The organism is Brachyspira sp. (assembly GCF_029258575.1).
In the GTDB taxonomy this organism is placed as follows: domain Bacteria; phylum Spirochaetota; class Brachyspiria; order Brachyspirales; family Brachyspiraceae; genus Brachyspira.
Map to the genome: position 1 here is coordinate 1 of NZ_JARHYI010000026.1, position 41,471 is coordinate 41,471.

32 protein-coding genes and 3 tRNA genes are annotated in these 41,471 nt (G+C 27.4%); 13 read left to right on the forward strand and 22 right to left on the reverse strand.

The features are described from left to right. On the forward strand, positions 1 to 674 hold a 674-nt coding region (locus Q1J76_RS01985; protein ID WP_300366028.1), incomplete at its 5' end, for a Gfo/Idh/MocA family protein. 95 nt (positions 675 to 769) lie between these two features. Here the strand turns inward: Q1J76_RS01985 and Q1J76_RS01990 are convergent. The 5 genes from Q1J76_RS01990 to Q1J76_RS02010 form a co-directional block, all read right to left on the reverse strand. Continuing rightward, positions 770 to 1,402: a hypothetical protein gene (locus tag Q1J76_RS01990; protein WP_300366031.1), complete on the reverse strand. Its 633-nt coding sequence runs from the start codon at positions 1,400 to 1,402 to the stop codon at positions 770 to 772. A gap of 69 nt (positions 1,403 to 1,471) precedes the next feature. After that, positions 1,472 to 1,879 (reverse strand): YbaN family protein, encoded by a 408-nt coding sequence (locus Q1J76_RS01995; protein ID WP_300366035.1) that lies wholly within the window; start codon positions 1,877 to 1,879, stop codon positions 1,472 to 1,474. After that, the gene (locus Q1J76_RS02000) at positions 1,876 to 2,292 is read right to left on the reverse strand and encodes a nitrous oxide-stimulated promoter family protein (RefSeq protein WP_300377834.1); all 417 of its coding nucleotides are present in this window, start codon (positions 2,290 to 2,292) and stop codon (positions 1,876 to 1,878) included. The genes Q1J76_RS01995 and Q1J76_RS02000 overlap by 4 nt, the downstream gene beginning before the upstream one ends. 93 nt (positions 2,293 to 2,385) lie before the next feature. Next, positions 2,386 to 3,684 (reverse strand): variable surface protein VspJ, encoded by a 1,299-nt coding sequence (locus Q1J76_RS02005; protein ID WP_300366041.1) that lies wholly within the window; start codon positions 3,682 to 3,684, stop codon positions 2,386 to 2,388. A 110-nt stretch (positions 3,685 to 3,794) separates the two neighbouring features. After that, positions 3,795 to 4,463, reverse strand: coding sequence for a hypothetical protein (locus Q1J76_RS02010; protein WP_300366044.1), 669 nt, complete (start codon positions 4,461 to 4,463; stop codon positions 3,795 to 3,797). Positions 4,464 to 4,708: 245 nt separating this feature from the next. Between Q1J76_RS02010 and glyA the strand changes: the two genes are divergently transcribed. Continuing rightward, positions 4,709 to 6,118: a serine hydroxymethyltransferase gene (gene glyA / locus Q1J76_RS02015; protein WP_300366047.1), complete on the forward strand. Its 1,410-nt coding sequence runs from the start codon at positions 4,709 to 4,711 to the stop codon at positions 6,116 to 6,118. Positions 6,119 to 6,173: 55 nt separating this feature from the next. Here glyA and Q1J76_RS02020 read toward each other — a convergent pair whose 3' ends face one another. Both Q1J76_RS02020 and Q1J76_RS02025 read right to left on the reverse strand, forming a co-directional pair. Then, on the reverse strand, positions 6,174 to 6,608 hold the full coding sequence (locus tag Q1J76_RS02020; RefSeq protein WP_300366050.1) for a PTS sugar transporter subunit IIA: 435 nt from the start codon (positions 6,606 to 6,608) through the stop codon (positions 6,174 to 6,176). Positions 6,609 to 6,620: 12 nt separating this feature from the next. Continuing rightward, a complete protein-coding gene (locus Q1J76_RS02025) occupies positions 6,621 to 7,277 on the reverse strand; it encodes an HAD family hydrolase (protein ID WP_300366053.1) in 657 nt (218 codons plus the stop codon). A gap of 235 nt (positions 7,278 to 7,512) precedes the next feature. On the opposite strand from Q1J76_RS02025, the gene Q1J76_RS02030 reads away from it, so the two are divergent. The 3 genes from Q1J76_RS02030 to adhE all read left to right on the forward strand — a co-directional run bounded on the left by Q1J76_RS02030 (position 7,513) and on the right by adhE (position 12,494). Then, positions 7,513 to 8,271 (forward strand): glucosamine-6-phosphate deaminase, encoded by a 759-nt coding sequence (locus tag Q1J76_RS02030; RefSeq protein ID WP_300366056.1) that lies wholly within the window; start codon positions 7,513 to 7,515, stop codon positions 8,269 to 8,271. Positions 8,272 to 8,489: 218 nt separating this feature from the next. Further along, a complete protein-coding gene (locus tag Q1J76_RS02035) occupies positions 8,490 to 9,650 on the forward strand; it encodes a phosphopentomutase (RefSeq protein WP_300366059.1) in 1,161 nt (386 codons plus the stop codon). Between the two features lie 240 nt (positions 9,651 to 9,890). Further along, a complete protein-coding gene (gene adhE / locus Q1J76_RS02040; RefSeq protein WP_300366062.1) occupies positions 9,891 to 12,494 on the forward strand; it encodes a bifunctional acetaldehyde-CoA/alcohol dehydrogenase in 2,604 nt (867 codons plus the stop codon). A 70-nt stretch (positions 12,495 to 12,564) separates the two neighbouring features. Here the strand turns inward: adhE and Q1J76_RS02045 are convergent, their stop codons facing one another. The 5 genes from Q1J76_RS02045 to Q1J76_RS02065 all read right to left on the reverse strand — a co-directional run bounded on the left by Q1J76_RS02045 (position 12,565) and on the right by Q1J76_RS02065 (position 17,015). After that, positions 12,565 to 13,095: a Gx transporter family protein gene (locus tag Q1J76_RS02045; RefSeq protein WP_300366065.1), complete on the reverse strand. Its 531-nt coding sequence runs from the start codon at positions 13,093 to 13,095 to the stop codon at positions 12,565 to 12,567. A 9-nt stretch (positions 13,096 to 13,104) separates the two neighbouring features. Then, entirely contained in the window at positions 13,105 to 13,467 is a 363-nt protein-coding gene (locus tag Q1J76_RS02050; RefSeq protein WP_300366067.1) for a NusG domain II-containing protein, read from the reverse strand. A gap of 23 nt (positions 13,468 to 13,490) precedes the next feature. Continuing rightward, positions 13,491 to 14,474, reverse strand: coding sequence for a CdaR family protein (locus Q1J76_RS02055; protein ID WP_300366070.1), 984 nt, complete (start codon positions 14,472 to 14,474; stop codon positions 13,491 to 13,493). Then, positions 14,471 to 15,205 (reverse strand): diadenylate cyclase CdaA, encoded by a 735-nt coding sequence (gene cdaA / locus Q1J76_RS02060; protein WP_300366073.1) that lies wholly within the window; start codon positions 15,203 to 15,205, stop codon positions 14,471 to 14,473. The genes Q1J76_RS02055 and cdaA overlap by 4 nt, the downstream gene beginning before the upstream one ends. A gap of 115 nt (positions 15,206 to 15,320) precedes the next feature. Next, positions 15,321 to 17,015: an amidohydrolase gene (locus Q1J76_RS02065; RefSeq protein ID WP_300366076.1), complete on the reverse strand. Its 1,695-nt coding sequence runs from the start codon at positions 17,013 to 17,015 to the stop codon at positions 15,321 to 15,323. 627 nt (positions 17,016 to 17,642) lie between these two features. On the opposite strand from Q1J76_RS02065, the gene Q1J76_RS02070 reads away from it, so the two are divergent. Then, complete coding sequence (locus Q1J76_RS02070; protein WP_300366079.1) at positions 17,643 to 21,389, forward strand: phosphoribosylformylglycinamidine synthase; 3,747 nt, start codon at positions 17,643 to 17,645, stop codon at positions 21,387 to 21,389. A gap of 172 nt (positions 21,390 to 21,561) precedes the next feature. Here the strand turns inward: Q1J76_RS02070 and Q1J76_RS02075 are convergent, their stop codons facing one another. Then, positions 21,562 to 22,416 (reverse strand): D-glycero-alpha-D-manno-heptose-1,7-bisphosphate 7-phosphatase, encoded by an 855-nt coding sequence (locus Q1J76_RS02075; protein WP_300366082.1) that lies wholly within the window; start codon positions 22,414 to 22,416, stop codon positions 21,562 to 21,564. A gap of 484 nt (positions 22,417 to 22,900) precedes the next feature. On the opposite strand from Q1J76_RS02075, the gene Q1J76_RS02080 reads away from it, so the two are divergent. Further along, positions 22,901 to 23,713: a hypothetical protein gene (locus tag Q1J76_RS02080; RefSeq protein ID WP_300377837.1), complete on the forward strand. Its 813-nt coding sequence runs from the start codon at positions 22,901 to 22,903 to the stop codon at positions 23,711 to 23,713. On the opposite strand, the gene Q1J76_RS02085 is transcribed toward Q1J76_RS02080, so the two are convergent. The 7 genes from Q1J76_RS02085 to Q1J76_RS02115 form a co-directional block, all read right to left on the reverse strand. Then, on the reverse strand, positions 23,653 to 24,108 hold the full coding sequence (locus Q1J76_RS02085) for a hypothetical protein (protein ID WP_300366088.1): 456 nt from the start codon (positions 24,106 to 24,108) through the stop codon (positions 23,653 to 23,655). The two genes, Q1J76_RS02080 and Q1J76_RS02085, sit on opposite strands and share 61 nt — an antisense overlap. A gap of 308 nt (positions 24,109 to 24,416) precedes the next feature. Continuing rightward, the gene (locus tag Q1J76_RS02090) at positions 24,417 to 26,021 is read right to left on the reverse strand and encodes a peptide ABC transporter substrate-binding protein (RefSeq protein ID WP_300366091.1); all 1,605 of its coding nucleotides are present in this window, start codon (positions 26,019 to 26,021) and stop codon (positions 24,417 to 24,419) included. Between the two features lie 354 nt (positions 26,022 to 26,375). Further along, the gene (locus Q1J76_RS02095; RefSeq protein WP_367182053.1) at positions 26,376 to 29,471 is read right to left on the reverse strand and encodes a DEAD/DEAH box helicase; all 3,096 of its coding nucleotides are present in this window, start codon (positions 29,469 to 29,471) and stop codon (positions 26,376 to 26,378) included. 276 nt (positions 29,472 to 29,747) lie between these two features. Next, a tRNA-Glu gene (locus tag Q1J76_RS02100) sits at positions 29,748 to 29,821 on the reverse strand. Between the two features lie 26 nt (positions 29,822 to 29,847). Beyond that, positions 29,848 to 29,920, reverse strand: a tRNA-Lys gene (locus Q1J76_RS02105). Positions 29,921 to 30,007: 87 nt separating this feature from the next. Then, positions 30,008 to 30,721, reverse strand: coding sequence for an RluA family pseudouridine synthase (locus Q1J76_RS02110; protein WP_300366097.1), 714 nt, complete (start codon positions 30,719 to 30,721; stop codon positions 30,008 to 30,010). 35 nt (positions 30,722 to 30,756) lie between these two features. Continuing rightward, positions 30,757 to 30,829: transfer RNA gene (locus Q1J76_RS02115), tRNA-Phe, on the reverse strand. 155 nt (positions 30,830 to 30,984) lie between these two features. On the opposite strand from Q1J76_RS02115, the gene Q1J76_RS02120 reads away from it, so the two are divergent. From Q1J76_RS02120 to Q1J76_RS02135, 4 genes are all read left to right on the forward strand, one after another. After that, on the forward strand, positions 30,985 to 33,024 hold the full coding sequence (locus tag Q1J76_RS02120) for a GldG family protein (RefSeq protein WP_300366100.1): 2,040 nt from the start codon (positions 30,985 to 30,987) through the stop codon (positions 33,022 to 33,024). 172 nt (positions 33,025 to 33,196) lie between these two features. Continuing rightward, positions 33,197 to 34,594: a DNA repair protein RadA gene (gene radA, locus Q1J76_RS02125; protein ID WP_300366103.1), complete on the forward strand. Its 1,398-nt coding sequence runs from the start codon at positions 33,197 to 33,199 to the stop codon at positions 34,592 to 34,594. Between the two features lie 71 nt (positions 34,595 to 34,665). Beyond that, a complete protein-coding gene (locus Q1J76_RS02130) occupies positions 34,666 to 35,502 on the forward strand; it encodes a hypothetical protein (protein ID WP_300366106.1) in 837 nt (278 codons plus the stop codon). Between the two features lie 18 nt (positions 35,503 to 35,520). Continuing rightward, a complete protein-coding gene (locus tag Q1J76_RS02135; protein WP_300366108.1) occupies positions 35,521 to 35,805 on the forward strand; it encodes a hypothetical protein in 285 nt (94 codons plus the stop codon). A gap of 3 nt (positions 35,806 to 35,808) precedes the next feature. On the opposite strand, the gene dxs is transcribed toward Q1J76_RS02135, so the two are convergent. Further along, positions 35,809 to 37,662, reverse strand: coding sequence for a 1-deoxy-D-xylulose-5-phosphate synthase (gene dxs, locus Q1J76_RS02140; protein WP_300366111.1), 1,854 nt, complete (start codon positions 37,660 to 37,662; stop codon positions 35,809 to 35,811). Between the two features lie 337 nt (positions 37,663 to 37,999). Between dxs and pyrB the strand changes: the two genes are divergently transcribed. Together pyrB and Q1J76_RS02150 are read left to right on the forward strand one after the other, a co-directional pair. Next, on the forward strand, positions 38,000 to 39,079 hold the full coding sequence (gene pyrB / locus Q1J76_RS02145) for an aspartate carbamoyltransferase (protein WP_300366114.1): 1,080 nt from the start codon (positions 38,000 to 38,002) through the stop codon (positions 39,077 to 39,079). 3 nt (positions 39,080 to 39,082) lie between these two features. Continuing rightward, positions 39,083 to 40,312, forward strand: a complete 1,230-nt coding sequence (locus Q1J76_RS02150; protein WP_300366117.1) for a dihydroorotase — start codon at positions 39,083 to 39,085, stop codon at positions 40,310 to 40,312. A gap of 5 nt (positions 40,313 to 40,317) precedes the next feature. Here Q1J76_RS02150 and Q1J76_RS02155 read toward each other — a convergent pair. Next, positions 40,318 to 41,471, reverse strand: a 1,154-nt coding sequence (locus Q1J76_RS02155) for a TaqI-like C-terminal specificity domain-containing protein (protein WP_300366120.1), incomplete at its 5' end; no start/stop codon positions are given.

Below are 41,471 nucleotides of genomic sequence, written 5' to 3' on the forward strand. Positions count from 1 at the left end.
AAACTTATGCCCAAGCCGTTGAATTGGAAGAAATAGTTAATGAGAAAAATGTTATACTTCAAGTAGGACATGTTGAAAGATTTAATGGTGCCGTTCAAGAACTTCATCATATAATAGAAAAAGCATATTTAATAGAAGCCAGAAGATTAGCTCCTTTTACTCCTCGTATTACAGATGTAGGAGTGGTATTTGATATAATGATTCATGATTTAGATATAGTAACATCTTTCGTAAAGAAACCTATTGTAAGATTTTCAGCAAGTGGAAAAAGAATAAGAACTAATAATGAAGATATTGCAAGTGCATTACTTGAATTTGAAGATTCAACGATAGCTACGATAAGTGCAAGCAGAGTAACTCAGGAAAAAATAAGAACATTAGCTATAAGTACAGAAGAGGCATATTTTATATTAGATTATGCCACTCAGGATATAACTATACATAGACAGGCAGCAAGTCAAAGTAATATAAAAACTTCTGTAGGAATTAATTATAAACAAGAATCTATAATAGAAAGAGTATTTATACATAGAGATAATCCTCTCAAATTGGAAGATGAACATTTTGCAAAATGTATATTAGGTAAGGATAAAAGGTTTGTTTCAATAGAAGATGATGTTAATACTATCAAATTAACCGAATCCATTTTAAAAGAAATAAAAAAAACTTGGTAATATTTTAATAAAGTAAATAAAAAACAATTGCTTAGTAATATTATGTTTACTAAGCAATTATTAACTATTAGGAGAAAGCAACAAACATAATAAATTTACAAATAATACCTTCCTCCAACGCTTATTCTCCCAAAACCAGCTTTATTTATCTTATCAGAATACCCAAGTTCTTTTCCATTAGGAACTAAATGCAGACCGCCTCCAAACTCTAATACTATTGCTACATGCTTACTTACATTTATATTGAAACCAGCTCCTCCTCCTACTTCCCAATAATATGGAGAACTAAATAAAAATTTTCCGCTTTTATCAGGATCAAAAGATAAAAAACCAAAACTAAAAAAAGTAAAACCATATCTAGATATAGTTATCTTTCCTGTATATTCATCTCTATTTCCAAAAGTAAATTTCTGCATAAAACCTAGTGTATACATTTGAGGGCTTTCATCGTAAATTTTTGAACCGATAATAGAAGTAAAACTTTTCATCTCAAAATTATTAAATTTAAATAATTTAAATCCAAATTCTACATTGACACTTGTTTTTATAGAGTCAGAACTGCTGTATAATCCTATGGAAAAAAATCTATTATCCAATCCTGAAGATAAACCTTTTTTTTCTATATTTTCTTTTTTATCTGAATTCTGATTTTCTTCAGAATAAATTTTATTATTAAATAAAGCTAGAAATATAATACAAAATATAAAAACATATTTCAATATTTTCATAAAAATGTTCTCCCATAATTATTATAAAATAATAGTTTATTAATATTATTAAATTGATAATAATTAAATTTATTCTCTATCTTTGATTTTATTAAAAGTTTCTTTATTGCTTTCATCTTCTTTTATAGTCTTTATTTGAGTAAAGAAATATAAATATTTTCCAATAAATAAAATAACAAGAACAATCCTAGCATGCAAATTATTAACAAAAATAAAAGTAATAATTAACATAGCACTAACAGGCAAAAGTATAGTAAGTTTAGATTTTAAAGTCATAGATCTTGACTGAACAAAACTCTCTAAATGCTTCTTATACAATTTTGTAGACATAAACCAATCATGGAATCTTTTAGAACCCTTAGCAAAAAAGAATGATGCAAGCAAAAGAAAAGGCGTTGTAGGAAGAATAGGTACAACTATACCAACTGCTCCGATACCTACAAAAAGAAAACCTAAACATATAAACAATATTCTCATAATACACCATTAAAATTACTTTTTTTATTTTGCTTATTATTTTTTATATTATGTTTTATCATAACAGCCACATGCTTTAATGCCAAAATAGGCTTATGAAAAAGCATTCTTTTTCCTGAGAAAGTCATTATTTTTTTTATTTTTTCTTTCATATCCTTTTTGTAGCAATGAGAACTGCAAGCACTGCAAAATGTTTTTGTAGAAATAAATCTGCATTTAGAAGTTCTTTCACATGCATAATTATAAATATCTTCACATTCCTTACAAATACTTTTATTTCCAAATGTTTTAGTACGATTTTTATGATATTCACTATGTTCATATTTGCAATACAATTCAATCATATAAAACACCATTTTTTTTTCATAATCTATTTTTTTATTTATCTTATTATCAGTATTTACAATATCCATATTAAAAGCCATATTTGTTTTTCATATTGGGTATTTTGATTTATAATACAAAATACCCAATAATATATTTCCCAATATCAATAATTTAGCTAATTAAAATTTCCAAGTAACACCTGTACTTCCATTGAATGCAAGTCCGTTATCAGCACTGTTTCCAATTGCATCAATAGTAGTAGCACCTCCAATCTGAGCTTCAAAGTACCATTCCAAATTTGGAAGAGGGCTTATTGTTAATTCCCCGTAAACTAAATAGCCAACAGAATAGAATACAGGAGGCATTCTAACAGGCTTTGAAGTTGTAACATATTTATTTATACCACCTGTAAGCATCGAAAAAGAAATTGCAGGCTCTAAATAAAGAGATATAAAGTCATTTTCAGCAGTAAAACCTACAGGAACAGATACACCAATAAATTGCGGTTTTGTTATATAATATTCTGTTCCGCCTATTTTTACAGAAGCTCCTTCCATTGTAGAAATGATATTATGTGCAGTAAAATCATACCAAGGGGGCAATGGCGAACTACCTTGACCACTGCCAAGTTCAAAAGCTCCATAAGGATTTGATGCATCTATATTATAAGAACCAAAACTAACATTTCCTTCTTTTGTTCCTTTTCCTCCGGGTATATTAACTTTGTATCCTGTACCTTTAAAATCTTGTACAGAACCTTGATATAATACTCTTATTTGGGGCTCTATCAATATAGGATCTGTTGCAGCTATAAAATACCCTCTAACATCTATTCCTATAGACTGTCCCATTGTATCTTTAGTAAATCCATAATTTGGTTCCTGAAACTGAACGATAGGAGGCATACCTTTTATAGCTGTATATCTGCTCTCATTAGCTTTCATAGAATACATACCATATTTTAAATTAACTCTTAATCTACTGAATATACTATTTCCAGTATAATATTCTAATCTTATATCTGTTGATACTGCAATATCTCCGTCATTAACTTCTCCGCTTCCTACACCTATTGTAACAGGTATATTAATTCTTAGATTATCATTTAATGCAGTTGCTGTAATTATAGGTGTATGTGCCTGCCAACTTCCTGATACATATTTAAATTGATATCCAACTCCAATACCAAAACTATCATTTTTATATCCTATTCCTACTATTGCAGCAGGTCTGAATTTACTTATTCCACCCTTAATTCCATCATCAACATTATCAAATAATACACCAGCGGTTTCTCCCGTAACACCAATCATAAATCTTACATTAGAAGAGCCTGCTAAAACTCCAAATCTATCTAATCTAACTCTTAATTGATTTTCATCAACTAAAAAATCATTAAAATCTTCTAGAACAGTATAAGAAAATGCAGCATATACACTCAATACTAAAGCTGCTAGAATATAATATAAACGTCTCATATTTTTATCCTTACTTTATTTTTATATTTTTTTAACAACTTTACAATTTTAATTAAAACAAAAATATTTTATACAACCCTACTCAATTAAATCTTATTCTTTAGAAACTCTTATAATGATTTGTTTTTATTATTATTTCTCTCTAATGCCTCCTTTAGTAATTCTCCGTTAGGATATATATTTTTACTCATTTCAATATATTTTTTATAATTTTCATCATCTTTCATCTTAAAATAGTATTGAGATAGCCAAACATATGATAAATACTTTTGATACTGCTCTTTAGAATTGCCCAATGCTTTATTAAAATATTCAAATGACTTTTTAATACTTCCGCCTGCTATCGCTGGAGTATGCATATACCCTATAGCCGTTCCTAAAAGAGCAAAAAAATTAGATTCATCTTTTTCTAAAATTTTATTATATATCTCTTTACTTTTTGAACCAAATTTTATTATTTCAGGTACTTTAGAATAATAAATAATATAATTCATAAGTTCACTTACACTTATTAAATAATCAATATCATTAGATTTTATATAATCTTTATTCTGATCTATAGCTTCTTTTAGATAATTGTATTTATCTTTTTCATCTTTTATAGATTTTGATTTTATTAGATTAACTATATTTTTATATGTCTGAGAATTATTTTTTTCTATTTCTCCTATATTATAACTAGATGAGTAATATCTGTTATAAAAATTATTTATATCTTTTGAAGTATAAGAATAAATAACACTAGCTACTAAAATATATATAACTATTATATATCTCATTTCAACCCTCTAAAAGTTAATAACATGACTTAATTTGTTAGTATATTCTAACATTTTAGAAAAAAAAATCAATAGCTGAAAAAGAAAATATTTTATTTTTATAAATATCAAAATACAAAAAATATTTTTATCAAAAAAATCTAAAATTATATATAATACAATTTTAACAATTGAAAAAAAAACTATATTGGTATATCATTATTCAAATAAAAATTTGATTAAATAATAAATCTTATGGAGGAAATATGGCTGTATCTAAGAAAAAAGTAGCAGATAAATCTTCGTTAAAAAAGGTTTCCAAATCTGCTAAGAAGACAGTTGTTACAAAAAAAGCAGCATCTAAAAAAACAGTAAAAGCTGCAGAAAAAAAAGTAGCTGCACCTAAATATTATGTATCAGAAGCTCCTTTAAAGAGTGCTGATAAAGAAATTTTTGCCGCAATGAAAAATGAGTATAAAAGAGAAGTTAATGGTTTAGAGCTTATAGCTAGTGAAAATATAGTTTCACGTGCAGTTATGGAAGCACAAGGTTCTATATTCACAAACAAATATGCTGAAGGCTATCCATCAAAAAGATATTATGGAGGATGCAGCGAAGTAGATGTTGTAGAAGATTTAGCTAGAGAAAGAGCTAAAAAATTATTCAAAGCGCCTTTCATAAATGTACAGCCACATTCTGGTTCCCAAGCTAATATGGGAGTTTATATGGCTATTCTTAAACCGGGAGACACTTGTTTAGGATTATCTTTAGATTCAGGTGGACATTTAACACATGGTAAGAATGTTAATTTCTCTGGAAAAATATATAATTTTGAGCATTATAATGTAAGAAAAGATACAATGCAAATTGATTATGATGAAGTTAGAGATATAGCAAAAAGAGTTAATCCTAGATTAATAGTAGCAGGCGGAAGTGCCTATCCTAGATTTATTGACTTCAAAAAATTCAGAGAGATAGCTGATGAAGTTGGTGCTTATTTAATGGTTGATATGGCTCATATTGCAGGATTAGTTGCTGCAGGTGTTCACCCTAGCCCAGTACCTTATGCTCATTTTGTTACAGGTACTACTCATAAAACTTTGAGAGGTCCTAGAGGTGGATACATTATCTCTACAGAAGAAGAGTTAGCTAAAAAAATAGATAAAACTATATTTCCTGGAATACAGGGCGGTCCTTTAATGCATGTTATAGCTGCTAAGGCTGTATGTTTTAAAGAGGCTTTAGACCCTAAATTTGTTAAATATCAGGAGCAGGTTGTAAAAAATGCTGAAGCTATGACTAATATGTTCCTTGCAAAAGGTTATGAATTAGTTTCAGGCGGTACTGATACTCATTTAGTATTAGTTGATGTAAAAAAATCTAAAAATATAACAGGACAGCTTGCAGAAACTGTTTTAGATAAAGCTCATATAACTATAAATAAAAATGGAATACCATATGATACTGAATCTCCAATGGTTACAAGCGGAATAAGACTTGGAACACCTGCTATAACTACAAGAGGATTAAAAGAAAAAGATGTTATGGAATTAACTCAGTACATAGATGAAGTTTTAAGTAATAGCAATGATGAAAAGATGATTAATGCTATTGCTAAAAAAGTAGCTACTTTATGCAAAAAATTCCCTATGTATAAATTCATAGCTGATATGTAAAATTTTAACAAATAAAGGGAGCATCATATTAATGAAGCCCCCTTTCTTTTTATAATTAATTAAATAAATTCAAAATCTCTTCTTCTGTTAAATCTTCTTCTATCATACTTTTTAATAAATCTTCATTATCGAGAAAAGTTGCAAGCTCAGCTATTGAATCTTGATGACTGTCAAAATCTTCAGCGGCAAATGCAAAAAATAAATATACTTTTTTGTCAGTTTGATAAAAATTAACCCCTTCCTTAACCTTTAATAAACTTATAGAAGTTTTTATAACACCATTTTTAGGGCTTGAATGAGCAATAGCTACACCATCAGTTATAACTATATAAGGACCGTTTTTATAAACATCATTTATAATAGAATCTACATATCTAGGTTCTATATTTTTAGCATCTAAAAGAGGTTGAGAAGCAATTCTTAAAACTTCTTCCCAATCTTCTATACTATCTTTAATTTGTATTTTTCCATATAACATATCTCTCAGCATAATTAATCCTATCTATATTTCTATATAATTAAATATTTCATCTATTTTATCTAAAACTATAGAAGCCCCTTTTTCTAGTAACTTTTCTCTGCTGTAAGTATTAGTAATAGCAACAGATTTTATACCAGCCATTTCAGCAGCTTCAATACCAGCCAAACTATCTTCAAATATTAATACATCATCTTTTTTTAATTCATTATTGTAATTTTTTAAAAGTTCAAATGCATACAAAAATAAATCAGGTTCAGGTTTCGCTTTTAATTTTTCATTATGACATGAATAGCCTTTTATATATTTTGATATACCCTTTTTATCAGAGATATTAGTAACATAATCTATATTGCTATTGGATGCTATAACAATATCAATATCTTTTAATCTTTCCAATGATTCCATAACACCGTCAAAAGTTTCTAAATCTGTATCTAAGATTTTATAAAAATAAATTTCAGCCTCTTTGAAAAAATTATCAGGGATATAATGCCCTTGACTTCTTAATATATTATCAATATCTTTAGTTTGATAGCCAGCCAAAGAATTAAAATCAACATTTTTAAGAGCATTCATCTCATTAGAAACATGAATCAATGCTCTAGTATATAAACTCTCACTATCAACCAAAGTACCGTCAAAATCAAATATTATACTTTTAGGTTTTATAATATCCATACAATTATCCTTATTTTATCAATAGATGCAGATATGATATAATAAGGATATTTAAATTTCAAGAATATTTTATTACATAAAATTTTTTAATATGTAAATATCTATGAAATATATAGTAAATATCATGATAAAAAAATAAATAAAAATTATTATATTTGATAATAAATAATACATATGTTATAATTGTAAATAAGAGAATTATGAAAAAACACAAATAAAAAAGGAGTATATGATTATGGGATTAAAATTAATCATTGCCAAAGATGCTAATGGAGTTGGAAAAAAAACAGCGGCAGAAATTATTAATTTATTAAAAGTAAAAAAAGATGCTACTTTAGGGCTTGCTACAGGAGGTACTGCTGAAGCTGTATATCCTCACTTAATAAAAGCCTATGAAAAAAAAGAAATAGATTTTAAGAATGTTAAGTCCGTTAATTTAGATGAATATAAAGGATTGGATCCTAAAAATGATCAAAGCTACAGATACTTTATGAATAAAAATTTATTTGATCATATTAATATAGATAAAAAAAATACTTTCGTACCTAAAGGCATAGGAGATAAAGATAAAATATTAAAAGAATTTAATGATAAAATAAACAAATTGCCTAGAGATTTGCAGTTATTAGGGGTAGGACCTAATGGACATATAGCTTTTAATGAACCTAATGAGGCTTTACATGCAGATGCATTATGTGTAAAACTTGATGAAAAAACTATTAAAGCTAATTCTAGATTCTTCACTTCAGAAAAAGATGTACCTAGAGAAGCATTCAGTATGGGTATGGGAGGAATATTAAAGGCGAAAAAAATAGTTATAGCTGCTATAGGTAAAGGTAAAGCTGCTGCTATGAAAGAACTTCTTACAAATGATAAAGTTACAACAAAATGCCCTGTTACTTTCCTTAAACTTCATGATGATGTTGTTGTTGTTATAGATCAGGAATTGGCTGATGCTATAGGTTTGGAAAAGAAAAAAGGATGTAAAAAATAATAATAAATAACTTTGAATATTACTTTTATTATTTATAAATAGGGATAGTTTTAATACTGTCCCATTTTTTTATATTGCTTTTATTTCATATGCTAATCTTTTTTTATTGATTACTAATAAAAAAACATATCCGCACAAGTTTTTATTAGATATAATATTTTATTTTATTAATATCAAATGGTTAATTATAATATAAATATAAAAATTAGGATAATCAAATGAATAAAAAGAAAGCAGTTTTAATAGTAGTTGATAGTTGCGGTGTAGGAGCATTACCAGATGCTGAATCATTTGGGGATAAAGGAGTCAATACACTTGCTAATTTGGCAAAAGTTAATGGCGGAATAAATATCCCAAATATGGAAAAAATGGGTATTGGAAATATAATAGATATAGAAGGCGTATCAAAAAACGATAATTCTATAGGCTATTATGGTAAGGCTATAGAAACCTCTAAAGCAAAAGATACAACTACAGGACATTGGGAAATAGCGGGGCTTGTATCAGATAAACCTTTTAATACATATCCGAATGGTTTTCCAGAAATCACTATAAAAAAAATAGAAGAGTTTTCTGGAAGGAAAGTAGTATGTAACAAGCCCTATTCTGGTACAGAAGTCATAGATGATTATGCAGATGAGCAGTTAAAAAATGGTTCTTTAATAGTATACACTTCTGCCGATTCGGTACTTCAAATAGCAGCACATGAAGAAATAATACCTATAGATGAACTCTATAGAATATGTAAAAAATCTCTTGAAATATGTAATGAATACTCTCCAGTTGCAAGAGTTATAGCACGTCCATATATAGGAAGTAAGGGAAATTATAAAAGAACTGAAAGAAGACATGATTATTCTGTTCCTCCAAGCGGTGAAACTATACTTGACAGACTAAAAAATAATAATCTTCCCGTTGTAGGAATAGGAAAAACAAGTGATATATTTGCAGGTGTAGGTATCACCGATAATAGACAAACAAATAAAAACAATCTTGATGGTATAGAAAAAACGATTAATGCTATTAAGGAAATTGATGAAGGATTAATATTCACAAATTTAGTTGATTTTGATATGCTCTATGGACATAGAAGAGATCCTAAAGGATATAAAAATGCCCTGGAGGAATTCGATAAATATATACCAGAAATGTTAGAAAATCTAAATGATGATGATCTATTTATCATAACGGCAGATCATGGATGCGATCCAACATACAAAGGAAGTGATCATACAAGAGAGTATATACCAATACTTGCTTATGGTAAAAATCTAAGAAAAAATGTGAATATAGGTGTAATGGAGTCTTTCGTTTCAATAGCTGCTACTATAGAAAAGCATTTACTTGGTAATACTAAACTTAAAGGAAGTTTCATATAAGTATCATATGTAGTTTTTGTATTATATATGATTCATCTATACTTATAAAACAATATTTTATAAAAAATACTACATGTTCAACAATATAATAAAAAACATAATAACATTTACAGAAAATTATAAATACCCTATATTTTTTTGTATATATAGAGTATTTATAACAACTATAGTATTGACTTTATGTTAATATATGCTACTATATATGATAAGCTTATCACAATTTATATTAAGGAGATAAAGATGAATAAAGAATCAAAGGGAAAAAGCGGCAATTCAGTACTTGATGATTTAATAGCAAAGGCTAAAAAAGCACAGGCTGTATATGCTGGTTTTACTCAGGAACAGGTAGATGCTATATTCAAAGCATGTGCGATAGCTATTAATAGTAGAAGAATACCTCTAGCTAAAATGGCTTGTGAAGAAACAGGTATGGGTATAGTAGAAGACAAAGTTATAAAAAATCATTTTGCTTCAGAATATATTTATAATAAATATAAAGATACAAAAACCTGCGGTATTATAACTGAAGATATAGCAATGGGAATGAAAAGAGTTGCTGAGCCTATTGGTATTATAGCTGGAGTAGTACCTACTACAAACCCTACATCAACAGCAGCATTCAAAGCATTGATAACTTTAAAAACAAGAAACGCTATAGTATTCTCACCTCACCCAAGAGCAAAAAAATGTACTGCAGAAGTTTGTAAAATAATCAATCAAGTAGCTGTAGAACATGGTGCTCCAGATGGATTAATCAACTGTATTGAAGAACCTACTGTAGAACTTTCAGCAGGATTAATGAGTCACCCTGAAATAGATTTAATTCTAGCTACAGGCGGACCTGGTATGGTTAAAGCTGCATATTCAAGCGGAAAACCTGCTTTAGGCGTAGGTGCTGGAAACACTCCTGCTATTATAGATGAAACTGCTAATATAAAAATGGCTGTTAACTCTGTTATTTTAAGTAAAACTTTTGATAATGGTATGATATGTGCAAGTGAACAAACTGTAGTTGTTGTAAAAAGTGTTTATGAAGAAGTAAAAAAAGAGTTTGTTTACAGAGGAGCTTATCTTTTAAATAAAGAAGAAAAAGCAAAATTAAGTAAAGTAATAATAATAGATCGAGCTTTAAATGCTAAAATAGTAGGTCAGCCTGCTCATGTTATAGCAAAAATGGCTGGAATTACTGTTCCTGAAGAAACTAAAATACTTATAGGAGAAGCTAGTTCTATAAGTAAAGATGAAGCTTTCTCTTATGAAAAATTATCACCTGTACTTGGCATGTATAAAGCTGAAGATTATGAAGATGCTTTGAATAAGGCACATAGTTTAATAGTATTCGGAGGACTTGGACATACTTCTGTATTATACACTGATGAAGATAATCAAAAAGAAAGAATAGCTAAATTCTATGAAAGAATGCCTACAGGAAGAATACTTATAAATATGCCTTCTTCTCAGGGAGCTATAGGAGATGTTTATAACTTCAGATTAGAGCCTTCTTTGACATTAGGATGTGGAAGTTGGGGTGGAAACTCTACTAGTGAAAATGTAGGTGTTAAACATCTTTTAAATATCAAGTCTGTAGCTTCAAGGAGAGAAAACATGTTATGGTATAGAGTACCAGAAAAAATATATCTAAAAAGAGGTTCTTTAGATGTTGCTTTAAGAGAATATGCTAATAAGAAAAGAGCATTAATCATAACAGATGGACCTCTTTATAAATTGGGTGTTACTGATAATGTTACTAAAGTATTGGATGATATAGGAGTTAAATATACTGTATTTTCTGATGTAAAACCAGATCCTACTTTAAGTACGGTAAGAGATATAGTAAAAACTGCTAATGCTTTTGAACCTGATGTAATTATATCATTGGGAGGAGGTTCTCCTATAGATGCTGGAAAAATTGCTTGGTTATTATACGAAAATCCTCAAGTTAAATTTGAAGATATAGCTATGGTATTTATGGATATAAGAAAAAGAATATGCGATGCTGGAGAATTAGGAAAGAAAGCTCAATTTGTTGCTATACCTACAACATCTGGTACAGGTTCTGAAACTACTCCATTTGCCGTTATAACAGATGATGCTACTCATATTAAATATCCTATCACTGATTATTCTTTAACTCCTGATATGGCTATATTAGATGCTAATTTAGTTATGAGCATGCCTAAAAGCTTATGTGCTGCAAGTGGTATTGACTCTTTAACTCATGCTCTTGAGGCTTATGCTTCTATATGTGCTACAGAATTTTCTAATTGTAATGCTGAAAAAGCTATTAGACTTATATTCAAATACTTACCTTCTTCATATAAGGAAGGTGCTGAAAATCCTGAAGCTAGAGAGTATATGCATTATGCCGCTTCTTTAGCTGGTATGGCTTTTGCTAATGCATTTTTAGGTATTTGTCACTCTATGGCTCATAAATTGGGTGCTGCTTTCAATATACCTCATGGTTTTGCTAATGCTCTTCTTATATGTCAGGTTGTAAAATATAATTCTAATGAAAAGCCTAGCAAACAAGGTTTATTCCCTCAATATAAATATCCTCATGTAAGAGCAAGATACGCTTCTGTAGCTGATATACTTGAACTTGGCGGTAAAAACGATACTGAGAAAGTAGCTAATTTGATAAAGGCTATAAATGGACTTAAAAAAGAATTGGATATACCTTTGTCTATTAAAGAATATGGTATAGCTGAAAAAGACTTCATGGCTAAACTTGATGAAATAGTAGAACAGGCATTTAATGATCAATGTACTGGTGCTAACCCTGTTTATCCACTTATGAAAGAATTAAAACAGATTTATTTAGATGCTTATAATGGAGTTTATTAATAAAAAAATAGTTTTATAATTTCTAGGCTGGCATTAATATTTGATGTCAGCCTTTATTATTATGAAAATATCACTTAATAATATCGTTTTTCTTGTCTAAAAATAATATCATAGTGATAATACCTACAATACTTCCAGTAATAAGTGATAATATAAATACAGGGACTATTAAAAAACTAATATCAGGAAGTTTAAATAAATATTTAGATAGAAATGCCTGAGATAAATTACTTATTAAAGCTCCTATTAAACTTATTCCAAAAATAGAAAAAGCATTCTTAAAATAACTCATTAATTTCATAACTATAATAGATGTTATACCTCCGCATAATCCCAAATAAAAAGGAGGAGTCAATATATAAGCGAATACCAAAGCGACGGATACATTCTTTATTAATATTAATAATAATAATTCTTTAAAGCTGAATACATCTATAACCATCAATACAACAATAAAAGAAAAACCTATTCTAAAATATGGTATAGGTCTTGGAAACATATTTTCTACTGCCGCGATAAATGATGATATAAAGGCAAAAAATATTACATCATATATTCTTCTTTTACCAGAATGAAATTTTATACTTTCTAAAAATACCATAAATAATTCCTATTGAACTACAGAGTCTATTTCAATATCATTCTCTACATTTTTTTCAAATCTTATAGATATACCATTGGGCATACATATTATAGGGGAATTTTTAAGTATTCCAGATTTAATGCATAATTTATCTCTACAAGGTGAAGAATTAAACATAACCTGTCCATTACTTATAATTATTTTAGATTCTCCTAACAATCCATTGACTATAATTTCTCTATCGGTATTCAAATCATATCTAAAAGACTTATCATAAGAATCTATAATTATTTTACTGCTTTTATTTGATATTAAATTCCTAGCATAAAAAATAGAAAAAATAATTATAAATAAAAATATTATCATATCACCATATTTTAATTTGTACATTATTTGATTAATTTACCTATTATTTAATTATCGTTAGAAATTTCTCTCTTTGTTATCTCAACATCAAAAAATGAAGGTTCTATCTCTACAAGTTTTGTATGAACAGGTATATTAGCCTCAACAGATACATTTGAATATATGCCATTATTAGTCATATCTTTTAAATCAATGGATAATATAATATCATCAATAGATATATTGGTAAGCAAAGTTTTATTAGCCTCTAAAACCAATCTATTAATAACAAAAGCCTTATCAGAATTAACATTAAATTTACTATTTAGATTATCTATATTAATGGCAATATTATTAAACTCTATTTTGTCTACATCTTTATTAAAAATCACATTAACATTAACCCTAGAAACATCAGATTTTATATTAGTAGGTAAATTTATTCTTGATATAGTAGAATAATCCAAATATTTATCAGTCAAATCTACATTATATGTTTTAACTTCATCTATAGAAGATATTAAAGTTTTAGGACCTGATATTATAGTATTAGAAGGATTAACTATTATATTATCAACCTCCAAACCAAAAGAAACAACTCCATTTGTTGATACAATTATAGGAACTGTTTTATAAGCAAGATCATCCAAAACAATAGGTATTTTATTTGGATTTACTGTAATATTCATCTTTGAATAATCTATATCTCCAGCCAAATATACATCATACATATTACTTCCTATTGAGGCATTTGTAAGATCAATATAAGTTCTCAATTCTGTTGGAAGTTCATATACATTATCTTTGAAACCTTTTAAAGTTATGATAATATTTTCAGGTATACGATTTGCTATTAATAATCTTGAAGGTATATTTTTTATTTCAACTTTTGTAATATAATCTTTTGTATATTCCTTTTGATATCTTACAAATAAAAATAATATAAAAGACATTAAAAGACATAATAATTTTATCCAAAATCTATTAGTTATGCTGGCTAACATTCTTTTGAAAGTAAATTTACTTAAATCTGATTTTTTATTATCTTTCATTTTTTTATCTCTAAAAGCTCTCCAAGTCTTTTATCTAGCTCTTCTCTAGTTAAATTATATTCCAATATTCCATTATGAACAATTGATACACATTGAGTTTCTTCTGAAACAACAACTACTACCGCATCTGTTTGTTCTGATACCCCAAGTGCCGCTCTATGTCTTGTACCAAGCCTCCTATTTTTTATTTTTGGTTCTATTTCTGTAAGAGGTAAATATGCACTGGCTGCCGCTATTCTATTTTCCATTATTATAGCAGCACCATCATGAATAGGATTGTTTTTAAAGAATATTGATTCAATAAGCTCCATGGATATATCTGCATTAATCTTTACAGCCCTATCCACTAAAGAATGTAATGATATATTCCTTTGAAAAACAATTAAAGCGCCATAGCCTTTATATGACAAATTAAAAGTGGCGCTTAATATCTTCTGTATCTGATCTTCATCATATCTAAATGAATTCTTAAGAAAAGCCCTTCCTCCCAATATTATAAGAGCATGCTTAATTTCCGCCTGAAAAAGCACTACTATAGTTATAAGTCCTACTTGAAAAAATTGGTCAAATATCCATGATAATGTAGAAAGACCGAACACTTTTGCTATTAAAGTTATAAAAAATAGTATTATAAAACCTATTGCTATGCTATATGCTCTTGTATTATGCATTAGCATATAAATTATATAAAATAATACTGCAACTAATGATATATCAAGAGCGTAAAACAAATACCTCCAATTTGTAGTTGATATAAAATTATTTATAACATAAAGCATAGTTTTTATATTATATCATAATATAAATATTTGTAAATATAACTTTATTAACAGAGTAATATTAAAATTATATAGCGGAATCATTCAAATATAATGTTTTTCCTTCTTTAATGGTTTCTAATACCTTTATATCTTTTATACTCATAGGGTTGCATGTAATAGGATTATCACTTAATATAACCAAATCAGCTAATTTTCCCTCTTCTATAGTACCTTTTGAATTTTCTTCTTTGTTTTGATAAGCTGCATTAATTGTTATAGCTTTCAAAGCGTCATAAGGGCTAACTTTCTGATTTTCTCCTAATAATACACCATTTTTTGTAACTCTATTTACTGCACACCAAATAGTTTCAAGCATATCTGGTTTTCTTACAGGAGTATCCTGATGATATGTGAAAGCCAAATTATTATCTAATGCAGTTTTTGAAGCACTTATTTGAGAAGCTCTTTCCATACCCAAATTAATCAAATGAGTATCTCCCCAATGATATATATGTGCTACAAATATAGAAGGTATAATATTAAGATTAGACATAGAAGTATATTGATCTTCCCTTATTATTTGGCTATGTACCAAAACCGCTCTGTAATTATTAGTTGTATTTCTTTTTATCATAACATTGCTGAATGCATTAATATACTGCTCTGCTGCGGCATCTCCATTACAATGTGCCTGAAGCTGCATTTGATCATCTAAAGCTCTTTCTACAAATTTTTCTACTGATGCATCATCGTATGTAGCATATCCTCTATATCTTACAGGTCCGCTTATATAAGGCTGTCCTAACCATGCTGTTTTTGCTTGAGGAGAACCGTCTAAAAATATTTTGTATCCACCTATTTTGAATTTATTTTTATAAACTCCTATCATTTCTTTATTAGTTTCTGCTATAGATGCTGAATTTTTCAAATCTACAAATCCTATTATATCAATTTTGAATCTTTTATTATCTATCATCTTCTTTATAAGCGGAAATTCTGCTGTTGAAATCAAAGCATCTTGTGCTGTTGTAATACCATATCCTAAATAAACATCTTCTGCCTTATTAATAAAGTCCATTAATTTTTCTTCTGTAACTCCAAAATTAATTTGTGAAGAATAATGCATAAAGGCTGTTTCTTCCATATATCCTGTAGGTTTTCTGCTGTTAGGATATCTTTCTATTAAACCACCGTCAATATCAGGAGTGTTTTCATCTATACCAAACATTTCTAATGCTTTTGAATTCATAACACCAACATGTCCTGAAGTATGAGTTAGAAATATAGGGTGAGTAGTAGAAATTTTATCTAAATCATCTCTATTAGGATTTTTTTTATCTGGAAGTAAATTATTATCATATCCAAACCCTATTATCCAAGTATCATCTTCCAATTTGTTTACTTTCATATAATTTGTAATGCTATTAGCCATTTCAGCTAAATTGGTAACCTCTGTTAAATCTACAGTTGTAAGTGCCTGAGCCAATCTCACTATATGACTATGAGAATCTATGAATGAAGGCATTAATGTTTTTCCATCTAAATCTATTACTTCAGCATATACATTATCAATTAAATTCTTTTCATCTTCCTCAGTGTAAGCAACTTTCATTATTGTATTATCTCTAACCTCTATAGCCCTTGCATAAGAAGGTTCATTTCCTTTCATAGTAAGTATATTACCATTATGATAAACTTTAATTTTATGAGTGATTTTATCATGGCAGGAATTAAAAAATAAAGATAAAACTATCAATAATATAAAATATAATTTTTTCATTTTAGTACCTCTTTTTTATATAGTTATTTTTATTTTATTGTTTTCATTATCAAATATCATGCTCTTATAATATCTGTCACCTATAGTTATAGGATATGATGCGATTTTAAATACGTCTTTTTTCTAATTCTTTTGTAAGTAAATCAATTTCATCCTTTCTTTCTACAGATATTCAATATGAGCAAATCTGTATAATTCATAATTTTTATTTTTTCTTTAATATCTTTTATAGTAATTAATTCAAATCTACAATTATCTTCAAATGTAAGAAAATATGATTCAAAACCTTTTTACTCATTAAGATATTTATCATTAGATTAGCAATTAAAATATTTAATATAAAAATTTTTAGTTCTTCCAAATCTTTTATCTAAACTGCAATATTTTCATTTTATTATCCAATTATAATCTTATATGACATAAAAATGAACGATATTATAACATTAACAAAAAAAATAAAAAAAGACTAAATAACCATTTATATATAGAATTATTAAAAAAATAATGAACTATAGTAAAAATTCTTCAATTTACTTATGATAAAAAATCATTTTATAAAAACTATTGATATAATAAACATTGCATATATAATCATTATATTAAAAATTTAACTTAGGAAATAATATAATGAACTATCGTATCTTTATAGAAAAAAAAGAAGGTTTTAATTTAGAAGCCAAAAGATTAGAAAATCAATTAAAAGAAAATTTCAAAATAAAATCCTCCGTAAGACTTCTTAATGTTTATGATATATTTGATATAGAAGAAAGCGAGCTGAATAATTCTATTAAAGTAATATTTTCAGAGCCTCCTACTGATAAAATAGTTGAAAAAAAAGATTTTGAGAGTTTAAAACATTTTGCTGTTGAATATTTACCAGGACAATTTGACCAAAGAGCAGATTCAGCATTACAATGTTTGAAGCTCATTTATAATGATATTAAAGATGTTTCTATAGTAAGTGGAAAAGTAATAGTTTTTGAAGGCGATATTGATGACAGTACTATAGAAAAAATAAAAAAGTTCTATATAAACCCAGTAGAAAGCAGAGAAAAAGATTTAAAAAAACTGGAAGTGGAAGAATCTCAGAAAGCTGATGATATTAAAAATATTGAAAATTTTATTAATCTTAATATAGAAGAACTTCATAAATTCAGAGATAATCTTGATTTGGCTATGACTTATAAGGATATAGAGTTCGTACAAAATTATTTTAAAAATGAAGAGAAAAGAAATCCTACAGAAACAGAGATAAAAGTTCTTGATACATATTGGTCGGATCATTGCCGTCATACGACATTCATGACAAAGATTAATGATGTAAAATTAGAAAATGATAATAGTAATTTTTCAAAAATTGTACTAAATACCATTAACAGATATTATGATATTAGAAAAGAGCTTTACGGAGAAGATGCTGATAGTAAAAGAGATATTAATTTAATGGATATGGCTACAGTATCAGCTAAATATATAAAGAAGAAAGGAAAGCTTGAAGATTTAGAAATATCAGATGAAATAAATGCATGCTCTATTTATATAAATGTTGATGCTGTTGATGAGAATGGAAAAAACAAAACAGAAAAATATTTATTGATGTTTAAAAATGAAACTCATAATCATCCTACAGAGATAGAACCTTTTGGAGGAGCATCTACTTGTTTGGGAGGAGCTATAAGAGATCCTCTCTCTGGAAGAAGCTATGTATATCAGGCTATAAGAGTTACAGGAAGTGCTAACCCTTTAGAAAAGCTTGAAGATACTTTGGATGGAAAACTACCTCAAAAGAAAATAACTACTACTGCGGCAAGTGGTTATTCATCATACGGTAATCAAATAGGACTTACAACTTGTTTGGTTAATGAAATATATGATGAAGGATATAAAGCAAAAAGACTTGAAGTGGGTGCTGTTGTAGGTGCTGTTCCTTCTGATTATGTACGAAGAGAAAAGCCTAAAGCAGGAGATATAGTTATAGTACTTGGAGGAAGAACAGGAAGAGATGGATGCGGTGGTGCTACAGGTTCATCAAAAAGTCATACCAATAAATCTTTAAGATTATGTGGTGCTGAAGTACAAAAGGGTAATGCCCCAGAAGAGAGAAAGATTCAGCGATTATTCAGAAATAAAGAAGTTGCTAAATTAATAAAAAAATGTAATGATTTCGGTGCGGGAGGTGTGTCTGTAGCTATTGGAGAATTATCCGAAGGAATAGATATCAATCTTGATGTACTTCCAGTTAAATATTTGGGGTTAAATGGTACTGAACTTGCTATATCAGAATCTCAGGAGAGAATGGCTGTTGTTGTTGAAAATAAAGATGCGGATAAATTTATAAAATTAGCTAATGAAGAAAATATTGAAGCTACAAAAGTTGCTGTAATAACTGATACTAACAGACTTGTAATGTTTTTAAAAGGCAAAAAAATTGTAAATATAAACCGTAATTTTTTAGACACTAACGGAGCTAAACAGGAAACTAATGCGGTATTAAAAGATATTAATTTTGAAAATAATCCTTTCAGTACAAAGAATGCATGTTCTCTAAAATCACATTGGTTTAATATGATAGAAGATTTAAATGTTGCTTCTCAAAAGGGACTAGTTGAAATGTTCGACTCATCTATAGGTGCAACAACTGTATTAATGCCTTTTGGAGGAAAATATCAAATGACTCCAAGCGATGTAAGTATTCAGAAAATACCAATATTTGATAATAATGCAAAAGAAATAAATACTGCTTCTGCTATATCTTGGGGGTATAATCCTTCTATAATGAAATGGTCTGAGTTTCATGGAGGTATATACTCTGTTATAGAATCTATGTCAAAACTTGTTTCTATTGGTGCAAATTATAAAAATATAAGATTATCATTTCAAGAATATTTTGAAAAATTAGGACAAGATGCTAAAAAATGGGGAAAAGTTTATTCGGCATTGCTCGGTACTATATATGCACAAACTGAATTTGATATACCTGCAATAGGAGGAAAAGATTCAATGAGCGGTACTTTCAATAATATATCAGTGCCTTCTACATTAATATCATTTGCAGTGTCGGCTGTTGATAGTAATGATGTTATATCTCCAGAGTTTAAATCAGTTAATAATTATGTTTACTTAATAAAGCATGATATGCTTGAACATTATATGCCTAATATTGCTGAAATAAAAAATAATTTTGAGTTTATACATGAAAATATAAAGAATAAAAAAATATTATCTGCATACACTATTAAATTCGGAGGCATTGCCGAAGCTGTAACAAAAATGTCTTTCGGAAATAAAATAGGTATTGATATAAAAGATGAGCTTTATTTCTTTAATTTGATGCCTGCCTCATTTATAATCGAAACTAAAGAAGAATTAAATTATAAAAATGCCGTACTAATAGGAAAAACTATTAATGAATATGAAATAAAAGTATGTGGAGAAGTAATAGATTTAGAAGCAATAGAAAAATCATGGCTTGATAAATTATCATCAGTATTCGCTTACAAAACTTATGAAGATATAGAAACTTATTCATTAGCCGAGTATAAAAGAGAGACCCCGTTTATATGCAAAAATAAAAAGGCTAAACCTAATGTTTTAATAGCGGCATTCTTGGGTACTAACTGCGAATATGATACTCAAAAAGCGTTTTCTGATGCAGGAGCTGATACTGATATTTTTGTATTTAGAAATATAAAGCCTGAATACATAAAAGAATCAATAGATAAGATGTCTAAAAAAATAGATAATTCTCAAATATTCATGATTCCGGGTGGATTCAGTGCTGCTGATGAGCCTGACGGTTCTGGAAAATTTATTTCTGCAATACTTACAAATGAAAAGATAAAGAATTCAATACATAAATTATTAGAAAGAGATGGACTAGTTTTGGGTATATGTAATGGATTTCAGGCATTGATAAAATCAGGGCTTCTTCCTTATGGTAAAATAGGAAATATTACTGAAAAATCTCCAACTCTTACATTCAATAAAATAGGAAGACATATTTCTCAAATGGTAACAACGAAGGTAGTATCAAATAATTCGCCTTGGCTTTACAATATACCTTTAGGAAGCGAATTAGTAGTTCCTGTTTCTCATGGAGAGGGAAGATTCTTTGCTGATGAAGATATAATAAAAGAACTAATCAAAAAAGGACAAATTGCAACACAATATGTTAACTTTGAATCTAAACCTACTAATGAGTTCAGATTTAATCCTAATGGTTCCGCTTATGCTATAGAGGGTATACTTTCAGAGGATGGAAAAGTGTTCGGTAAGATGGGACATAGTGAGAGATATGCAAATAATTTATATAAAAATATTATCACAAAAGATATTTATAATATTTTTGAAAATGGTGTTAATTATTTTAAGTAATACATTATTAAACTCTATATAAAAAATAAAGCTGCAGTCTTTATTTGAGAATGCAGCTTTTATTTATTATTTAAAACTATATTTAATTTTTCTACTATTTTTTATATCAATTTTAATTCTATGAAATTTGGTTATAATATTCTCACATTTTTTGAAATTATTATAATTTGAATTATATAATATTATATATATCATCTATTTTTACGACTTTTTCTAAATTTTCTATATCATAAACTTCAGTCTGTATCAATAAAGTTTTAAGATAAGGTATTTTAACAATATCAGTATCCCTATCACCTATCATAAAAGAATTAGATAAATCTATATTATATTTCTTTGAAGCAAGTAAATGCATTCCAGCCTCAGGTTTCCTAAGCATAGAAATTATATTATAAGGCTCTACATGCCCTTTTATATGATAAGGACAATAATAAAAATCATCTATAACCGCATCATGTTTTTTATATTCATTGTAAATATAATTATGAACATTATGAACATCTTCATTTGTATAGTAATTGTATGATACCCCAGCCTGATTTGTAGTTACTATTGTAATATATCCTTTACTGTTTGCATATTTTACTATATCTATAAAATCATTTTTTATCTTTACCCTATCTATAGTGCCTATATATCCCACATCTTCCATTAATACTCCGTCCCTATCCAAAAATAATGCTTTATTTATTTTTCTACTATTATTAACAAAATATGAAGGAATACCATATAATTTATTTTCATTGAATGCATCATCTATCAATTCATTTATATAGTTTATATTTTCATTAATCTTTTCTTTACTATAAAATTGATTATTATAAATTAATAAATTATTATTGAATGAATAACCTGATAAAATATTTGTTATATCATTTTTTGTTATTTTATAATTTTTATCTATAGTGTATAATTTAAAATTCTTTGAAGATAAGTTATCTGTATTAAAATCTAATGCTATTAATACAGAATCTTTTTCAAGACATTTATAAAACTCAAAAAAATAATTTTCTATACTGCAATTCATAGTAAAACCTCTATATGATATTTAAGTTTAATATAAAAAAACTTTTTTATCAATAAAGGAATGATATTATTAGAATTGATTTTTTTTATTTATAATATATCATTATTCCACTATGGAGGCTGATATGAATAATGATTTAACTGTTAAAGAAAATAAGTATATAAAAATATTAAAATATTTATTAATAACGGCAATATCAACATTACCCATATGCATTTATATACTCACATTAAGAGATATAAATGAAAGTTATATATTTCCAATATTTTTAAATAGCCATTTTTTTATCAGCTTTTATATATTTTGTTTTACTATAATTTTTCATATTAATAATTTTAATAAAAAAATTGTTTTAATTACATTTTTATCTTTTCTGCTTATAAGTCTTATATCCAGTTTTTCAAATATTTTTTTCAATTATGTTTATATGCCTCCCATAGATACACCTGATTTTCAAATACTTATAAATAGAAGTATATTCTTAATGATTATATTATTTATTATAATGATGCTTTCATATAATTCTTTTAATGTTTTAGATAAAGAGGGAATATCAGATTTTCTCACTGTATTTGGAGATGCTTTTATATGGTTTTTAATAATAAATACAGCAAGCAGTACATTGTTTACTATATTATCATATGGTATGATTATATTTGGTTTTTCAATAGCCGCATTATTTAATTCTTCAAATGAAATAGTATTTATAATATCAAAATTAGCTATATGTATCATTATATTTACATACAGTTTTATACCATTTATATCATACTATATATCAATAAAAACAAAATCTACAATATCTATATATATTTCAAGATTTTTATTAATAATAAATTTATTTTCTATGTTTGTAATGATGTTCACTATGCTTACATATGAATCAAGACCATATAATAATAGAGTAGTTTACATAATATATAATATTATTTTATCAATTACAATTATAAATTTAATGTTTGTTAGAATGGATAAAAAATCTAATATATTTACAAAATCAATGTATTTAATAGTACCAATATTTGCATTTCTTTTTGATTTATTAACTATCACAGTATCTATATATAGAATAGTTAATTACGGACTTACACCGAATAAATTAACATTAATTATTTTAAATATTATATTTCTTGTACATTTAATAATTATAAGCATAAATACTATAGTATCTTTCAAAAATAGAGAAGATAATAATCCATCAAATTTATTGATAGACAGTAAGCCTAATATATTTATTTATGTGTATTTATTATTTTCTTTTATAGTATGTTTTATAATACCTTTATTATATATATAAATTAAATTACAAATACTTAGAAAATATTTTATGAGCATTATATTTATTATAGGAATCTCCCTCCTCCAATGCATTAATTTTTTCTGATAATTCAGTATCTCTGTATTCTCTTTATCTTTTGACTCTAAAATATTCAAATATGCAAGTATTTCTAGAAATATAATTCTTTCATATTTTGATGATGGGAAAATATTTTTTAGTACTTTTTGCATTTTATTTGCAGAATCATTTTTTATATTGTATAAATCTATTGTTTTTAATATATTATTGAAAATCTTTATATCTTCTATTTTGGGATTGAATTTAAAATTATCAAAATAAATTACTTTTATTAAAGCCGATACATTTTTGATAAGTTCATCATATCCAATAACTTCATTATGAAAATTAAACATCAATACATTTTCTTTTGCATATAAAAAATCTTCCTTTCTATATGCATTTTATTATCATCTATCCAGCCGTTTTTCAAGAAATAATTAAATAATATTTTAATTGTATAGATTATCTTTATTATAATATAAAAACATTAATATATACACTGTGATGATGTTAATTTATGTTTATCCAAAAATCTATCAATCTATTATACAAAGCAGTATGCAGTTCTTTAATTAATTTACCTATAAAAAAGTCTTCCATATTATATTTCCTTAATCAGTAATATATAAAAATAAGAACTGATTAACAGCCTTAAATTATATTATTTCTTTACATATGAATATGAAAATTTATATTGAGCAAATGGTATATAAAATACATCTTTTAAATTTGGACTTTTCAATACAGCAGGCTCAAAATATGCTATAGGTATTATAACAGCCTCATCTTCTATCAATATCTTCTCGGCTTTATGTAATTCTCTCATTCTTATATTTTGATCCGAAGTTTTAGATGCTATACTCAAAGCTTCATCAAACTTTGCATTTGTAAATAATGAATGATTTTTATAAGAATAGCTTACAAACATACCTAAAAAAGTAGTAGGATCATTATAACTGCCTGTCCAGCTTGCCGCAGCCATAGTATAATTTCTCTCTGTTCTAAAAGCATGAATAAAAGGAGCAAATTCCATTTGAGTAAGTTTCACATCTATACCCAAATTAACCTTCCACATATTCTGCACAGCTTCAAACATAGGTATATCATTGCTGAAAGTAACAAAAAATTCTAATACAGGAAAACCATCTCCATTAGGATATCCAGCTTCAGACATTAACCTTTTAGCTTCTTCTACATTTTTTTGATAATCTTCTTTATTAGTGCTTATATATTCGCCAGCATTATCTCTAAAATATCCCTGAACATCTGTAACTCCCCAAGGTACTAATGCACCAGCAGGTTTTCCAGATTTGATTACATTTTCTACTATATAATTTCTATCTATAGCAAGAGATAAAGCCTTTCTAACCTTTTTATCTTTTAAAGTTTCATTAGTGGTATTTAACGCATAGTATTGCGTTCCTATTCTAGTTGCAATATCAATATAACCTTCCTCTTTTAAAGTTTCTATATCCTGATATGGAAATTGATCCGAAAAATGAAGAGAACCTTCTTTAACTCCTGCAACTGCTGAATTAGGATTATCCATAAGAACAAATTTAATTCTCTCAGCAACTATAGTATCAGATGCCCAATAATTAGTGTTTTTTACTACCGTAATACTTTGATCAGGCTTTCTCTCTTTCAAAACAAAAGCCCCATTTCCTACACAAGTTTTAGGATTTCTAGTCCAATTATCAGGGTCTTTCTCCACCATATCTTTTCTTACAGGAGAGAAAACTGGTAAATTTACAAGCTCTAAGAAATAAGCAGTAGGATATTCCAATTTTACCTCTAAAGTAAAATCATCTAAAGCCTTTATACCAAATTCATCAACAGGCATATATCCCCCATTAACATTAGAGAAATTTAGTATAGGCTCAAATAAATAACTAGGTTCGCTTGCCGTATCAGGATCAACTACTCTTTTCCAAGAATATTCAAAATCTTGTGCTGTCAATGTTTTTCCGTCAGACCATTTTCCATTTGTTCTTAAATGAAATATATATGTAAGTCCGTCTTCGGATATTTCCCAACTTTCTGCTGCTCCGGGCTGAATTGCTATATCTTTATATTTTGTAGTAAGACATTCAAATAAATGTGTTACATATGTAGAGCCTTGCAATGTGATATTTAAAGCAGGGTCTATAGTTTTAGGTTCTGCCCCCAAATTAACATATACTGTATCAGTTTCTGCTGTATTATTATTTGAACATGAAATAAAAAATGCAAAAACAATCATAATTATTAGATAAAACTTTTTCATTGACCTAACCTTCGTATAGTTTTACATATGTTAAATTATATTTCATAATGTAATATTGTCAATTCTTTCATCAATAAAGGTTATATTATTTCCATATAAATTTATTTCTTTAAGATTTTCTAAACTATAAATAAAATCAGGTATTTAATCAAAATCATTATACATAAGCCAAATTTTTTTTAATGATTTTAATTTGGAAATATTATCTAAAAATAAATTACAAGGCAAACCATACAAATCAAGCTTTTCAATATTTTCTAATTCTTCTTTAAGTAGTTGGAAAATTTTTTATTTTTAATACCGAAGCCCAAGAAATAATTTTATTAAAATCTTTATCTGACAGCATAAAATAAATTAATTGATGAGATTTTTTACTTCGTCCCAGCTTAATTTATTTATATCTCCCATAGAATCGCCTACTACAGTATCAATTAAAAGACGCTTTTTATTTTGAAGTTCTAGTATTTTCTCTTCTATAGTCCCTCTTGTAATGAGCTTATAATTAGTTACAACTCTTTTCTGCCCTATTCTGTATGCTCTGTCAGTGGCTTGATCTTCAACGGCTGGATTCCACCATAAATCATAATGCATTACAGTATCCGCCTGTGTTAATGTAAGTCCTGTACCTGCCGCCTTTAAGCTAAGTAAGAATATAGGTGCTTCTCCTGCATTGAATCTATGAACTAAATCCATTCTGTCCTTTGTAGCTCCATCCAAATAGAAATAATCTATTCCTAATTTCTTGAAAGCTCCTCTCATAAGATTAAGCATTCTTGTAAATGAACTGAATACCAATACACTATGTCCGCCTGAAACAGCCTCTCTAATCATCTCTATAAACATATTGAATTTACCGCTTGTATGACTTTCTCCGCGTAAATCATCATGCATAAGTCTTGGGTGACAGCAAACCTGTCTTAATCTCGTTAATGCTGAAAATATCTCTATATGCGACTGGGCAAAACCTTTACGCTTAACAGTTTCAAATATCTCTATTCTGGCAGCCTCAAGTATAGACATATAAAGTTCTTTCTGATCTTTTGTCAAATCGCAGTAGCTTACAACGGTATGTTTAGGAGGCAAATCAGTAAGTACATCTGTTTTTAATCTTCTTAATATGAAAGGAGCTATTCTAGTTTTTAAATTATCCAAAGCCTCACTTGAACTGTCCAAACCTGCAAGTATAGGAGCCTCATAATCTTCAACAAAATCCTTATGCTTGCCCAAAAATCCCGGCATAAGAAAATCGAACATAGACCACATCTCACTTATGCTGTTTTCTATAGGAGTACCGCTCAATGCAAGTCTTTTCAATGATTTCAAACTTTTAACCATTTTTGCATTCTGAGTATTTGCATTCTTTATATGCTGAGCCTCATCTAATATAAGATAATTAAATTCATTCTCACTCAATGCCTTTACATCTCGTCTTAATGTAGAATAAGATATTACAGCAACATCATAATTACTTACTGCCTTAATTTTTTTCATTCTAGTTTTTAAATTACCAGATAAAACTATAACCTCAAGAGAAGGAGCAAATTTTTTAATCTCGCATTCCCAGTTGGCAACACAAGAAGTAGGAGCAACAACTAAAGAAGTAAGTTTGTTTCCATTCTCTTTTTCTTTTAATATAGTAGCTATAGTTTGAAAACTCTTACCAAGCCCCATATCATCGGCAAGTATTCCATTCAAAGACATATCAGCCAATTTTCTAAGCCATTTATAACCTATAAGTTGATAACTCCTGAACTCGCCTACTATATCTTTAGGAGGAGTTTCATCGTATTCTACTCTTTTTATATTGGCTATTGTATCTATTGCATTATCATCTAAATCCAATTCTATACCACTATGTTTTTCAAGCATATCAGCGAAATAAGGTGCACTGAACATAGGAAGCAAATATCTGTTATCCTCTTTATGTTCTATAGGATTCTCTTTAAACATCTTCGCTATATAATCAATCACTTCCAAATCTATAGGAACAAATGAACCATTCTGAAGTCTTATATATTCCTTATTTTCTACCTTTACAGCTCTTACTATTTCTGATAAATCATGAAGCTCTTTAACTCCTTCAAAAGAAAAATTAATCTCAAAGAAGTTAATATCTTTAGTTAAAGAAACTCTCATTTTAAGAGGTTTAACATTCAATTTTAATGATTTAAAAGATTCACTATAATAACAAGTCCAACCCCTATCCTGAAGTGAAGGAAGTATCTTATAGCATAAATAAAATATCTTCTCATCATCAGAAGTAGCAAAAGTATAATCTCCCACCTTCTCCAAATATTTTGATAAAGTTCTGCAGAAATATTCTTCCTTTTCAGTATCCCTGTAAATCTCTGTAACTTCATTATCAAACATATTACTGCTTGTGAACTTTCCAGAATAAGGATCAATAGTAAAAGAACCATATTTAAACTTTATAGTAGAAAACACATTAGTACCATCATAATCCAAAAATACCAATGCCTGAGCAGGAAATGCCAATATATCATTCTCTTTAATATCTTCTGGAAGTTCTATATTATCAAAATCTTTTTTTAAATTTGGAAGCACCCTTGAACAGAAATCTTTTATATAATCTTTTTTTACTGTTATACTATCTCTAAAAATATTCTTTTTTATTTTAGGGTATGAAGGATTAGTTTCATAGAATATGTCTTTATAAAGTACAAAATCACAATTCTCACCGAATGTATATACTCTATTCAAATCAACATCTTTGATACTTAAATTAAGAACTAAATCTTTATCTTCATTATAGTAGCTTTCTAATTGTAAATTGAGAATTTCATCACTGAAAGTTATAACCCTGCTTTCTAGTCTTATATTAGAGACATCTTTTAATAAGAGTAAGCATTGATAAACTTCATAATCTTTAAACCACAATTTACCGTTTTCCTGTATTTGCTTTGCTTCAGCATATAAATTATTCAAAAATCTTATTAATTTAGCCTCAGCCTTACTGAAATCTTCAAGCTCTATTATTTTTTCATCATCTTCTATATTCTGCTTATCACCAATAACACATGAAAATAAAAAACTTTCAAGCTCTCCTACTCTATACTCTTTTTTATTCTCTAAATCTATTAATTTTAGGGAAAGTCCCAAAGTTCTTTCATTATTACTGTCGCCTCTCACAGATAATAATACGGATAAACTATAATATTCTCTATAAAGATTATCTCTATAATTATCCATTAAAGGAGATCTAGTATAATAAAGCCATTCTTTGCGTGAAGGATCTATTATTTCTGCCGATTCTTCCTTTTTACTTCTGTCTATTCTTTTATTATCACTTTCTGTAATTATAACGCTGTTTGCTATAGTCTTTATAGAAGCCGTTGCAAGTTCATCATTTTCTTTAGCATTAGCATTCAAATTTAAAAAAGGATTATCATTTTCCTTGATTTTCTTTTTAGACTTACCCCTAGTATTCATTCCCATAACCTTACTATATTTATACACATTATTTTAAACGCCTTTTATAATAATAGAATTATCAAAAAAGTCAATATTATATATTGTATAAAAAAACATGATTTTTGATAATATGTAAAAAGGAATAGTTTTTAATATATTATGATAACTAAATTATGTTAATTAGATAATTATATTTGTGTATTAAAACAATAATAAAAATATAAAAATGTTTATTTAAAATAAATGAAAGATTTTGGCATAAAAAAACCGCACTATCACAGTGCGGAATCAATGAACCGGTGACGGGTTTCGAACCCGCGAATGCAGGAATGAAAATCCTGTGTGTTAAACCTCTTCACCACACCGGCATATATAAAAGAACTTTAAATTTATGTGAGCCAAGAAGGGTTCGAACCTTCGACAACCGCCTTAAAAGGGCGATGCTCTACCGACTGAGCTATTGGCCCGTTTGTTTTTACTCTTAATTAAATGTTTGTATATAATACAATATTATTATTTTTTTGTCAAGTACTAAATTTACTTTTTTTTAAACTTTATAAAAATATATTCCAAGGATTATAAGAAGGAAGTTCCGCTTCAACATAAATCTCTTCATCTCTAGTAGGATGAGGAAATCTTAAACTTTTAGCAAATAATGCCAAAGGAACATCATCTCTATCATATTTTATATAACTACCGTACTTTCTATCTCCATATATAGCATGTCCTATATTCGAAAGCTGTACCCTTATTTGATGAAATCTGCCTGTTTCTAATTCTATCTTTAATAAACTCATATTTTTTATCACATCTTCTTTTAAAACAGTGTATTTCAATTTAGCTATTTTAGCATTCTTTGTATTTTCAAAAACTACCTGAGCAATATTACCTAATTTATTTTTCTTTTTTATAAGATAATTTTCAAGTTTTGATTCTTTCTCTAAAAGTATACCATTAACTACAGCATAATAATTTTTTTCAAATTTTCTATCTCTTATAGATTCGCTTAATCTTGCCGCCGCCTTTGAAGTCTTGGCAAATACTATTATTCCAGATACAGGTCTATCAAGTCTATGCACTAATCCCAAAAAAACATTTCCTTTTTTATTGCATTTTATTTTTATATAATCTTTTATATTCTCAAAAAAAGACACATCGCCTGTTATATCACCTTGAACTGGTATATTAGGAGGTTTTACTGCTACTATTATATGATTATCTTCATAGATAGGATTTATATAATTATTAAGTTCTTTTTCGATATTCATATTATTAATTTTGGGAGTTGAAATATATAGGGATGTGCCGAGTCAGGGAATCGAACCCTAGACACAAGGATTTTCAGTCCTTTGCTCTACCAACTGAGCTAACTCGGCAAGTGAAGACTATTATAACACACTGAAAAAAAATGTCAACTATTTTTCTATAAAATTATTACAAAAAATATATTTATAGGTTTATACTTCTATATTGTTTTGACAAACATTGTTATTAAATATATAATAAAAATTATTTTTTTAGCAGGTAATATATGACAAATAAAAAAGATAGAATAATAACATTTTCATTAATAGTTGTAATTATAATTTTAATAAATGCAATATTAAGTCAATTCACACCAACAATAGATTTGACTAAAGATAAAATTTATTCTTTGAGTAAAGAGAGTAAAAGTTTAGTGAAAAATTTAAAAGAACCTATGAGTGTAAAATTTTTCGTAACTCCTAATCTTCCGCCTCCATTTTCTACTTATGAAAGATATATAAAAGACTTATTTGAAGGATATAAGGCGGCAGGCAGTAAAAATATAAGCTTTGAAGTGATAGATGCATCAAAACATTCAGAATTAGCAAGCCAATATAGAATAAACCCTACACAAATAAGCGTATTAGAAAAAGATCAAGCTCAAACTAAAGTAGCTTATATGGGACTTTCTTTCATATATGGAGATTCTATAGAAACTATACCTTTTGTACAGTCAACCGAAGGTTTAGAATATAATATAGATACTGTTATAAGAAAAATGATGGATAAAAATGACAGATTAGCAAGATTAGAAAATAACTTAAATGTATATTATATATCATCAAAAGAAATATATGATTTACTTCCTATAGGTGCAATAGAACTTATACCAGATTCTATAATGCAAGCCGTAGCAGATGCAAATAAAGATTTAATGAATAAAGTAAGATTCATAAGTGTTGATATGTCAAATCCAAGCCCAGAAAATGAGGAATTATTAAAAAAATTCAATATCAAAAAAATAGAATGGAATGATATAAAAGACAAAGAAGGAAATATTGTAGCACATAAGGGAAGTTCTTATTTTTCATTAGTTTTAGAAAATGGAGATGATGTAAGAGAGCTTTCAACTTCATATATATTATATGGTGCCTTTGATGAAATAAAAAATGAAATATCAAAAAATATAGATAGTATGCTTGGACTTAAAGCTACTATAGGTTATATACAAGGACATGAAGAAGCCAATTATATAACTATACCACCTCAATTCGGAGGAAATCCTAATGATGCATATGACAGTGTAAGTGAATATGTTGCAGAAATAGAGGCAAATTATAATTTTGAACCAGTAGATATTTCATTGAATAATATACCTTCAAATATAGATGCTTTAATAATAGCAGGAAGTAAAACGGCATTCAGTGATTATGAATTATATAAATTGGATCAATTCATTATGAGCGGAAAGCCTGTATTATTTATGCTTAATGGAGCACAAATAAATCAAGATGATCCTAATGCTCAAATGTACGGATATAAACTTATACCTGTTACAAACAGACTTAATGAGATACTTCCTAATTATGGATTTACTGTAGCAGAAAATATTATATTTGATGATAATGCTTATAAGGGACAATTACAGCAGGGAATGCCTGAACAGAAAATATATTATATACCTGTAATAAATGCAGAAAATATAAATGCTAAAAATGATATAACTAAAAGTATTAATTTAATGTTTACTCCTACTTCATCAGAAATTATAACAAATACAAATAATACTGATATAAAAGTTACGCCTCTTATTCATACTAGTGATAAAAGTTGGGTTGAAACAGAAAACTTTGTAACTTCTATGACTGGAATGCCTACAGACAGTAGTAAATTATCAAAAAGATTAATATCTGCAGTTTTTGAAGGAAAGATGAATAGTGCATTTCAAGGAAAAGAAATTCCTTTATCAACTAATTCACAGAATAATATTAAAAGTGATATAAATAGAATTAACTCCACTACAAGCGGTAAAGTTATAGTATTAGGTTCATACGAAATGGCAAAAAATAGTGCTTATAATGTAAATAAAATATTCTTGATGAATTTAGTTGATTATATGGCTGGAGATACTGGTCTTATGAGCATAAGAAGAAAAGGAGCTGTATTTAATCCTCCTTATCAAGTGACTGAAACTGTTAAGCTTTTTGTGAGAATAATAAATATAGTTATGCTTCCTATTGCTATTATAGTATTCGGACTTATGTTATGGAATTCTGATAAAAAAAGAAGAAAAGATATATTTGAAAAATTTAATTCTAATAATTAAAAATATTATAATTATTATTTTAGTATTTATATAATAGAATATATCTTTAGAAGTAAATTATATGCTTTATAAAAAACTTGAAACATCTTTTACACTTATTACAAAGATAGTAAAACCCACAAGTTTTTTATTATCATATAATAATGAAAAATAATTTATAAAAGATAAAAATATGGCAAAGAAAAATAATACTATATTTGTATGCGATAATTGTGGAGAAAGCACTATTAATTGGATGGGTAAATGTCCTTCATGCGGTTCTTGGAATACTTTAAAACTTTTTACTGAGCCTACAGAAAATACTAATAAGTCTATAAGGGAAAGAACTTCTTCCTCATCAAGCAGCGATAAAGCAGCGATGACATCTTTAAAAAAAATTAAATCTAATGACAGTATAAGAATATCTACGAATATAGATGAACTTAATAGAGTATTAGGAGGAGGAATAGTTCAAGGAAGTGTTATACTTATAGGTGGTGAACCAGGAATTGGGAAATCTACTCTTCTATTGCAAACGGCATCTAATATTGCTAAAAATGAAAAAGTTTACTATTTCACTGGAGAAGAATCTCTTGAACAGATAAAATTAAGAGCGGACAGACTTGCATTAGAAGATACAGACTTTTCAATATCTTCAGAATCCAATTGCGATAATATAATAAACACACTATTAGATGATACTCCTTCACTTGCAATAATAGATTCAATACAAACAATATACAGTCCATCAACTAATAGTATAGCAGGGTCTCCAGCACAAATAAAAAACTGTGCATGGGCTTTGATGCAAACAGCAAAATTAAAAAATATCACTATATTTCTAGTAGGACATATAACAAAAGAAGGTACTATAGCAGGACCAAAAATACTTGAACATATTGTAGACTGTGTATTATATTTTGAGGGAGATGATAAAGGTATATACAGAATATTAAGAGCGGTTAAAAATCGTTATGGGGCTGTTGATGAAGTTGGAATATTTGAAATGGCTGAAAAAGGATTAATGGAAGTAAAAGATCCTTCTATGGTTTTTACAAGAGGCATAAATGAATCTGTATTTGCTGGAAATGTTATAACTCCTGTCATAGAAGGAAGCAGGGTATTTTGTGTTGAACAAGAAGCTTTGGTTGGAAGCAGTGCATTCGGATATCCTAGAAGACTTACTATAGGATATGATCAGTATAGACTGCTTATAATAATAGCTATATTAGAAAAAAGGGCTCATTTAAATCTATCAAATCAAGATGTATATATTAATATAGCAAACGGACTTAATGTTAAAGAAACTGCAAGCGATTTAGCAATAGCAATGGCAATAGCTTCAAGTATGTCTGGTATATCCATTCAGAGAACTACCGCATATATAGGAGAATTAGGGCTTTCTGGTGAGGTAAGACCTGTAAGATTCATAGAAAGACGCATAAAAGAAATGAGAAAATTCTCTGTGAAAGAAATATACATATCAAAAAGGGCTTTAAAGGAAATAAAAAATATAGATAATATAAAAATCATAGGAATAGATCATATAAGCGAGGCTGTAAAAAAGCTTGGTATAGGTAGTAGCATATGATAAAAACATTATTTTATGCAATACAATACCGATAATTGTAATATTTAATATGATTTTTAAAAGGGCTGACTTTGAGCGATAAAACGATAGAATTTTATAAAAGATTTAAATATTGTATTCCCTCCAATAAAGAAATAGCAAAAAAAGAAGAAGATATATTAGAAAATATAACAAATATGTCAAATAAAGAATTAATCGCTTATATAAGGCAATATGTAGCAAAATTAACATACTACAAAAAAAATTTTTTAGACTTAGAAACTTCAAAACTTATATCTCAAATGCTCATAGAAATAGGTTTCATACTAAGAATACAATATATAGATTATCTAAAAAATAAAGAAAATGATACATTAAATAGTAATGATGAAGAGATTAACAATTTATCAAAAATGATACAAATTCTTATACATGAAATGATTATAATTATTTCAAGTAAAGAATATGAAACGGATAATATGTTTGATAATTTGGACGCTTTAAAATCTGACAGCACAATAGGACATACTAATAGAATATTTATAATGATTATAGAAACTATAGCTTTTTTTAATGATAAATTAAATCATGGAGCTGCTAATAAACTTAGAATAGATTTTAAGAAAAAATATTATAAATTTGCTGAAAGAATATATCAAAGATACAATATAGTTAGCGATTCAAATACTTTAGATTCAAATGTAAAATTAGGTATAAGAAAAATAGAAAATTACACAATTAATGATGCTGCTATGGGCACTTTAATGCATGATATAAGTTTAGATAAAGATAGAGATTATATACCATTAAGCGATGAAGAAAAAGATAATCATTCTATAAAAGATTATGCATTTGCAAAATACTTTATGCGAGGAAATGAAGGAGTAGCATTAACAGTTTCTTTACATCATGAATATTATAGTTATTGATACGGACTTTTTATAGAATTGTATAAAGCAACTTTAAGAAGAAATCCAAATCATGAAATAGAATATATAATATCATATGATTACAAAGATATATTAACATTACAAAGCTTAACATATTTACCTGCAAAAATTGTAGAGGTAATTGATGTTTATGATACTTTAACCCAAAAAATAGAAAAAAGTCCAAAAGAAGCAATTCTTTTTATGAAAGAAAATTTCTTGGAAAAAGACATAAAACTAGATCCAATAATAACAGATGTATTTATAGATTATCTAAAAGAAGTAAAAAAAATACGATTATAATATTCAAAAATAATTTTTTATTATTTCTTTTAATCCTTCTTTATCCAATTTATACATTTTCAAAAGTTCATTTCTACTTGCGGTTTCAAAAAATTTGTTAGGCAAAGCATGAAGTTTTATTTTTTTATATATTTCATTATCAGAAAGCAATTCTAATAAAGCACTTCCAATTCCACCGCTTTTCACACTCTCTTCAATAATTAAAATTTTATCAGCATTTTTTATCATATTTAATATAGTTTCTTTATCCAATGGCTTTAAAGTGGATAGATTTAATATAGCAGTATCTAAATTAATCTCATCAACAGCATCAGCTATATCTATAAGTGTTTGTCCGTAACTTATTATAAGATTATTACTATTTCCAAAATCCCTTACGATATGAGCCTTACCAATCTCAAAATTATCCGATACAAGATTTTCTCTTAATTCTCTTACGGAAGATTTATTATATCTTATAACTGTAGGTCCTTTGTATTCCAATGATTTTTGCACCATATCTCTAAAATCTTTCTCACCAACAGGAGCCATAATTGTTATATTAGGGACAATTCTAAGAAAAGATACATCGAATACACCTTGATGAGTATCTCCATCTTCAGGTACAAGACCAGCCCTATCTATCATAAGTTTAACATTAGCATTCATAATTCCAATATCATGTATTACCTGATCATATCCTCTTTGCAAGAATGTAGAATATAAAAATACAAAAGGTATTATGCCACTTTCAGAAAGCCCAACTGAAAAAGTTATAGCATGCTGTTCGGCTATACCTACATCAAAAAATCTGTCTTTAAAAAGTTTTGCATATTCGCTTAATCCAGTACCCGATTCCATAGCAGCAGTGATAGCTACAACATTTTTATTTTCTTCAGCAATCTTTATAATAGTTTCTCCTGCAATATTAGAAAAAGTTTTTGAAGAAGATTTATTTTTTAATTCTCCAGTTTCAATATCAAAAGGTGCTATACCATGAAATTTAGCTGGATTTTCTTCTGCTATTTTATATCCTTTACCTTTAATAGTATTTACTTGAACTAATCTAGGACCTCTTATAGATTGTACTTTTTGAAATATATCTATTAATTCTTCATAACTATGACCATCTACAGGACCAAAATACTTAAATCCCATTTCTCTAAATGCAATACCCGGAGCTACAAAAGTTCTAATAGCACCTTTACCCCTATCTATAAATTCATTAGCAATATCTCCGAAAGGCAAAGCAGAAACAAATCCTCTCACTTTTTCAGATGCCTCATGAACTAAATTATCATTTAATGTTGTATTAAGAAATTTAGATACCGCACCAATATTTTTTCCTATAGACATTTCATTATTATTTAAAACTATTATTATATCTCTTTCAGTATGAGCAATATTATTAATAGCTTCTAATGCCATACCGCCTGTCATAGCACCATCTCCAATTATAGCAATAACATCTCCCATCTCTCCCAAAAGTTCTTTGGAAACAGAAAGACCGTATGCAAAGGATAATGAAGTAGAAGCATGTCCAGTTTCTTCAATATCATGTTCAGACTCATTTCTCTTTGGAAAGCCTGATAATCCTCCATAAGTTCTTAAAGTAGAAAATTTATCTTTTCTTCCAGTAATAATTTTATGAGTGTATGCCTGATGACCTACATCAAATATAAAAGCATCTTTAGGAGAATTAAATAAATAATGAAGTACTAAAGTTAAATCTACTACTCCTAAATTACTTCCTAAATGTCCTCCTGTACTAGATACATTCTTTATCAAAAATTCTCTTATCTCAGAAGATAACAATATTAATTCTTCTACACTTAATTTTTTTAAATCTGATGGATTATTGATATTTTCTAAATACATATATAACCTTAAAATTAATTTAATGAATTAAAATTATAACCATAAAACATTTTATTTCAATACATCAAAAATACACAAATTATAAATTTATACTTGATTTTTTTATCTTATATGATATAATCCATTCAATTTATTATAATAGGATAAAGAATGAAAAATATATTTTTTAAATACAAGATTATTTTTTATTTGCTACCCTATTTTGTTTATTTAAATTTTCGAATTTGGAATTTTTTAAAAATTTTAAGGAATAAAGTTGTTATCTTTAACAATTTTATTCCTTTTTTTTATGCTGAATTTCAATAAAAACAATTAACTACTTTTTAAGGGAGCAACAATGAGAAATTTTATATCTGTCAAAGAGTTATCAAAAGAAGAAATTATAGAGGTATTGGACATAGCTAAAAGGTTAGATAACACTGATAATAATGAGAGAAGAAAAATGATGGATGGAATGATAATGACAAGTATATTTTTTGAACCTTCCACAAGGACTAGATTATCATTCACATCTGCAGCTTATAAAATGGGATGTAAAGAATTAGGATTTGATAACCCAGATAAAAGCTCCATAAAAAAGGGAGAATCATTAAGAGATACTATTATTATGGTTTCAGCATATTCGGATATTATAGTTATGCGTCATAATATAGACGGTGCTGCTAAATTTGCTGAAGAAGTTACAGATTGTCCTATCATAAATGCAGGAGACGGTTCTAATGAACATCCAAGTCAAACTTTACTTGATTTATACACATTAAGAGAAGAATTAGGCGGTATAGAAAATAAAAAAGTGGCATTTGTGGGCGATACTAAATATGGAAGAACTGTTCATTCATTAGCAAAAGCTTTAAAAAAGTTTAATGGAGCGTTTTATTTTATTTCTCCTGATCTTATACAAATACCTGATTATATATTAAAAGAATTAGATAAGTCTGGAATCAAATATAAAAAATTAAATAATTATGAAGAAATACTTAAAGATATAGATTGCTTATATATGACAAGAATACAAAAAGAAAGATTTGATGATATTAATGAATATAAAAAAGTTAAAAATGCTTTTAATATATCAAGAGCAACCATAGAAGGCAAATGTAAAGATAATATGATAATAATGCACCCTCTTCCAAGAGTAGATGAAATCAATATAGATTTAGATGATACAAAATATGCTAAATATTTTATACAGGCTAAAAATGGAGTGCCTACTAGAATGGCTATGCTTGCCGTTGCTTCAGGAGTAATAGAATTAAAGTCCAAAAGAAAAGAAAAACCTTATCCTATAGTAGACAATAAAGAAATGCTTTGTACAAACACAAAATGCGTTACTCACTTTGAAGAAACAAAAAATAAAGTTATGAAAAGAAGTTACGGAGATTTTTGCTACTACTGTAATAGGGAAATAGGAAAATAAACTATGATAATAAAAAATGCTAGAATAGCAAATAATGAAAAAGCAGTTACTATAATAATAGAAGATGAAAAAATAAAAAAAATAGATGAAGAAAATAATTTTGAAAAATATTTATCTTATGATAATAATATAATAGATGCTAATTATAATTATGTTCTTGCTGGAATAATAGACCCTCATGTTCATATGAGAGATCCAGGACTTACACATAAAGAAGATTTTAGTTCTGGAAGCAAAGCATGTGTAAGAGGAGGTGTTACAGTATTTTTGGATATGCCTAATACTATACCGAATACTATTTCAAAAGAAAATCTAATTGAAAAAAAATCTATGATGATTGGAAAATCTTATGCAGATTATGGATTTCATTTCGGAGGAAGTAAGGCGGATAATAGTAATGATATAAAAAATATTGTCAATGAAGTGGCATCTACTAAAATTTTCTTTAATGCTTCTACAGGAAATATGCTTGTGGAAAATGATAAAATATTAGAAAAATTATTTGAAGTTTCAAAAATAGTTACTGTTCATGCAGAAGATAAAATGGTTGATAAAGCTATAAAAATTGCTAAAAATACAAATACACCATTATATTTATGTCATTTATCGCTTGAAAGTGAAATCAACTCATTAAAAAAAGCAAAAGATTCTGGAATGGTAATTTATGGGGAAGTTACTACTCATCATTTATTTTTAAATATTGAAGATGTAAATAAAAATGATAAGAATAAAATGCTGCTTAGAATGAAGCCTGAATTAAGAGAAAAACATAATAATAAAGCTTTATGGAATGCAATATTAGATGGTACAATAGATACTATAGGAACAGATCATGCTCCTCATTTAATAAGTGAAAAATTAGAAAAACTTGTATTTGGAATTCCATCTGTTGAGCATTCTCTTGAATTAATGCTTAAAAAAGTTAAGGATAATACCATAGACTTAAAATTATTAACAAAAATAATGAGTGAAAATACTTCCAAAATATTCGGCATACAAAATAAGGGATTATTAAAAGAAAATTATGATGCCGATTTAGTAATAGCAGATTTAAATGATAATTCAGAAATAGAAGAAAAAGATATAATCACTAAAGCAGGCTGGTCGCCTTATATTGGTTTTCAAAGAGGCGGAAAAGTTTTAACTACTATAGTACGCGGAAATATAGTTTATAATAATGGACAATTTACAGATTATCTTATAGGAAAGGAAATAAAATATATTAATAAATAAATATTTTATATTTTAAAAATATTATCATTAATAACCCTAATTTCCTCATCATTCAGCCCATACAAAGAATACACAATCTTATCAATCTCATCTTCCAAATCAGAAGTATTTTCGTTTTGTTTTTTAAGTTCTATAATTTTATCAGCGAGCTTAACTATTTTGTTTTTAGTTTTTGAATCAACTTCTGGGATAGGTAATATTACTATATACATAGCTAACATTCTAATAGCAGAACTACCTAGAGCAATATTATTTTTAGTAAAAAACCACCAATATAATTTTGAATTTAATAAACCTAATAATACTTTTAAATTATAATTTTCACTAGTTATCATATATGCATTATTAGATAAAAAACAGCTTTCTTCATCAAAAGTATATGAAGCTTCTTTACAAATTTCTTGATATATTATTTTAGGTTTTTCAAAATCCTCTATATATGTACAATTTCTCAAATTATATGGTGTTACACCTTTATCCTGTCTTTTTTCTAATTGTTTATAATATTTATCTAAATGTTTTTTTATAGCGGGATAATCATTAATATTTATGGGTTTTATGTTTTTTTCTTTTAAACCATTATGAGTATTAATAAAATATAAATTACTAAAATTACATAAATATCTATTTATATCTCTACCTCTAACCAATTTTTTTATTAACTTTTTAGAATTTTTATCTTTTTTGATAAGTTCATTTTTTGTATTTTCATCAATAATAAATGCATCATTAAGACCTGTTGTAATCCCTCTGTTAATATTAATGTTGTAATCTATTAAAGTTTTATTATTTTTTATTTTATTAAAAATGCTCCTCTCTAAAGTGTTCATTATTACCCATTCTTTGCTTACATCACTTACTACTGTATTAAACTTTGCACTATTAAGCTCTTTCAAATTTCCTGAATAACTTACTCCGTCAAAAGAACGTTCTCCGCGTCTATATTTTTCTTTAGTTTTTGAATATAAAATTATGTTAACATCTACTGTAGCACTTTCAAATCTGCCAGCCCCTAAATCTATAATACGAAGTACATCGGCATTCTTATAAAAATATTCTCTAGTACTAGCACCATAACCTGCACGCATCCATTTATTAGAAGTTATCAAGCTAGATACTCCGTCAGAACTAAGCAAACTCAAACATTTTTCATAGAACA

Bases quoted from the DNA above. Each gene is read 5' to 3' on its own strand.
- Q1J76_RS02075 (WP_300366082.1), bottom strand. From the start codon at position 22,416: ATGAATTGCAGTATAGAAAATTATTTTTTTGAGTTTTATAAATGTCTT.
- Q1J76_RS02055 (WP_300366070.1), bottom strand. From the start codon at position 14,474: ATGAAAGATAATAAAAAATCAGATTTAAGTAAATTTACTTTCAAAAGA.
- dxs (WP_300366111.1), bottom strand. From the start codon at position 37,662: ATGTATTTAGAAAATATCAATAATCCATCAGATTTAAAAAAATTAAGT.
- Q1J76_RS02045 (WP_300366065.1), bottom strand. From the start codon at position 13,095: ATGGTATTTTTAGAAAGTATAAAATTTCATTCTGGTAAAAGAAGAATA.
- adhE (WP_300366062.1), top strand. From the start codon at position 9,891: ATGAATAAAGAATCAAAGGGAAAAAGCGGCAATTCAGTACTTGATGAT.
- pyrB (WP_300366114.1), top strand. From the start codon at position 38,000: ATGAGAAATTTTATATCTGTCAAAGAGTTATCAAAAGAAGAAATTATA.
- Q1J76_RS02050 (WP_300366067.1), bottom strand. From the start codon at position 13,467: ATGTACAAATTAAAATATGGTGATATGATAATATTTTTATTTATAATT.
- Q1J76_RS02000 (WP_300377834.1), bottom strand. From the start codon at position 2,292: ATGGATATTGTAAATACTGATAATAAGATAAATAAAAAAATAGATTAT.
- radA (WP_300366103.1), top strand. From the start codon at position 33,197: ATGGCAAAGAAAAATAATACTATATTTGTATGCGATAATTGTGGAGAA.
- Q1J76_RS02030 (WP_300366056.1), top strand. From the start codon at position 7,513: ATGGGATTAAAATTAATCATTGCCAAAGATGCTAATGGAGTTGGAAAA.
- Q1J76_RS02150 (WP_300366117.1), top strand. From the start codon at position 39,083: ATGATAATAAAAAATGCTAGAATAGCAAATAATGAAAAAGCAGTTACT.
- Q1J76_RS02025 (WP_300366053.1), bottom strand. From the start codon at position 7,277: ATGGATATTATAAAACCTAAAAGTATAATATTTGATTTTGACGGTACT.
- Q1J76_RS02065 (WP_300366076.1), bottom strand. From the start codon at position 17,015: ATGAAAAAATTATATTTTATATTATTGATAGTTTTATCTTTATTTTTT.
- Q1J76_RS02080 (WP_300377837.1), top strand. From the start codon at position 22,901: ATGATTATATTATTTATTATAATGATGCTTTCATATAATTCTTTTAAT.
- Q1J76_RS02005 (WP_300366041.1), bottom strand. From the start codon at position 3,684: ATGAGACGTTTATATTATATTCTAGCAGCTTTAGTATTGAGTGTATAT.
- Q1J76_RS02095 (WP_367182053.1), bottom strand. From the start codon at position 29,471: ATGAATACTAGGGGTAAGTCTAAAAAGAAAATCAAGGAAAATGATAAT.
- Q1J76_RS02110 (WP_300366097.1), bottom strand. From the start codon at position 30,721: ATGAATATCGAAAAAGAACTTAATAATTATATAAATCCTATCTATGAA.
- Q1J76_RS01990 (WP_300366031.1), bottom strand. From the start codon at position 1,402: ATGAAAATATTGAAATATGTTTTTATATTTTGTATTATATTTCTAGCT.
- Q1J76_RS02120 (WP_300366100.1), top strand. From the start codon at position 30,985: ATGACAAATAAAAAAGATAGAATAATAACATTTTCATTAATAGTTGTA.
- glyA (WP_300366047.1), top strand. From the start codon at position 4,709: ATGGCTGTATCTAAGAAAAAAGTAGCAGATAAATCTTCGTTAAAAAAG.
- Q1J76_RS02085 (WP_300366088.1), bottom strand. From the start codon at position 24,108: ATGTTTAATTTTCATAATGAAGTTATTGGATATGATGAACTTATCAAA.
- Q1J76_RS02035 (WP_300366059.1), top strand. From the start codon at position 8,490: ATGAATAAAAAGAAAGCAGTTTTAATAGTAGTTGATAGTTGCGGTGTA.
- Q1J76_RS02010 (WP_300366044.1), bottom strand. From the start codon at position 4,463: ATGAGATATATAATAGTTATATATATTTTAGTAGCTAGTGTTATTTAT.
- Q1J76_RS01995 (WP_300366035.1), bottom strand. From the start codon at position 1,879: ATGAGAATATTGTTTATATGTTTAGGTTTTCTTTTTGTAGGTATCGGA.
- Q1J76_RS02020 (WP_300366050.1), bottom strand. From the start codon at position 6,608: ATGCTGAGAGATATGTTATATGGAAAAATACAAATTAAAGATAGTATA.
- Q1J76_RS02070 (WP_300366079.1), top strand. From the start codon at position 17,643: ATGAACTATCGTATCTTTATAGAAAAAAAAGAAGGTTTTAATTTAGAA.
- Q1J76_RS02090 (WP_300366091.1), bottom strand. From the start codon at position 26,021: ATGAAAAAGTTTTATCTAATAATTATGATTGTTTTTGCATTTTTTATT.